The 56555-nt window shown below is 61.6% G+C and carries 54 protein-coding genes, 2 pseudogenes and 1 other annotated feature (2 of these 57 running past the window's edge); of the genes and pseudogenes, 20 read left to right on the top strand and 36 right to left on the bottom strand.

Annotated elements, in window-relative coordinates; translation table 11 throughout:
* Positions 1-1121 (bottom strand): IS3 family transposase gene (locus VVT58_RS21570; protein WP_156028974.1). Its coding sequence is split into 2 segments (ribosomal slippage): positions 1-780 and positions 783-1121, totalling 1242 coding nucleotides (it extends 123 nt beyond the left edge of the window); the frame shifts between segments, so codons are not numbered across the junction.
* An 11-nt stretch (positions 1122-1132) separates the two neighbouring features.
* Positions 1133-1780 (bottom strand): ABC transporter permease, encoded by a 648-nt coding sequence (locus VVT58_RS21565; protein ID WP_327754430.1) that lies wholly within the window; start codon positions 1778-1780, stop codon positions 1133-1135.
* Between the two features lie 172 nt (positions 1781-1952).
* Between VVT58_RS21565 and VVT58_RS21560 the strand changes: the two genes are divergently transcribed.
* From VVT58_RS21560 to VVT58_RS21545, 4 genes are all read left to right on the top strand, one after another.
* Positions 1953-2900, top strand: coding sequence for an MlaD family protein (locus VVT58_RS21560; RefSeq protein WP_046766226.1), 948 nt, complete (start codon positions 1953-1955; stop codon positions 2898-2900).
* 122 nt (positions 2901-3022) lie between these two features.
* Entirely contained in the window at positions 3023-3703 is a 681-nt protein-coding gene (locus VVT58_RS21555; protein ID WP_226869715.1) for a TetR/AcrR family transcriptional regulator, read from the top strand.
* A complete protein-coding gene (locus VVT58_RS21550) occupies positions 3703-5301 on the top strand; it encodes an AarF/ABC1/UbiB kinase family protein (RefSeq protein WP_046766227.1) in 1599 nt (532 codons plus the stop codon). The genes VVT58_RS21555 and VVT58_RS21550 overlap by 1 nt, the downstream gene beginning before the upstream one ends.
* A gap of 177 nt (positions 5302-5478) precedes the next feature.
* The gene (locus tag VVT58_RS21545; protein WP_226869720.1) at positions 5479-5697 is read left to right on the top strand and encodes a sigma factor; all 219 of its coding nucleotides are present in this window, start codon (positions 5479-5481) and stop codon (positions 5695-5697) included.
* Positions 5698-5763: 66 nt separating this feature from the next.
* Here VVT58_RS21545 and istB (VVT58_RS21540) read toward each other — a convergent pair whose 3' ends face one another.
* The gene (istB, locus tag VVT58_RS21540; protein ID WP_046766228.1) at positions 5764-6492 is read right to left on the bottom strand and encodes an IS21-like element helper ATPase IstB; all 729 of its coding nucleotides are present in this window, start codon (positions 6490-6492) and stop codon (positions 5764-5766) included.
* Positions 6493-6856: 364 nt separating this feature from the next.
* Between istB (VVT58_RS21540) and VVT58_RS21535 the strand changes: the two genes are divergently transcribed.
* The 6 genes and pseudogenes from VVT58_RS21535 (at position 6857) to VVT58_RS21510 (ending at position 12822) form a co-directional block, all read left to right on the top strand.
* The gene (locus VVT58_RS21535; RefSeq protein WP_082718745.1) at positions 6857-7312 is read left to right on the top strand and encodes a DUF4158 domain-containing protein; all 456 of its coding nucleotides are present in this window, start codon (positions 6857-6859) and stop codon (positions 7310-7312) included.
* Between the two features lie 15 nt (positions 7313-7327).
* Positions 7328-8340 (top strand): annotated as a pseudogene (locus tag VVT58_RS21530) (IS3 family transposase); the annotation flags it as partial.
* Positions 7609-7725: a sequence feature (AL1L pseudoknot), on the top strand. (Overlaps the previous pseudogene by 117 nt.)
* Before the next feature lie 200 nt (positions 8341-8540).
* Positions 8541-9608, top strand: coding sequence for an IS110 family transposase (locus tag VVT58_RS21525; protein WP_327754431.1), 1068 nt, complete (start codon positions 8541-8543; stop codon positions 9606-9608).
* A gap of 16 nt (positions 9609-9624) precedes the next feature.
* Positions 9625-9840: pseudogene (locus VVT58_RS21520) on the top strand (integrase core domain-containing protein); the annotation flags it as partial.
* An 89-nt stretch (positions 9841-9929) separates the two neighbouring features.
* Positions 9930-12200: a Tn3 family transposase gene (locus tag VVT58_RS21515; RefSeq protein WP_062017345.1), complete on the top strand. Its 2271-nt coding sequence runs from the start codon at positions 9930-9932 to the stop codon at positions 12198-12200.
* Positions 12201-12621: 421 nt separating this feature from the next.
* The gene (locus VVT58_RS21510) at positions 12622-12822 is read left to right on the top strand and encodes a hypothetical protein (protein ID WP_139111429.1); all 201 of its coding nucleotides are present in this window, start codon (positions 12622-12624) and stop codon (positions 12820-12822) included.
* A 7-nt stretch (positions 12823-12829) separates the two neighbouring features.
* Here the strand turns inward: VVT58_RS21510 and VVT58_RS21505 are convergent, their stop codons facing one another.
* From VVT58_RS21505 to VVT58_RS21410, 20 genes are all read right to left on the bottom strand, one after another.
* Positions 12830-15637, bottom strand: a complete 2808-nt coding sequence (locus VVT58_RS21505; RefSeq protein ID WP_046766235.1) for a conjugal transfer protein TraG N-terminal domain-containing protein — start codon at positions 15635-15637, stop codon at positions 12830-12832.
* Positions 15638-15653: 16 nt separating this feature from the next.
* On the bottom strand, positions 15654-17051 hold the full coding sequence (locus VVT58_RS21500; protein ID WP_405053760.1) for a conjugal transfer protein TraH: 1398 nt from the start codon (positions 17049-17051) through the stop codon (positions 15654-15656).
* Positions 17052-17119: 68 nt separating this feature from the next.
* Positions 17120-17908, bottom strand: coding sequence for a conjugal transfer protein TraF (locus VVT58_RS21495; RefSeq protein ID WP_405053759.1), 789 nt, complete (start codon positions 17906-17908; stop codon positions 17120-17122).
* A gap of 63 nt (positions 17909-17971) precedes the next feature.
* The gene (locus VVT58_RS21490; RefSeq protein WP_226869716.1) at positions 17972-18355 is read right to left on the bottom strand and encodes a hypothetical protein; all 384 of its coding nucleotides are present in this window, start codon (positions 18353-18355) and stop codon (positions 17972-17974) included.
* The gene (locus tag VVT58_RS21485) at positions 18345-20237 is read right to left on the bottom strand and encodes a conjugal transfer protein TraN (protein WP_046766237.1); all 1893 of its coding nucleotides are present in this window, start codon (positions 20235-20237) and stop codon (positions 18345-18347) included. Before VVT58_RS21485 ends, VVT58_RS21490 begins: the two co-directional genes overlap by 11 nt.
* Positions 20234-20977: a type-F conjugative transfer system pilin assembly protein TrbC gene (gene trbC, locus VVT58_RS21480; RefSeq protein ID WP_046766238.1), complete on the bottom strand. Its 744-nt coding sequence runs from the start codon at positions 20975-20977 to the stop codon at positions 20234-20236. The genes VVT58_RS21485 and trbC overlap by 4 nt, the downstream gene beginning before the upstream one ends.
* A 12-nt stretch (positions 20978-20989) precedes the next feature.
* Positions 20990-22009: a conjugal transfer pilus assembly protein TraU gene (traU, locus tag VVT58_RS21475; RefSeq protein WP_405053758.1), complete on the bottom strand. Its 1020-nt coding sequence runs from the start codon at positions 22007-22009 to the stop codon at positions 20990-20992.
* The gene (locus VVT58_RS21470) at positions 22009-22281 is read right to left on the bottom strand and encodes a hypothetical protein (RefSeq protein ID WP_319024297.1); all 273 of its coding nucleotides are present in this window, start codon (positions 22279-22281) and stop codon (positions 22009-22011) included. Before VVT58_RS21470 ends, traU begins: the two co-directional genes overlap by 1 nt.
* Entirely contained in the window at positions 22278-22934 is a 657-nt protein-coding gene (gene traW / locus VVT58_RS21465) for a type-F conjugative transfer system protein TraW (protein WP_046766240.1), read from the bottom strand. Before traW ends, VVT58_RS21470 begins: the two co-directional genes overlap by 4 nt.
* Complete coding sequence (locus VVT58_RS21460; RefSeq protein ID WP_046766241.1) at positions 22931-23470, bottom strand: S26 family signal peptidase; 540 nt, start codon at positions 23468-23470, stop codon at positions 22931-22933. The genes traW and VVT58_RS21460 overlap by 4 nt, the downstream gene beginning before the upstream one ends.
* Complete coding sequence (locus VVT58_RS21455; RefSeq protein WP_046766242.1) at positions 23451-24107, bottom strand: type-F conjugative transfer system protein TrbI; 657 nt, start codon at positions 24105-24107, stop codon at positions 23451-23453. Before VVT58_RS21455 ends, VVT58_RS21460 begins: the two co-directional genes overlap by 20 nt.
* Positions 24100-24465: a hypothetical protein gene (locus VVT58_RS21450; protein WP_046766243.1), complete on the bottom strand. Its 366-nt coding sequence runs from the start codon at positions 24463-24465 to the stop codon at positions 24100-24102. The genes VVT58_RS21455 and VVT58_RS21450 overlap by 8 nt, the downstream gene beginning before the upstream one ends.
* 7 nt (positions 24466-24472) lie before the next feature.
* Positions 24473-27058: a type IV secretion system protein TraC gene (gene traC / locus VVT58_RS21445; protein ID WP_046766244.1), complete on the bottom strand. Its 2586-nt coding sequence runs from the start codon at positions 27056-27058 to the stop codon at positions 24473-24475.
* Positions 27058-27882 carry a hypothetical protein gene (locus VVT58_RS21440; RefSeq protein ID WP_061938797.1) on the bottom strand — a complete coding sequence of 275 codons (825 nt, stop codon included), beginning with the start codon at positions 27880-27882 and terminating at the stop codon, positions 27058-27060. Before VVT58_RS21440 ends, traC begins: the two co-directional genes overlap by 1 nt.
* Entirely contained in the window at positions 27879-28769 is an 891-nt protein-coding gene (locus tag VVT58_RS21435; RefSeq protein WP_046766246.1) for a DsbC family protein, read from the bottom strand. The genes VVT58_RS21440 and VVT58_RS21435 overlap by 4 nt, the downstream gene beginning before the upstream one ends.
* Positions 28756-30093 carry a TraB/VirB10 family protein gene (locus tag VVT58_RS21430; RefSeq protein ID WP_046766247.1) on the bottom strand — a complete coding sequence of 446 codons (1338 nt, stop codon included), beginning with the start codon at positions 30091-30093 and terminating at the stop codon, positions 28756-28758. The genes VVT58_RS21435 and VVT58_RS21430 overlap by 14 nt, the downstream gene beginning before the upstream one ends.
* Positions 30093-30896: a type-F conjugative transfer system secretin TraK gene (locus VVT58_RS21425; RefSeq protein ID WP_046766248.1), complete on the bottom strand. Its 804-nt coding sequence runs from the start codon at positions 30894-30896 to the stop codon at positions 30093-30095. The genes VVT58_RS21430 and VVT58_RS21425 overlap by 1 nt, the downstream gene beginning before the upstream one ends.
* Entirely contained in the window at positions 30893-31474 is a 582-nt protein-coding gene (locus tag VVT58_RS21420; RefSeq protein ID WP_046766249.1) for a type IV conjugative transfer system protein TraE, read from the bottom strand. Before VVT58_RS21420 ends, VVT58_RS21425 begins: the two co-directional genes overlap by 4 nt.
* A gap of 1 nt (position 31475) precedes the next feature.
* Positions 31476-31766 (bottom strand): type IV conjugative transfer system protein TraL, encoded by a 291-nt coding sequence (gene traL, locus VVT58_RS21415; protein WP_046766250.1) that lies wholly within the window; start codon positions 31764-31766, stop codon positions 31476-31478.
* A gap of 57 nt (positions 31767-31823) precedes the next feature.
* Positions 31824-32144 carry a hypothetical protein gene (locus VVT58_RS21410; RefSeq protein ID WP_046766251.1) on the bottom strand — a complete coding sequence of 107 codons (321 nt, stop codon included), beginning with the start codon at positions 32142-32144 and terminating at the stop codon, positions 31824-31826.
* A 114-nt stretch (positions 32145-32258) separates the two neighbouring features.
* Between VVT58_RS21410 and VVT58_RS21405 the strand changes: the two genes are divergently transcribed.
* Together VVT58_RS21405 and VVT58_RS21400 are read left to right on the top strand one after the other, a co-directional pair.
* Positions 32259-32507 carry a hypothetical protein gene (locus tag VVT58_RS21405; RefSeq protein ID WP_139111428.1) on the top strand — a complete coding sequence of 83 codons (249 nt, stop codon included), beginning with the start codon at positions 32259-32261 and terminating at the stop codon, positions 32505-32507.
* Between the two features lie 207 nt (positions 32508-32714).
* Positions 32715-33245, top strand: a complete 531-nt coding sequence (locus VVT58_RS21400) for a hypothetical protein (RefSeq protein ID WP_052757584.1) — start codon at positions 32715-32717, stop codon at positions 33243-33245.
* On the opposite strand, the gene VVT58_RS21395 is transcribed toward VVT58_RS21400, so the two are convergent.
* Positions 33226-34242 carry a lytic transglycosylase domain-containing protein gene (locus VVT58_RS21395; RefSeq protein ID WP_052757585.1) on the bottom strand — a complete coding sequence of 339 codons (1017 nt, stop codon included), beginning with the start codon at positions 34240-34242 and terminating at the stop codon, positions 33226-33228. The two genes, VVT58_RS21400 and VVT58_RS21395, sit on opposite strands and share 20 nt — an antisense overlap.
* A gap of 40 nt (positions 34243-34282) precedes the next feature.
* On the opposite strand from VVT58_RS21395, the gene VVT58_RS21390 reads away from it, so the two are divergent.
* Together VVT58_RS21390 and VVT58_RS21385 are read left to right on the top strand one after the other, a co-directional pair.
* The gene (locus VVT58_RS21390; RefSeq protein WP_061938803.1) at positions 34283-35578 is read left to right on the top strand and encodes a hypothetical protein; all 1296 of its coding nucleotides are present in this window, start codon (positions 34283-34285) and stop codon (positions 35576-35578) included.
* Between the two features lie 165 nt (positions 35579-35743).
* Positions 35744-36643 (top strand): MucR family transcriptional regulator, encoded by a 900-nt coding sequence (locus VVT58_RS21385; RefSeq protein ID WP_046766253.1) that lies wholly within the window; start codon positions 35744-35746, stop codon positions 36641-36643.
* A gap of 133 nt (positions 36644-36776) precedes the next feature.
* On the opposite strand, the gene VVT58_RS21380 is transcribed toward VVT58_RS21385, so the two are convergent.
* The 4 genes from VVT58_RS21380 to VVT58_RS21365 form a co-directional block, all read right to left on the bottom strand.
* Positions 36777-37082 (bottom strand): type II toxin-antitoxin system RelE/ParE family toxin, encoded by a 306-nt coding sequence (locus VVT58_RS21380; RefSeq protein WP_076605793.1) that lies wholly within the window; start codon positions 37080-37082, stop codon positions 36777-36779.
* Entirely contained in the window at positions 37036-37329 is a 294-nt protein-coding gene (locus tag VVT58_RS21375) for a type II toxin-antitoxin system ParD family antitoxin (RefSeq protein ID WP_076605794.1), read from the bottom strand. Before VVT58_RS21375 ends, VVT58_RS21380 begins: the two co-directional genes overlap by 47 nt.
* Before the next feature lie 342 nt (positions 37330-37671).
* Positions 37672-38187: a helix-turn-helix transcriptional regulator gene (locus VVT58_RS21370; RefSeq protein ID WP_052757586.1), complete on the bottom strand. Its 516-nt coding sequence runs from the start codon at positions 38185-38187 to the stop codon at positions 37672-37674.
* 102 nt (positions 38188-38289) lie between these two features.
* Positions 38290-38499 (bottom strand): hypothetical protein, encoded by a 210-nt coding sequence (locus tag VVT58_RS21365; protein WP_046766255.1) that lies wholly within the window; start codon positions 38497-38499, stop codon positions 38290-38292.
* Between VVT58_RS21365 and VVT58_RS21360 the strand changes: the two genes are divergently transcribed.
* The 3 genes from VVT58_RS21360 to VVT58_RS21350 all read left to right on the top strand — a co-directional run bounded on the left by VVT58_RS21360 (position 38492) and on the right by VVT58_RS21350 (position 42010).
* Positions 38492-39115, top strand: a complete 624-nt coding sequence (locus VVT58_RS21360; RefSeq protein WP_061938806.1) for a GntR family transcriptional regulator — start codon at positions 38492-38494, stop codon at positions 39113-39115. The two genes, VVT58_RS21365 and VVT58_RS21360, sit on opposite strands and share 8 nt — an antisense overlap.
* Before the next feature lie 506 nt (positions 39116-39621).
* Positions 39622-40254, top strand: coding sequence for a lasso peptide biosynthesis B2 protein (locus VVT58_RS21355; protein ID WP_046766257.1), 633 nt, complete (start codon positions 39622-39624; stop codon positions 40252-40254).
* A 46-nt stretch (positions 40255-40300) separates the two neighbouring features.
* Positions 40301-42010 (top strand): asparagine synthase C-terminal domain-containing protein, encoded by a 1710-nt coding sequence (locus VVT58_RS21350; protein ID WP_158230105.1) that lies wholly within the window; start codon positions 40301-40303, stop codon positions 42008-42010.
* Here VVT58_RS21350 and VVT58_RS21345 read toward each other — a convergent pair.
* The 4 genes from VVT58_RS21345 to VVT58_RS21330 all read right to left on the bottom strand — a co-directional run bounded on the left by VVT58_RS21345 (position 41892) and on the right by VVT58_RS21330 (position 49473).
* Entirely contained in the window at positions 41892-44420 is a 2529-nt protein-coding gene (locus tag VVT58_RS21345; protein WP_046766258.1) for a S9 family peptidase, read from the bottom strand. The genes VVT58_RS21350 and VVT58_RS21345 overlap by 119 nt on opposite strands.
* 56 nt (positions 44421-44476) lie before the next feature.
* Entirely contained in the window at positions 44477-47485 is a 3009-nt protein-coding gene (locus VVT58_RS21340) for a TonB-dependent receptor (protein ID WP_169576700.1), read from the bottom strand.
* Positions 47486-47695: 210 nt separating this feature from the next.
* Positions 47696-48679, bottom strand: coding sequence for a FecR domain-containing protein (locus VVT58_RS21335; RefSeq protein WP_052757588.1), 984 nt, complete (start codon positions 48677-48679; stop codon positions 47696-47698).
* 8 nt (positions 48680-48687) lie between these two features.
* Entirely contained in the window at positions 48688-49473 is a 786-nt protein-coding gene (locus VVT58_RS21330; RefSeq protein WP_169576701.1) for an RNA polymerase sigma factor, read from the bottom strand.
* A 164-nt stretch (positions 49474-49637) separates the two neighbouring features.
* Between VVT58_RS21330 and VVT58_RS21325 the strand changes: the two genes are divergently transcribed.
* Together VVT58_RS21325 and VVT58_RS21320 are read left to right on the top strand one after the other, a co-directional pair.
* Complete coding sequence (locus VVT58_RS21325) at positions 49638-49769, top strand: hypothetical protein (protein ID WP_352000167.1); 132 nt, start codon at positions 49638-49640, stop codon at positions 49767-49769.
* Positions 49770-49909: 140 nt separating this feature from the next.
* Complete coding sequence (locus tag VVT58_RS21320) at positions 49910-50806, top strand: HEPN domain-containing protein (RefSeq protein ID WP_046766262.1); 897 nt, start codon at positions 49910-49912, stop codon at positions 50804-50806.
* A gap of 62 nt (positions 50807-50868) precedes the next feature.
* On the opposite strand, the gene VVT58_RS21315 is transcribed toward VVT58_RS21320, so the two are convergent.
* The 4 genes from VVT58_RS21315 to VVT58_RS21300 all read right to left on the bottom strand — a co-directional run bounded on the left by VVT58_RS21315 (position 50869) and on the right by VVT58_RS21300 (position 56328).
* Positions 50869-52899, bottom strand: coding sequence for a M13 family metallopeptidase (locus VVT58_RS21315; RefSeq protein WP_046766263.1), 2031 nt, complete (start codon positions 52897-52899; stop codon positions 50869-50871).
* Positions 52900-53103: 204 nt separating this feature from the next.
* Positions 53104-53832 carry an IS21-like element helper ATPase IstB gene (gene istB, locus VVT58_RS21310; RefSeq protein WP_031304487.1) on the bottom strand — a complete coding sequence of 243 codons (729 nt, stop codon included), beginning with the start codon at positions 53830-53832 and terminating at the stop codon, positions 53104-53106.
* Complete coding sequence (gene istA, locus VVT58_RS21305; RefSeq protein ID WP_021238707.1) at positions 53819-55333, bottom strand: IS21 family transposase; 1515 nt, start codon at positions 55331-55333, stop codon at positions 53819-53821. Before istA ends, istB (VVT58_RS21310) begins: the two co-directional genes overlap by 14 nt.
* Before the next feature lie 671 nt (positions 55334-56004).
* A complete protein-coding gene (locus VVT58_RS21300) occupies positions 56005-56328 on the bottom strand; it encodes a hypothetical protein (RefSeq protein ID WP_327754377.1) in 324 nt (107 codons plus the stop codon).
* On the opposite strand from VVT58_RS21300, the gene VVT58_RS21295 reads away from it, so the two are divergent.
* A protein-coding gene (locus VVT58_RS21295) for an ATP-dependent endonuclease (protein WP_061939961.1) crosses the window boundary here: on the top strand, positions 56328-56555 show its 5' end (the start). It continues 1479 nt past the right edge of the window; 228 of the gene's 1707 nt are visible here — the first part of the coding sequence; it begins with the start codon at positions 56328-56330; its stop codon lies off the right edge, out of view. The genes VVT58_RS21300 and VVT58_RS21295 overlap by 1 nt on opposite strands.

Here is a 56555-nt window from a genome sequence, read left to right as displayed (position 1 = left end):
CACGGCCTTGGCGTTGGGCTTTTCGGCGACGCGGACGTAGTCTCGCTTCATGGTCCGCACGAACGCCTCTGCCATGCCGTTGGATTGCGGGCTTTCGATGGGTGTTGTCCGGGGTCTGAGGTTGATCTCGCGTGCGAAGCGGCGAGTCTCCTTGGCGGTGTAGCAGCTGCCGTTATCTGTCAGCCATTCGATGGTGGAAGGCAAGCGGTTCACGCGGCCGAAGCGGTGCTCGACGGTGGCGGTCATCAGATCGCGCACGTCCTCGGCGGATATGCCTGCGGTGGTGGCCACGAAGCCCATTGCCTCGCGATCGCAGCAATCCAGGGAGAAGGCGACGCGCACCTTCTCGCCGTTGTCGCAGCCGATCTCGAAGCCGTCGGAGCACCAGCGGGTGTTGCGGGTATCAACCGCGACGCGCCCGTCGTGACGACGATCGTCTGCCTTGCCGCTATGGCGCTGGAGCAGCAGGCCATGCACCTTCATCACCCGGTAGACCCGCTTGGCATTCGGCGCAGAAGGTCCGCCATTGCGTGCCTGCCGCCGCAGGAGCGCATGGATCCGGCGGTAGCCATAGGTCGGCAGTTCCGCGATCAGAGCCTGGATACGCGCGACGAGCTCTTCCTCGGGCAGCGGAGGTCGGCCGCGGCGGCGCGCAGGGGCCTTGCGTCTGGCCGACGAGAGATGCTGCCGCGAGACGCCGAGCGCGTTCGCCACCGCGCTCACAGGTCGCCCTCCGGCAACGAGATTGTGCGCAATGCCGTTTTTTTGGGACCTGCCACGCGCGAGATCGCCTCGCGCAGGATCTCGTTCTCCATGGTCTTCTTGCCGAGCATGCGCTGCAGCTCGCGCACCTGGTTCTCCAGCGCGCGATACTCGCTGGCCGGAACCACCTCGCCGCCTGCGCGGGTGGCGGTCAGGGCGCCGCTCGCCGCCTGCCGGCGCCAGCCAAACAGTTGGTTGGGCGCTACCCCGTGCATGCGCGCCACACGCGACACGCTGTTGCCGGGCAGGAAGGTCTCTTCGACCATGCGGAGCTTCTCTTCCGGGGTCCAGCGCCTACGGCGCTGAACCCCTCCGAGAACCTCCGCATGCACATAGCTACTGGGATTACTGTCGGTCATATGCCTCACTCTTACATAAGTGTGAGGAACTGTCCGGTCATTTTGGGGGCTGCTTCACGCAACACCGATACCCCAACGAGCTGAACGGTGAAAACCGATGCCCCCAAGTTCCGCAGCAGGTTCGTGCCGACCAAAGCCACCACTGCCCCGATGAAGAATGTCATCGTCATGATGATTGGGAGCGCCTCGAGACTTCCCTGCTGCATCACGCTTACTAGCGCTCGCACGCGTAACCTGCGAGGGTTGATAACCGCTCTTCCAACGCCCACCTCAGAGCGGCCCAGGAACAGGATGTTACCATATAGTTCGCTTAGTCCTGCAACCACTTTGCGGCCTAAGCGTGTGAAAAAACCGTAAGACTTTTTGGGTTTTTCGGTCGCATGTTCCTGGATTGCGGGGGCAACGATGTCTAGGACACGCCGAAGCCGATCTGGTACATCGTTTCCTAGATCGCTGGCACCAAGCGCCTGAATAAGCGCGAACGCGCCTGCACTGTCGACCCGCCCTAATTGGCTCCAGTCGATCTGCTCGTCTGAAGCCAGCAAATGGCCATCGGTCGTTGCTCCCGCCGATTGGACCGTTGAGGCCAACCAATCGCCCGAAATTTTCGTTACGTTGTTTTCGGAATGAATGACGGGTTCAGAGAACGGCAAAATCACACCCAAAACCGTTTATGGTACGATACGGTATACTTAACGTGAGGGGATGTGCAATAGGGCAGGCTTACCGTGCTGTTCGCACACCGAGAATCGGCGTCCTTCAGGCACTGGCTGATGTGCGGGGACGGTACGGCCTAAAACTTACCTGCCGCCTTAATGGGATATCATCTCGATGGAGACACGGTCGAACAGCTTTCTGGTTCTCGCGGTGACGGGCTTGCTGCTGGGCACCTTGGTCTTTACGCTGTGGCTGTTGGAGCCTCGCAACGGGAACCGCAGGCCCTATATGATCCGCTTCTCGGGAAGCGTCGCCGGCATTGAAAAGGGATCACCGGTGACATTTTCGGGCGTGCCGGCTGGGCATGTTACATCTGTCGGATTCGACAGCCAAGACCCGTCCGTGGTTCTGGTAGCTGTCAATTTGGAACCAGAAATCCCTATCGTTACCGGCGTCAAGGCTACGATTGTCCGATCAGCATTAGGCGGAACGGCGAACATCAGTCTCGATGGCGCAACACATGATGCGCTCCCGATCGTTGCCGCAAAAGACGGGGAGTTCCCGATCATTCCTGCCAAGGAGGACGGGCTTCTTGGTGGTGGGGGAGACCCGATAGCACTTGTGGAGAAGGTAAGCCGCACCGTGGACTCCGTTTCACGCAACCTTGGTGCCGCTCAGCAGCAGCGCGCGAACGAGCGTCTTGCGGTGCTCGCGCACAACTCCGCGGGGTGGGTAGACAAGGTTGGAACGGCGTCGGAGGGACTCATCGGTGCGCGAGGGCGTATGGTTGCCTTGGGAGAGGGTTTGCAACGGTCAGGCAATCGCGCCGAAAGTCTGAGGGTCACCTTGAAAGATCGCGGTCCATCCGCTCTTGCTAAGGCGAACCGCAAATTAGGGATCGCTCGTGACTCAGCTGAAGGATTCGCTGCCCGCGCCGAGGCTCTGAGGCCCGAGATCGAGCGGGCGACCGCCCTGCAGGACCGCCTGGTCGAGACAATAGGTTCAGTAAGGAGCAAGGTAAGCGCCGTCAGGGAGACGGCCGTTCGTATCGATCAGGAGGGGCTGGGTCTAGGCTCTCCGTCCCTCCCCACATACAAGCCTGACGCAGAGCCTGGGAAATAATCTGCTTGCAACGTTTTCAAGCCGTCGGCGGAGTCCGAGCCGCGGCCACGGAGCCTACGGTCCTTGCGGCATTGCTCGTCAAAGTGCTCGGATCGCGCTATTCTCGGTCCAGGAGAAAGAGATTGAGCGATGATGAGAAGAAAAAGGCGCGGCGCCCCCGAAAGATGGGCAGACCGACCACCGAGGACGCGCTCCGCCTGACCTCGCACATCCTCAAGAGCGCTCGCCAACTGTTCTTCGAACACGGGTTCGATGGCGCCAGTGCCGACATGATCGCGGACCAAGCGCGCATCTCCAAACGAACACTGTACGCGCGCTTCGGTAGCAAGGCGCGCGTGTTCGAGGCGGTGATCCTCGACGAGATCGATACGCAGCTGCGCGCGCTCGAACCCTCCGGCAGCGACGAACCCGACATTGGAGCGCGCCTTCACGTGATTGCCGATCGCCTGCTCGAGTGGCTCCTGACGCCCCGGATCGCCTCCATGGAACGCGTCGTCATTGCGCAAGCGGTGCGTTTCCCCGCGCTCGCGGCGAACATCCACGACTTCGGTTACCAGCGGGCCGTCCAGTGGGTGGCATCGATCCTCGCCCACGCCAATGCCAAGGGAGAGCTTTCGCTGGCCGACCCCGTGTTCGCTGCCGAGCAGTTCGTCACACTCGTCGTGGTTGCCCCCATGCGCCGTGCAGCGCTGGGGTTGTCTCCGCCAGCTTATGACGAGGCGGCGCGCGATCGTATCTCGCGCGGTATCGACCTGTTCCTTGATGGCTGCCGCCCGCGAGACGGGGATGGTTGCAGCAAGTGATGCCCGCCACGGACGACGAGCCTCAGATCGGTGAGCGTGCGCGCCTCGCAGAGCTTATCCAGATCATGGGGCGCCACGGCCTGAACGGGCTCGCCTCTCGCCTGGGCCTGCTGCCCGGTCGTTCCGAGCAGCCGGTGGACGTCGGTACGCCCGAGCGGGTCGTCGCGCTGCTGCGGGACCTTGGACCCGTTGCGGTCAAGCTGGGGCAGGTGCTGGCGACCCGTGAAGACCTGCTCGGGCCGGAATGGGTGCGCGCGCTGTCGACGCTGCAGGACCGGGTGACCCCGTTGCCGTTCGAGGCGCTGGAGCCGACGATCCTGGCTGCGCTTGGCTCCCCGATCGCGGACGTGTTCGCGAGCTTCGACCGCGAGCCGATCGCCGCGGCCTCGATCGCGCAGGTTCATGCAGCCACCCTGAGCGACGGAACCGAGGTCGTGGTAAAGGTACGCCGACCGGGGATCGCGGAACGTGTCGATGCCGACCTGAGGCTGCTCCGCCGCATTGCGCGGCTCGCCGCGAGACACTCACCGGAGATCCGCCGCCTCAGGCCCGACGAGCTGCTCCGGTTCTTCGCGGAGAGCCTGTCGCAGGAAATGGACCTCAGTGCCGAAGCGGCAGCCTGCGAGAGCATCGGCGCGTTCCTGCAGCCGCTCGGCGTTCGCACGCCCGCCTTCTACTGGGATCAGGTCGGCCGCCGGATCAATGTGCAGCAGCGGCTCGACGGCATGCCCGTCCGCGCTATCCTTGATGGAGCGGGAGACTGCGGTGCGGATATCGCCGGCAGATATGCAGATGCAGTCCTGCGGATGATAATCTTCAACGGCCGGTTCCATGCGGACCCCCATCCCGGCAATGTCTTTGTCCTCGCCGATGCGTCGCTGGCGTTCATCGACTTCGGGGCGGTCGGCGTGCTCAGCCCCGCCCGACGAAACGAGGTTGTTACGCTCGTCCTTGCGATCGCCGGTGAGGACACGCGATCGGTGACGGACGTGCTGCTGCAATGGTCGGGCGAAACAGACGTCGATCGCCAGGCGCTGACCCGCGAACTCGACGCGCTGATCGGCCAGTTTCGCGGGGCGGTACTCCAGCAGATCGAGCTCGCCGACGTCTTCGGTCGCGTCTTCGCGCTGCTGCGCACCTACCGCCTGGCGCTACCACCCGATCTGGCCCTGCTGCTGCGAACCCTGCTGATCGCCGAAGGGTTCGTACGACGGCTCGATCCCGGCTTCGACATCGCGGCGCGCGCCGCACCGATCGCGCGCGAACTGCTGCGGGAGCGGATCGGCCCGGCCGGCCTCAAGCGGGGCGGACGCCGGCTGGCGACGAGCCTGGGCCGTCTCGCCGCCGCCTCGCCCGAGCTGGTGGCTTTCGCCGAGCGGGTAGCGCGGTCGGGCGCGCTGCCGATCGAATTACAGGGAGGCGCGGTTTCCCCAAATCCGACGTCGCCCTGGCGCGCCGATCCCAACATCCTGTCAGCCGGGCTGCTCGTCGCCGGCGCGATCCTTCAGCGCGACCATGATGTTGTCGGCGCCATGATGATGGCATCTGCGGTGCTGCCAGCAGCCTGGGCTTGGTTCGCAAGCAGGCAGAGGCGCTGAGGGAGTGGAACAATCCAGGACAGGTGGCGTTTTTCCGAAAAGTAAACCGGTCGGTATATATATTGCCGCCTAATTTCATCGAACAGGGGCCTATCTTTCTTGTCCGAACTATTGGAAAACCGATCGCATGTATCGACTGAGGAGTGGCCGGAATTTGGCGCCGCATTGAGCGACCTGATGCCTAGGCTGGCGAGCTATGCGCGATCGCTGGTCAGGAATTCCGATACTGCACAGGACCTTGTTCAGGAAGCCGTGCTGAAGGCCTGGCGCCACCGCGCGTCGTTTGAGCCCGGTACGAATTTGAAGGCTTGGACTGTCAATCGGCGTGCAAACGGGACCCCCTTTCGAGTATGGCACGACGGTCGAGGAATGCTCCTTGCACTGCGAGCGGCGTAGGGAGGGCGGAGCCCGACCGGAGGCGCGCGCAGCGCAAGGCATCTTAATCCCGGCGTGCCGCAGGGATCAGTTTCGGTTCTTGAAGCGCCAGCTGTCATTGCCGGTCTCGATGATGTCGCAATGATGGGTGACACGATCGAGAAGAGCGGTGGTCATCTTGGGATCGCCGAACACGGTTGGCCATTCCCCGAACGCCAGATTGGTCGTGATGATGACGCTGGTCTGCTCGTAAAGTTTGCTGACCAGATGGAACAGCAACTGCCCGCCTGAGCGGGCGAACGGCAGATAGCCAAGCTCGTCTAGGACGACGAGATCGAGCCGGGCGAGCTGGGCGGCAAGCGCGCCGCTCTTGCCGATCCGGGCTTCTTCTTCGAGGCGGGTCACCAGATCCACGGTGTTGAAGTAACGCCCCCGCGCCCCGGCGCGGACCACATTGGCGGTGATGGCGATGGCCAGATGGGTCTTGCCGGTGCCTGTGCCGCCGACCAGGACGACATTGCGCTGTGCAGGCAGGAACGCGCCGCTGTGTAGCGAACGGACCAGCGCCTCGTTGATCGGCGTCACTTCGAAGTGGAAGGCATCGAGGTCTTTCACCACCGGCAGCTTGGCGGCTGTCATTCGGTATCGGATCGAGGCTGCGCGGCGGTGGGTTGCCTCCGCGCGCAGCAGATCGGTCAGTATCTCCATCGTCGTGCGCTGCCGCTGAAGGCCGGTGGTAACGGCCTCATCGAACGCGCCAGCCATCCCCTTGAGTCCAAGCCCGCGCATCGCGTCGATCATGTCATGCCGCTGCATGGAAGTTCCTCAGTTGGTCGTAACGGGGTTCCCGTACCACTTTTGCCAAAAGTAGCGGTAAGAATAGTTGTGATAAATCAGCATGTTGCCGACACGCCGCATTGCCGCTCCGCGTAATATCAATGGGTTGTGTGGCATTCAGGTTTTCAAAGACTCTCCGCAAGAATTCCCATAGCCTTGTCTGTCGGCAAAGGAGAGCTGCCGATGGAAAGCTGGCGAGAGCAATATCTGGGCGTTGACGCGTTGCCCACTTCACTGACCCATGCGGAGATCGAGTACTTTTTCCAGCCGGCCGAGCATATGCTCCCATATGTCTCTTCGCGTCGGCGGCCTTTGACCCGCTTAGGGCGCTCCTGCACATCGGATTCCTGCGTATGACCGGCCGTCCGTTAGCCGGGTTCGAAAGAATTCCGCCCGGAATCCTCGAGTTCGTTGCCAATCATGCCGGCATTCCAGCGCCACAGATCGCAACGTTGCGTGCAATCTATCGACGCCGGAGACGCTGTTCGCGCATCAACGGCTGGCTGCCGAAGCGATCGGCTGGCGGTCTGCGGAAGACGGTGTGCTGCGAATGCTGACGGCCTTCTTGCGATGCCAAGCCGAGACACAGATCTCGAGGCCCGATTTGATACGTCAAGCGCGTCGGTGGTTGTACGATCGTTCGTATGTCTTGCCAGGGGAACGGTTGCTTGAGCGACTTGCCGCCGCGGCGCAGGATCATGTATTGGAAGGTCTGAGATCGGAGATCGAAGCTGCAGTTGGGGCCGAACTGACAGGCAGTTTGAACCGCACCGAGATTGCCGGAGGCCTTAACTCCTGAGAGTGAGGGTCTACGATGAGCAAGACGACGAACAAGTTCGCCCCTGAGGTTCGGCAGCGAGCGATCCGGATGGTGCTGGATCACGAGGGCGATTATCCCTCACGCTGGGCTGCGATCACATCGGTTGCCGAGAAGATCGGGTGTTCCGGTCACACGCTGCTGGAATGGGTGAAGAAAGCGGAGGTGGACAGCGGCAAGCGCGGAGGCGTGCCGACGGAGACCGCCGAGAAACTCAAAGCATTGGAGCGTGAAGTCCGCGAACTGCGGCAGGCCAACGAGATACTGCGCAAGGCGTCGGCATATTTTGCCCAGGCGGAGCTCGACCGCCCGTTCAAACGATGATCGCCTTTATCGACGAACATCGCGATGCCTATGGGGTCGAGCCGATCTGCCGGGTTCTGCCGATCGCCCCATCCACCTATCACGAACGCCTTGCCAAGCGGCGAGACCCGGCTTTGCAATCTGCTCGTGTCCGGAGAGATGAGGAGCTGAAGCCCGAAGTTCTGCGGGTCTTTGCCGAGAACTTCGGTGTTTACGGTGCGCGCAAGATATGGCGGCAGATGAAGCGCGAAGGCTTCGATGTCGCGCGCTGCACTGTGCAGCGGTTGATGCGAAATCTTGGTCTGCAAGGGGTGATCCGCGGCAAGCCGGTTCGCACCACGATTGCAGACAAGGCGGCCCCACGCCCGCTCGATCAGGTCAACCGCCAGTTCCATGCTCCGGCGCCGAACATGCTATGGGTTTCCGACTTCACCTATGTCGCGACCTGGGCGGGGTTCGTCTACGTTGCCTTCGTGATCGACGTCTACGCCCGTTACATTGTGGGTTGGCGCGTCAGTAGAACAGCGCATGCCAGCTTCGTGCTGGATGCGTTGGAGCAGGCCATCCACGACCGACAGCCCGTTCATCGCGGCGGCCTGGTCCATCATAGCGACCGCGGATCGCAATACGTGTCCATCAAGTACACCGAACGCCTCGCTGAAGCCGGCATCGAGCCATCCGTCGGCAGCGTCGGCGACAGCTACGACTGTGAGAAGGTGCATGTAGTCTGGGAGGTCTGACCCGTGCTTACGACTGACCACGTGTCATCGCGTTGATCTGTCGGCCCCCCAGGCTGCACCCGGGGCGTCGCGAGACGTGACTTGATAGGAGCCTGAGGGAGTGCCGTCCCGTCACAGTCCTGTCCGCTCGCGAAGCGCTTCGGGTTCCACCTGCCTGGAGGACCCGTATGCATGTTATCACATCTGACGCCGTGGTCATCGGCGTCGACACTCATAAAGATGTTCACGTCGCCGTCGCTATCAATGGACTGGGCGCTCGGCTTGCCACCGCCTCCTTCCCAGTAACGAGCAAAGGCTATCGCCAGATGGCGGCCTGGGCAGCTGAGCACGGGACCGTGCATGCGTTCGGCATCGAAGGGACTGGCTCCTATGGTGCCGGTCTCACACGAGCGCTGACGGCGATGGGCTTGCGTGTCATCGAGGTCGGCCGGGTCAACCGGCAGCTCCGACGTCGGCATGGGAAGACCGATACCGTGGATGCCGAGTCCGCCGCACGGGCCGTTCTTGCGGGTGACGCTGACGGTGAACCCAAGGTCGGTGATGGCACCGTCGAAATGATCCGCCATCTCAAGATCGCCCGCGACACCGCGCTCAAGGCTCGAACACAAGCCATGATCACGCTCAAAACGCTGCTGGTGAATGCACCGCAGCCTTTGCGCGAGCGGTTCATCGGTATCACCGGCAAGATGACGCTTATCCGCGCGATCGCAGCGCTGCGCCCAGGCGCTCCGGCCTCCACCACCGCATCGGCAAAGATGGCGTTGCGCGCATTGGCGAACCGATGGCTGATGCTGGACACCGAAATCAAGGAGCACGAAGCAGTCCTCGAGCAGTTGGTGCGTGCCCAGGCACCGGCACTGATGGATGCGCCAGGTGTGTCGACCGGAACCATTGCCGACATGCTCGTGGTACTAGGTGATAATCCCCAGCGGATCCGGTCGGAGGCCGCGTTTGCCAAACTTTGCGGTGTGTGCCCAGTGCCGGCATCGAGTGGCAAGACCAACCGTCATCGACTTAACCGCGGCGGCAACCGACGGGCGAATGCGGCTCTCTACCGCGTCGCGCTCGTTCGCATGCGTCACCATCTGCCGACCCGCGAATACATCCAGCGCCGAACCGCCGAAGGCAAGTCTCCTCGCGAAATCCGGCGGTGCCTGAAGCGGTACATTGCCCGCGAAATCTACCAGCACCTCTGTACCGAACATCCGGCAACAACATCCGCGAAAAGCTCTTGACCGACATAGGAGCATCAACGCTTTGGCCGAAACGATCAACGGCCTCTACAAAGCCGAAGTGATCCACCGTCGAGGACCTTGGCGCTCGTTCGAAGCCGTCGAATACGCCACGCTGGAATGGGTCGATTGGTTCAACAACAGGCGCCTGCTGGAGCCGATCGGAAACGTTCCGCCCGTCGAAGCGGAGCAACGCTACTACGCCATGCTGGACGACGTCCCACTGGCTGCCTAATTTAAGAAAACTTGCCTCCGGCAATCTCGGTGCGGTTCAGTTGGTCAAGTCGTCTTTCCGCCGCGAGATCCATCCCCAAAAGCGTATCCTTGCTCGACTGGCTCCGCGCACCTGCCAAAGGCTTCGGGCGGAACGATATCCAAATGATGCAATCCCGTATCACTGAACTTCAATCGCTTGGTGCTGATCGGCTTGCCTTGCCGAACCTGACAGTCGGCCGGATTCGCCTCCACGCTGTCCGTATTGCGCGCCAAAAAGCGGCCACCCTTTCCCGCCTCACCGAGCCCCGGCGCACGGTCGAGATTGGCTGCTGGTTGAGGCTGCAATTACTGGAAGCGACTGACGCCGTTTTGATGCAGACCGGTCGTCGAATTGGGCAGCTGTGGAGTCAGGCGCGGAATACGGTGGAAGAGCGCGCGCTGAACGAGCTGAAACTCTATCGGTCCAGTTTAGGCATCATGATCGGCGCGCTCGACGACCGCCAAATGATCGATGCCGAATTTCGACAGGTCGCGCTGCGCGCGATGCAGCCCTTGCGATCCTTGCCTGCGACAAAAGGCAAGGTTGCCGCCATTCGCGTTCAAATGAGCGAAGCGCCATCGCGACTTCGCGCCCTCATGCAACAGGTCTGCACGTTGCCGATCGATGTCGCGGCTGCTCATCCGCTTCAGCAAGCACTGGAAACCCTCGCTAGTAAATATTCCAAACGCCAAACAGATCTGATGGAGTGGGAATGCGAGCCGTTCCTTCGGTCGCCTTCCGGCGCCGCAATATTGGGCGGTAACCCTGGCCAGAGGTTTGCAGCCTTCGAAGTGGCTACGGCTATGTTGTTGAAACGCGCCCTTCGCAATGGATCTGCCAGCTCACGCCACAGCGTGCATCACCGTAGTATTGCCGATCAGCTCATGCCAGCTATCACCTGGGCGAATTCTCGGGCACAAGCCTTGCGGAACAATGGCTGGCCAACGACGATCGAGGCTTACCTTCGCCGGTTTCAGGAACCGCTTGCATTGCGGATGGAAATGCTCGGCGAAGCCATCGCCGATGGCGAAATCGGCATTGCCAACGATCGGTTCCAGGTTCCGCGGCTGTCGGCTGCGCCAAAGGATCCCGCTGTCGACGAAACTAGGTCTGCGTTGTTCGGTCAGATCGGCGACGTCCAACTTCCCGCGGTGATGGTCTCCGTCGACTGCTCGACGGGATTTTCGAGCGTGCTTTTGGGCCGTGCCCCTACCCGTCCTGCCGAGCTGGAAGTGCTCTACGCTGCATTGCTGGCGCTTGGTACGGAAAAGACCGCCGCCGACATGGCTCGCATGTTGGACGGCGTGAGCGATGATCGCATCGAGATGATGATGCGAACGCTGGAAGAGAACGCACAGTTTCGGGCTGCAAGTGACCGTGTGGCTGCATCGATGCTCGCCAATCCCATCACGCGCCTGTGGGGCTCCGGCATTGCTGGCTCGGCCGACATGATGAGCATGGATGCGACGCGCCATCTCTGGCTGGCCCGGATTGAACCTCGGCGGCGCACTCCGGCAGTTGGCACGTACACGCATGTCGTCGATCAATGGGCAATCATCTACGATCAGCCCGTGCTGCTGAACCTCAGACAGGCGGGCGTCGCGATCGAAGGCGCGCTGAACCAGAAAGTCTGCGAACTGCAAAGGCTCGCCGTCGACACCCATGGGTTCACCCATTTTGCCATGGCCGCCGCCAAGCTCCTTGGTTTTGATCTGGCTCCACGACTGGCCGATCTGGCGACGAGGAAATTGTACCTGCCCGATGGCGTAGCCGTTCCGCAAACCCTCGAACCCATGGTGGTGCGCGTCAAAGTCTCGCGGCTTGCCAAGGAAGGCTGGGACAGCCTGCTCCATGTGATCATGTCGCTGAAGACCGGCCACAGTTCGGCCGCGACAATCATCGATCGGCACGGAAGTGCGGCAAGAGGCACGGCAACCTATGAGGCCGGGACATTGGTCGGGAAGGTCCTGCGTAGCCTTTTCCTGCTCGATTACCTGGTCAAGCCTGACTTTCGACGCGAGGTGCATCGCAATCTGTCTCAGGGAGAATCCGTGCACCAGCTGCAACGGGCAATCCTGGCGGGCAGGATCGAGGCGAAACACGGACGCAAGCACAGCGAGATTGTGGCAGTCTCAGGCGCGCTGACGCTGCTGACAAACATCGTCATGGCTTGGAAAACTGCAGCGATGCAGGAGGTCGTTGATGCGCGACCGGGCCGCTACCCGCCGGAATATCTCGCGCACGTAGCACCTGTCGCGGTCCGCCACAGCAACATGCACGGAAAGCTGCACTTCCCGATCAGGGAGCGTGGGCACCCGCGCAAGGCTGCGACCCCATAACCTGCACAAAATCCCAAGCTACTGAATTAATGAGGAAACTTCACGATGGTAATTTCTAAATCGTTGAATTTATCCCGTTTTCCTACCGCTACTTTTGGCGAAACCCGTACGGGAACCCCCGATACGGCGGTTTCGCCGCCTCTGACACGGCGCTATCAAACCGGAAACGACCCAGAATCGGGTTGGAGGGAATATTGACGGTCCGGCCACAGGCACATTCGATACGCATGTCGATCCGCGACTCAGCCCAATTCTGAAGGGTTGCAAATTGATCGACTGCATCCATTCAGCGCTTCCACCGTTTGGGACCAGCGGCTCAAGCGATACAGTGTTTCGGCAGTTAGAGCGGAACTCAAGTTGAATTAAACACCTGATATTGATGAAGAACGTCGGTTCGAATATAAGCCTCTTGGAGGCTGCTGTGCTTAAGATCGACCTGAACACATATGGAATGACGCAGGATAGCCCTGCTTGTCCAATCGTGCACATGACGCAGGATGAGTTTGATCCGCTTCAGCCCAATCAGATTGGAGACGGAGACGAGACTACCGCCCAACGTATTGGCTACGCCATCGCCTATCTCATCGCATTCTCGTGCGTCGCCTATTTCATCTACATTTGATCCCAATCTATCTCCGTAAGCGGGGATCCTGGAAGAAGCCTATTTCATGATCAGCGTTCACATCTGCCTGAACATCCGCTGATCCCCGTACCGCAGACGCACGCTGGATTTCTGCATTGTCGCGAACATTATCGATCGAATCTTTACCCTGATTGATGATTCGGCCTGCTGCTCCTGCATCGCCGGTATCTGGTCCATTCGGAATCCCCTCCACGGAATGCGGATGATATGTCGCGCGGACGGTGTCGAAATTTCCGATCTCTCGATGAGGAACGTCCACAAGGTTTGGGCTATGTATCAATTCCTGCACATCCTCTCGGATCGCCGATTGCTTTTGCTGCATCCATGAACCGATCAACGCATTCCTCGCATCACGCTGCTGATCGGTCAGCGTGGTCACCCACAATTCTGGAGCACCCATTCCAGGATTGCGGGACTGCTCCATGCGATACCAATCCGCTAATTCTTGCGAAAGATTGGCGCTTAGTTGCATTCCATGGGTTTCGGCATAGCTCGCGTCACGACTAAGCTGCTCCGATAGTTCGTGGAGTTTTCGTGCGGTCTCTTGGTACGATTTGGCGCGCGAAAGTGAATCCTCCGTACTTCTGGATGAACTCGCAGACATTGAAGCCCGATCGAATGTTCCATCACGGTCATAGGTTCCAAGCGTCTCGTTGGCATTTGAACCATTTGCATGCTCGTCACGCATATTGACCGAAGAGGAATTATTTGATTCCGTATTTCGTTGATCGGAGTTGCTGTGACGCATCGTATCAATTTGCTGCCCGGTTTTGCTAACTGTCCCACCAACACCTGGTAATACGCTACCAATACCGCGGCCGCTTTTTCCCTTTGCACCAGCCCCTGCACCACCGATGCCGGCACGTATCTCGCCAGCGACGGCGTCAATTGTTCCAGCCGTCCTATCATGACCTTGCGAAATGCTTTGACTTTGACCAACCGACGACCTCTCCTCTGTTCCTGCACTGGACGACGCCGTGTTACGATCGAACCGTTCGATCGACGTCCCAGATGAGCGTCCGCGGCTGCTGTCCCACCCGGAACTTTGCTCACTCGACGTGCCAAAGGCGCTGCGATTGGTGTGGGTACTGGTGAGGATGTCCGAAGCCGCGGCTTCATAAGCTTTGGCCTGCCGCTCCGCGACGCTCGCCTGCTCCCTGAGTTCGGACACAAAGCCGGTCGATGCGCGGGGTTCGACATCAAGGCGCGAAATCGCCTGATGCATGTCGATCACCTCGCTGCCATTGCCGAACGCCGACATCACGGACCCATTGTCATTGCGGAAGCTATAGGCCGGCCCACCGTCCTGGTACGTCGCCGCAGTGTTCCACTGGTCGCTCTGCCGCATATTGGACGTCTGGTTTGCCCAGCTCACATTGCCATAGGCGTAATTGCCGGTGGTCTGCTCGAGCGCGGCTGCCTCCGCCGCATTCTGCGCCGGCGCCAGCATCGACATGGATTGGCCGGCGATCGACATGGCGCCCCGCGCGAGCCCGGCGGCGAGAAACGGCACGCTCATCAGCATGAACCCGGCGATCGTCGCGGTTTCAGCGTTGACCGCGCCAATGCCGGCATAGGATCCGAGCGTCATGCCACCCTCGGCCACGCCGGTCGCGGCTTCCTCTGCTCGCGTCATGCAGATCATGTGAAGCACCACATAAAGCGGTCCCCAGGCAGCGAGATAGAAAAAGCCCGTCGCATAGCCCTTGAGCGCCGACACCCCGGTTTGCGGCATGAGGAACAGCGGGAAAATCACCGGGAACATGGCGAAGAAGACGACCGTCAGCACGATGTTGAGGATCGGAACCCAGGCCATCGCCTGCTGGGCGATGCTGTTATAGGTGTTGCGCGCCTGCATGTCGGCGCGGGTCTGCGCGAAGCTGTCGATCGCGCCGGCCGCCGCCCCACCCACCATATTGTTACGCGCCTGCATGAAGGCGTTGATCGCCGTATTCTGGCGCATCGCCTGGGCAAAGCCATCGCCGGACCCTGTAAAAGCGCCATTGACGACAGGGATGTCATGTTTGAGCTTGTCGGCGGCCAGCGTGTTGCTGAGCTTGGGATAGGCTTCCTTCCCCCAGATCGGCGCATGCGCATCGATCATCGGTGCCCATTGCGCGTCGAGCATCTGATAGGCCTGGCGGCAGGTCACGATATAAGGCGTGACCGTGGTGCCGCTGCGTTCGAGCCATTCCTGTGAGCGCGATTCCGCCTCGGTGGCGATCGCCGCCCAGAGATCGGTCGCCTTGGCCAAATCGGTCAGCGATTTTTGATAGAGCATGATGTCGCCGAACACGCACTGCTTCATATATTGCTCAAGGTTCGTCGAAAATTCAGCATCGCGGATGATGAAATTGCGGGTCGCGTCAAAGAGCCGCGCGCCGTAGATGAGGCCGTTGGTGGAATAATTGAGCTCGCTTGGCATGACGAACACGGTCTCGGCCGTGCGGGTCAGATAATCGCCGATCTGGGTGGTGAAGCTTGCCAGTACGCCGAGGCCTAACGGCACATTTTCGACGGTGGCAGGGGCAAGGCTGGGATTGATGCGGTCGGTCACCTTGATGCTGACCGTCGGGACCATCAAGCACATATAGATAAGCGTCGCCTGCAGGAACCAGTTGAGCCAGGCCTTGTAGTTCAGGGTGAAGGCGACGACGAACAGCGAGTAGATAAGGCCCATCACCATGGCGACGCGGATCATAGAGCGATAGCCCCCGCCGCCTGACCAGGCCGCGACGGCGTTGAAGGTGTTGACGAGATATTCGCCGCCGCCGACCGTGAAGACCTCCAGCATCGCCCGTCCCTCCCGCCTAGTTGAGGCCCTGGGCGGACAGCCCGCGTGAGAAGCTCAATGCCGCGGCCATGCCTGGCGACATGCTGTTTTGGAGCGTAGATTCCAGTGCCATGGTCCGGTTGATCACCTGCATGGTCACCTGGAGCTTGGTGTTGAGCTTCATCTCGCGCTGGGAGAAGCGCTGCCGGGCTGCGGTGATCTGCTGCTTCCACTGATCGGCGGTCGCCTGGTCGGCCGTCTGATAATGGACCTTCGACTGCTCGACCCGGTCCATCATATTGTCGAGCATGGCGTTCAGAAGGTCGACCGCGACGATCTCCGACAGCGCCTCGGTTTCGCCATAGGTGAGCTGCGTATGCGCATAGGCGTAAACGGTCAGGATCTTGTAGAGCGGGACGGTGGCGAGGTTGAGCAACTGGCGTTCAGCGGCGGTGAGCGCCGTGTTGGAGCGGACCTTCCCATACATGTCATCGATCATCTGCTGGATGCGGGGGCGAAGGGCGCTCGCCCGGGGGATGGTCAACGTCTGCTCACCCACATCATAGCAATCCCCATCATTGCATTTGAGAATCTTGACCGCCGAGCCGCCTTCGGTGCCATCGAGCAGCGCCGTCACCACCGCATCCTCGGCAGGCCCGAACATCACCACCTTGCCGCCGACGCTGGCATCGGTCGAGGGCGTCGTGACGATCGTGCCGACCAACGTCATCACATATTCGGAAAATTCCTGGTCGAACGCCCCGAATTTGGCGGATTTGCTGAGCGCCTCCCAGGTATAATTATGCTTCTCGCCGACCAGCTGGTCCTTCATCGCCGCGTCGGAATTACCCGCGATTGTGCTGTCGCGGCTCCCGCCATTATTGCAGCCCTGGCGCGAGGCGGCCCAATCGGAAAAGACACCCTGGCTGTTGCCGACCGCCTCGCAGATAGTGGCGCGGGTCGTGTCCATCTGCGGCCATATGCCGCCGACCAGCGCCTGCGCGGTCTCGCAGCTGGAGATGTTCATCTGGTTCAACAGTTGCGCCTTTTGGCTGAACTCGTCCATGACCTTGCCGATTTCAGGCGAGACGGAATCGATCGCGAGCTTGAAGGCAAAGCCCAGCGCATTGTTGGCGGTGGCCTTGAGCATCGCCACGATCTCGGACGCGTTGATGAAGGAGAAGGAACCTGAGAAAAGATCGATGCCGCCGCAGCCCGCACGCGCGCTCGGAAGCTGGAGGTTGAAGGGCGAGACGCTTTTCTGCGGAAAGCGCGTCCAGACATTGCCCAGCGAATAATAGCCCGCCGACTGGCCCTGGAAGGCGGTGGGCCCGGTGATGTTGGCAGCGCCCCCCGCATCATTGAAGAAGCTGTTCATCTCGGACGCCACATTGGCGTCGGCAACGCCGATGACGCTCAGATGCACCGCCGTCATCAGGGTGACGGCAGCAGCCCCGCGCTGAAGTAGAGAACGGAGCCTGCTGTCTTTGCTTGGCTGTGCCATCAATAATCACTCCCCACCTTGGTGTTGGTCAGCATGAATATCCGATCCATGATCTCGTCGGCGCTCAGCATCCCGAACCCGACGGGGACCGTCCGCTTGGTCGCGGTGTCGAACAGGACCAGCGCCGGCGTCTCGTTGCCCGGCACACCCATGCGCACGCGCTGGCCCGCATCCACCACATAATCGGGAAAATCGCGGTTCGGCCCGCCGTCCATCGACACCGCCATCACCGCCATGCCATGGCTGTCGGCCACGGATTTGAGGATCGGCCCGAATATCTCGCAGGCGCCGCAGCTTTGCGCGTAGAAATAGAAAAGCCCGTAGCGCTGCCCCAATGTTTCCAGCACTGCGTCTCGATCGGCCTTGCGATTATCGAGCCAGGCGCGCTTGCCGACCGTACTGACCGGCCGCTGAAGCGTGTAATCGAGATCGGGGTTCTGCCAGAGCGCCCGCTGCCAGGTGTCTGAGAAGGTCGAGGCGCGATCGAGTTGCTCCCGCTGGAAACGGACATAGGCGATGACATTCTGCTCTGTCGGTTCGAGGATCGCTCGTGCCTTGAGCTCATCCAGTTCCTTCGTGATCGCCGCCATCCGATCGGCGGCGCTTTGCTGGGGCGTTTGCGCTGGCTTTTCCGGTTCAGCCTTGGGCCTGACGCAATAGAACCACTGGCCGAGGCGGCGTTCCCGGCAATAGAAATCGTCTCCCGCATCGGACTGCTCCACGCCATCGGTCGCCGCACCGGGTTCGTCCGCGTGGACGGGAGCGGAAATTATGGCCGATGCCAGCATCCACGCCACAAGCACGCTTTTCATCGCCATTTTATCGACCCTCCTTGCCTTAAACACGCGACCTCAATGGCCGCCGGGCGCGCTGTCCAGTTCCCCCTTGGTGAGCTGCAGCACCGACATCATCAGCGCGACATCGAGCAGCCGCGTGCCCTGGTCGAGCATGCGGATGATGCCGTTCATGAGCGGTCGGGCCATGTCGCGGCCCTGGATGGTTGCGCGAAACCGGTCGCCGCGCTTGATGAGCCAGCCGCGCCCGGTCATGTGGCCGACGCTATCGGCAAGGGACTCACCCGGAATCCCGCAGTCGAACCATCGCCCTACTCCATCGTGAATCTCCTGCGCGCGCATCGGCGAAGGGCTGCGATAGACGCAGATGAAGATGGCAAGCTCGAAGGCGGTCATGTCCCATCCAAAGGGAGCGCGGGGCGCCATCATCTCATTGGCCATGGAGATCATAATATCCCTGTATCTTCGCTTGAATGTCCGTCATGGTCTGGACTTCATCAGGCAGCTTGGCCGCGTCCATGAACTCGGAATAGACTTCGGTAAAATCCATCACCGAGAGATCGAGGCTCGCAAACTCCTCGATGGTAAAGCCCTTGCACTGCTCCTTCTTGGGCTTGTCCCAGGGCTTGTTCAGCTGGATACGGCCCTGTTCCTGCAGGATGCGCGAGAGCTTGCTCTCAAAACAGCAATAGGCGGTACGCTTGGTCTTGCAGATGCCCAGGATGCTGGACGAGCAATAGGTGCCGACCTTGTGGCAAAAGCCCATCCGGTCCTTGATATCGAGCTTCATCTCGCCCTGCGAGCAGGCGAAGAGCGTCAAGAAAGGCGTCGCCAACGCCGCGATCGCGGCGGGGCCGCCGGCAAGCGCCGCCGCGCCCGCGCCGATGGTCAACAGCCCGGAGGTCTTCCCCGCGCAGCAGTTGATGAGCCCAAATACCGGCTTGTGGCAGCTGTCCCGTTCCCCTGAAAAGACGGTGAAATTATTTTCGTCAAACTCCTTGCCGGCTTGGTCGATCGAGTGGAGCGCCACCAGCGCGTCCTTGAACTCGGTCGAGGCCTCACGGACGATCGGTTCACAGTCGCCGTTGATGCAGTAGACGTCGCCGCCGCAAATATATTGCTTCTCCGCACCCCGTTCGCTCTGCGGCACCGGGCAGCGATAGACATTTTCAAAGACCTTGCAGGCGCCAGGGTCGTAGGCCGGATCCTCCTCGTCATCGATGCATTCCTTGCGCAGGAAGCTGCATTGGGCATTGGCCTCCAGATCAGCGCAGTCATTGCCCTCGCCGATAATGGTGCATTGGTAGCTGTTCGCTTTGGCCCAGCAATCCTGTGTGACGCTCACCCCATCGACCATCCGGGTCCTGGGTTCGCTGTCCGTGCAGACCGACGATGTGAGCGTGCATTGTCCATTGCGGACCGGCGCAACGCAGGAAGCCAGGTCATCCGCCGTTCCGACATGCACCTTGGTCGTGCCGCTCCCTAAGTCCACCACCGGCGCCGGGGTGAAGCAGCCGAAGGCATCGCAATATTTCTTGCCGTTTGTCGACGCTGCGGGCGCCGTGCAGCTATAGGTGCGCACGGTGTTGGATTGATAAAGCGAGCGATCCTTATTGAGGCGGCCCACATAGCGGCGCTCTACGGTGAAGCTCGTGCTTTCGAGGCTACACGTCGGGGCGGTTTCAAAGCCGGTGCAACTGCTGCTGCTCGTGTTGGGATCCCATCGGATCTGCTTATGCCACACCTCATTATACCAGTAGCCGCAGCTGTACCGGTATGCCGTCTTCTCCTCAAACTGCGGAACCTGGGGCACGGTGCAGCTGGGCTGGCTCTGGTCAACGCTGGCGCCGGCATTGCAGGTTGCCTCATAGCTGCTGGACTGCCCGTCGCCCGGCGGCAGCGCGGTGCAACTGCCACTCGTGCCGCCGATCTCCTGGCCCTGCAAATAGCTGCCCGGATCATTCTCAATCGTGGTCGCCCTGCTGGCTGTCGACTTGATCTCGTCATTGTCGAAGGTCGCCCGTGTTCGATCCGCGTCCGTGGTGATCCGGTAGCTCTCGCTCGTGGATTTGAGCGCCGCACTGTCATTTTCGAGTTTCTCAGGGTCATCGAAATAGTCCCCCTGCTGCAGGCTCGACCCAGCATAGCCCGGCACGGCCTCAGCCTGCGATTGCTCGCTGGGCACCAGCGCGCCGTTCGACCGCATGGCGTTGCCGAGACCCTTCCCCTCTTCCCGCGCCTGTTCCTGCGTCATTTGCGCGTATAATGGCGCTGCCGCGGCCGCAGCGCTGATCAGCAGCAGCAGCGCGGCCCTGTATCTCACGGCTTTGCCCGGTCCATATGAGCGAGCGCGATTCCTGCAACCTGTGCGCCTGGCCCATGGCCTTCCGCAAAGCTGCTGAGCGCATAGCGGACCGTCACATTGCCCGTCATCCGGTCATGCGGCGGCACCCGTGTCTGGCAATCAAAGCCCGCACAGACGTCAAAATCGGAGGAGACCGCGACATAGGTCGGGACCGCCGCCACATCGAAGGCGCGGAAGAGACGTGGATCGATGCCGATATTCGCCATATCCTGTTCGTCCACGATTTTCCCAAGCTGGCCGGCGAAGACCTTCATGCTGTTGCCGGGAAAACCGCGAAATACGACGATGCCGCCGGCCGCCGCTGTATCCCGCACCATCTGCTTTAAAGACGCTGGCGGCATGGAGAGGCTGGCAAAGGCGATGAACTGCGGTGCCTCGCCGGGCTTGGCGGTGAGATTCTGCGCCGCCCCCTCGACGATCGCGTCAAAGTCGATGGGGCCGGCAGGTCCGGTCGGGAGATCACTCGCGGCGACCCGCTTCATATTTTCCGTGCCGTACTCATGCACGCTGAGCGCCTCTTCCCGGAATGCGTCGCCCCGATCCTTGACCTCATCGACAAAGGCATTCGCTTCCGCCTGCATGTCCGCCGCGCGCTTCTTGACCGCCTGGACGTCGATCCCCTCGACAGTCTGGGCGAGCAGTGCCGAGAGGCCGGCGGTGGCGAAAAGGGCGGCAAGCCCGATCCTGGCGAGATGCATGGCGTCCCTCCCCTAAAACACGCAGCAGTTGCGCTTGCGCCAGACCAGATAGCCCATATCCTCGCCGACGGCGGGGAAGGCCCGGCCCGCGTCGGGCGGAAAGGTCGAGGCGCCGATCGCCGAACATGCGAAACGTCCCGAGACCGTCGGGATTGGGTTCACCATCTGGAAGCGATATTGCTGCTTGCGCATGATCGGCATCAGATATTTCTTGCACAGGCCCTTGGACCCCATCGTCCCCCAGGCCAGCGCCTGGCGGTGCATCTTGTAGGCGAAGCGCGACAGGGCGAGCCGGGAGGATTGCACATGGCCGATCGATGAGGGAATATTTCCGTTCATGGGATACATGGACCCCTGGCAGCCCGCACACCAGAAGAGCGGATCGAGCGGCACGCCGACGGTGCCCGCGATGCAGTCCGCGGCGCAAGCGGCCTGCGCGACGGGGTTGGCAAAGACGATCGCTTCGGGGTTGATGAGGCCCGAGAGCGCATCATCCTGCCAGAGCGGGTCGACCTCAGTCATATAGGCGATGTCGAAGCTCGCCTGCTCGAAGCAGACGAAGTCGGTCAATACCTCCATCCAATAGAGCAGCGGATAGACATACCAGTGGACATGCCATTTGGCGGTGCTTTGCGAGCGCCCCCCGACCATCGAGGGCCCGGTCATATAGCCCTGGCCGATATCGAAGCCGGGCGCGACGCGGATGCCGCCGAGATTGGGGAAGCACCAGGGCTTCATGGTGACATCGGCGAGGCGTGCCGGTTCCCAGAAGCCGACCGAAATGCCGATGCGCGGGAGCGGGTCGGCGCAGGCGCAGATGGGCGAGGCGGGATTGCCGGTATCGGGCCGGTTGCCCGGCCAGATCTTCGTGCCGCCGACCGAAAGAGGAAACAGGCAGGACCAGCAGACATCCGTGATGGGATTGGCGAATTTGCCGTGACAGGTCGGCCCCGCTGCCTCGGCGCGCTGCGGGGTGAGAGCGAACGCCGCCAGCAGGCCGAGGATCATCAGCAAGGCGCGAAGGCTGCGCATCATTCGCCCTCCCCGGCTTGGGTGAGCCACTCCGTGTCCGCCCGATTCTTGACGCGGAGATAGATGAGGCTGTGGGTGGCGGTGAGGAGCATGAGCCCGGCGATGAGGAGCGAGGCCCTGCTGCCGAGGAGTTGCTTCAATGGGTCGAGCAGCAGGATGGTGGTGGCGAGGGCGAGGTAAAGACCCTGCCAGACATGCCGCATCGCCCGCAGGAACCGGGTTTCGGGCGCCGCCATCGGCGTGCGCAGGAGATCGAGCCAGAGCGGCATCATCCGGCCCTCTTCGCGTCGAGCAGCAGCTCTTCGATCTGCATGACCCGGCCCGCAGGCCGCACCACGGCGGGCGTGTGCTGGATGCCGAACCTGGCGGTAAGCCGCCCCTCCTGATCGAAATAGAAACGGCGTTTGCGGTTGGTCATCTCATCGATCGGTGAGCCGCTGACCAGGATGATCTTCGCCTTGGCGTCGCTGTACCGGGTCGTCGCCCAGGTCATCTGGGCCGCGTCGTCGCCATTGACGAACACCAGCGCCTGGGTGAGCCGCACAAAATCGAGCGGATTGATCTTCTGCCCCGCCGCCGCAATAAGTGTCCCCTTCTGGTCCCTGATATCCTGCTCGAGCGTGACCGTCGGATCGAACTGCCAGCTGCGCGCCGCCTGCGCAGGCGTGATTCCGGCCACGGGATCGGGCCGGCGGACCTTGGCTTCCACCCTCTTGGCAAAAGCCGCGTTCATCCGCGCCAGTTCGCCGCTCGCCTCGGCGCGTTTCAGCCGCGCTTCGATAGTGGCCAGGAGATCGGGTTCGATGACCGGGAAGGTTTGGCCGACCGCGCCATAGTCCCGCGCTTCCGAACGCATTGGGCCGATGATCAGCAGGGCACCCGCCAGCGCAGCGCCGGCGATGGGGACGGTGAGCAGCACCCTCACAGCACGGGCACCCCTGCCCCGAAGATTTGCCGCGCGCAGACAAGACCAATCTCGCCATAGCGGCTGTCGAACCCGTCCTTGTGCGGCGTGCCGACATAATAGCAGCTATTCGGGATCACGCCGGTCGGTCCCGGCGTTAGCCGCTCGCCGAGGCGCGTACGCGCCTTCCTATGCGCGACCGGCCGACCGTTGATGCGAACGTCGGTGCCGTCATGGCTGATGACATCGCCCGGCATGCCGTAGACAATCTTGCCGAATAGCGGCGTTGGGTTCCCGAAGTGCCGTCGCACCAGCGCATTGGCGGGCGGATCGAAGAAGATATAGTCACCGCGCGCCGGAACCTTGGTGCGGTGGATCAGGAACGCCCAGTTGGGCAGCGAGTCGGTGAGGTTGATCAGCACCGCATGGCGCTCGCGCCAACCGTGAAGGGCCTGCCAGGCGCCATAGCCGATGACGGCGATGCCGAGCAGCGCCCAGAGCCGCTTGCGCGGACGCCAGCCCGATACGCGCGGGCTATCACTGACCACCAGCGCCATCGTGCCCTCCAAAGCTTGAGACCGAAGCGCCCATCCCGCCGGGATACTCACCTGCCAGAGGCACGGGCGCGAATGGTGACGAGGCTCCGGCGGGCGACGGCATGGCGGGCATCGGCGACGGAGCAGACGCCTGCGATTGTGGAGTTGGCATTGGCCCTTCAAGACCACCGGTCTCGCGCTGAAGGCTCAGCAATTGCTGGGCGCTCGCTTGCTTTGGCATGGCGATGCCCGAGGCATAGACGGCCTTTTTGATGCTCTCGGTGATGTCCGGCACATTTTTGGACAGGACCGCCTCGCCCACCATGACGATCTCGCCCTGGCGCGAGCGTCGTTGCAACTCCTGGTCGAGCGTGCCCATGAAACGGCGCATTTCGGCCTCGACCTGGGCGGGCGAGGATGCCGAATGCGCCTGCGCCTGGACATATTCGCCGACAATGGTCGAGAGGCGCGCCGACACGATCCGCTCGGCCGGTGGCGCGAGCAAGGTCTTGGTGACCCACATGCCCCAGACCAGGGCCGCGGCCAACGCCGCGCCACCCAGAAGCTGGCCGCGGGTGAAGCCTGCAAACAGGCTGGTACGGCGTGGACGGAGGACGGGGTCCGGCGCGGGCAGATCGAGTTCCTGCTGCTCAGCCATGGCGGGCGCTCCTCTGCGGCGCGGGCAGGATATGATGGCGGCGCAGGATCATGAGGAGAAGGGCCGCGCCGCAATAGATGGCGACGGCCAAGTGCCGGAAAGCGGCAAGCCGCGCAGGATCGGCCGCCAAATAGCGCGTGGTGAAATTATGGAGCTGGATCACCATGCCATCGATTGAAAAGCCGCCGATCGCGAAGAAGAACAGGGCAAGGAGACCCCAGCTCAGGAGCAGGGTCGTGGCCAAAAAGCCCGCCAGTTTCAGCGTCAGCGCTGCCAGGCCCGCCCAAAACTGGCGCGACCGCCGCCGCTCCGCTCTCCGCACGATCTCCTCACTAGCACTGATTGTCAGTTCTCGCATGACTCCATCACTCCGCTGTCAGGGGAAGATCGCCCGGGTCCGCCGACCATTTTTCCGGCATGTCCGGGAATGCGACGCGCTCGATCGCCTGCTCCATGGTGAGACCCTGCGCCACCAGGTGTTCGATCGCAGCGAAGGTCCTGGGGCTCGATGAAAAGAGCGTCGCGCTATAGGGATCGAGCACGAGGCGGCCGACCGCCAATGTCTCGGGTCCCTTGATCATGATATCGGAATACTCAAAACCGTTGCGTTTCAGCGACCGCAGCAATGCATCGGTATAGTCATCCATCTCGAAGCGGTCATGCTTCTTGAAGTCGGCAATGGTTTCCGGCTTCTGCTGGAGAATGACGAACCAGTCGCTATTTTCGAGTGCCGCGATCGATCCTGGCGACTTATAATAGTCGTTCAAGGACTGGGTCGCCGTTACCAGCGACGCGCCATATTTGCGGCAGGTGCGCGCATAAGTCTCGATGAAGTCCGCCATCGCGCCGCCGCGCAGCATCTGCCAGGCCTCGTCCAGGAGCAAGGCCTTGGGGATCGATCGGTCAATCTTGCGCATCATCTGCTGGGAGAGGAACATGATCGCGGTGAGCACCACGCTGCGCAATTCCTCGCGCGCGGAAAGATCGGAAAGCTCGAAGACGGTGAGGTCCGCCGACAGTTCGAACGACACCTCGCCTTCGAAAAATTTGCCGAACGTACCGCGCGACGAGAAGGGCCGCATGGCGATGCCCAGCGCATTGGCAAGTTCGTTGCCGGTCCGGTCGAGCGCCGCGATCACATCATCGATGCACCCGGATCGCCCCTTTTCTTCCCAGACCTCATTCACCGCCCCGTCGATGAGGCCCCGCTCGGTATCGTTCAGCCGGTCGATATGGCGGGCCATCTGGTTCACAATGGCTTTCAGCATCGCCATGCAGTCGAGCTGATAATCCTCGTCGCGCGCGGCGAGATCGGCGTCGATCATGCTGAAGGGATTGAGGCAGAAGCCCGAGGACATGGTGAACTCGACAAAGGCGCCACCCTGGAGCTTGGCGCTGTGCTCGAACGAGCGACCGTCGTCGATCACCACCACCCGCGCGCCCGCGCCGCAGAGCGAGGCGCAGAGTTCCTGGAGGGCGACCGATTTGCCCGACCCCGATTTGCCGAACACCGCGACATTATGATTGCCCGCCGCATTCTCGAAGGGTGACCAAAAGAAGGGCTGGCCCCGCCGGCCGATCAACAGCAGATGCGGCGTCCGGCCGCCCAGATACTCGCCCTGGATCGGCGCCAGATTGGCGGCCGTAGTGGTCAGCATCGTGCGCATCCGCTTCATGCGCTCGAGATCCTTGGAAAGGCCGTTCGCCATCGTCATGGGCATGGCGCAGAGCAGGCCCATGACCTGGAGATAGCGATCGTCGAGCAGATCCCAGCCCGCCGCGCGATAGACGGATTTGAGGACCCGCTCATGGGTATCCCCCTTCCCCTTGGGCGAGAAGGCCGTAACCGAATAGAAGAGGCGCACGAGCTTGCGTCCCTGCTTCATCTCGTCATTCACATAGCGCCATTCCTGGCTCTGCTCCTTCAATTGCGGCAGGAAGCGCGCCGACTTGCTGTCGGCCAGGCTGGTCGTGCGCATGAATTTGAAGCCCGCCTTGCTGGACGCTGCCTCGACATCGGGAAAATCGATGCAGAGATTGGTGGCGACCGGACAGGGCATGCGCAGCTTGTCGGTGAACATGTCGCCGATCAGCCGCGCGACATCCCAAGGCGCCCAGCGCTGGGGCAAGTTGCGCACCGAAAAGGAGCGGACATCGAAGGTGTCGGGGTAAATCTCGCCGATCTCGGGGGTACCGTCGATCTCGCGGCCGGTGGGACGGAAGCGCTCGGTGCGCAGCAATATGCGATCCGCCTCAACCCGCATCTCGACATCGCGCCGGATCGCCTGGTCGGCGATGGGATCGAACGCATTATAGCTCACCGCGTCGTCGCCCGGCGCGGTGGTGGGCGAGGTGATGTCGTCGATCCACGCGATGAGCGCGGGCGGGTCCATTTTGCGGGCGGTGACGTTGATCGAGGCCAGCGCGGAAATGAGCCCGTCCATGACGCCGACAATCTCCTCGTTGGAGACGCGCGAACTTTCCGGCGTCGAATAGGAGATGGCGACACGGTGGTTTCGCAGGCCAAAGGGCGCGTCGGCCGAGAGCGAGGTCCAGACGCCCTGGGTCATATGCTCGACCCGGTGCTTGGCCATGCGCTCGTAAATCCCGTGCGCCCGGTAACGCGGCACATACCATTTGGAGAGCAGCTCGCCGACGCGCGGGCTCATCCATTGGTGAAATTGCAGGCAGCCGGGCGTCGGGATCGCTTCGGAGAGGAATTGCGCAAGGATCTCGCCGCTGCGCTCATCCGCGCCCACCATCGGCGCCACCTCCAGCACGAAGCCGCGCGAGGCGCTGTTGTAGAAGATGCCGCTCTTCGCGTCGTAGCTGCGGTAGGGCAACCAATGCGCCAGCATCGGGACGCCGAGATCCGGGCGGCCGCTGTCCGGGCGCTTGGTGTCGCCCAGCATCCCCGCCATCAGGCGCTCGAAAATATTGGGATCAGCCATCATTCATCCTCCGGGATGGCGGCAGGAAAGGCGGTTGCCCGCACGATGGGTTGGACGACCGGCTTAGGCGACGCGGGCACGGAAACTGCGGCGGCGCCTTTCGCCGGAACCAGCTTGCTCGGAAGCGCCGCTGGGGTAGATGAGGCCGCTTGCGGCGCGGAAGGTGTCGGAACCGACGGCGAACCGGCCCGCGCGGCGGTCCCAAGCCGACGCGCCACATCAGCCTTGATGGCCGCTACGGGATCCGCCTTCCGCGCCCGCGCCGCTTCGACGGCTGCCGGCGTCGGCAGATCGGGATCAACGGCGAGCGGTGGTTCGGTGGTAGTGACGGCCTCGGCCAGGCTCTGCATCTGCGGCGCGGCCGAAAACGCGTTGCGCGGCAGGACCGCTTCCTGAGGTTCGGGCGCGCTCTGCCATTCTCCCTGGGCGACCACGGCGCGGATGGCGCTCGCTTCATGGAGCCGACCGCCTTCATCGATGAAAGCCGGGAACACAATGCGCATCAACCGCTCGCGGCTGCGCGTGGCGTCGGCGCTGACCGCCATGCGCACCGGCTCAGCCGCCGCGACCTTGGTGGCCGCCGGACTCTTGCGCTGCTCCTCATAGGGCCCTGCTGGGGTCGGCGTGGCCGAGGGATCATCGGTGATCATGGCGAGCGCTCGATCATCGATGACCGCGCTCGGCGCACAAATGCCATCGGGCGCGGCGCAGGCGAAACTGCCCTTCACATTACCGCCAAGGCTCGCGCAGCCGGTTGAAAGAAGGCAAGCCAGGACGCTGCTGATCATCGCGGCCAGCGGCCTTGTCGTGACGGCCCCGCTCACGACCGTGCGTCCTTAAGCCAGGCTTCGAGAAATTCGCGCGGGCGATACCCTTCCAGCACCGCACCGTCGCTGCGGACGATGACCGGCGTGCCATTGAGGCCGTGTTTGTGAGCAAAAGCCTCATTGGCATCAAGCCCCGACGTGTCGCAGGTCGCGCCGCCCGCCAGCGGCTCTCCGGCATAGGCGGCGTGTACGGCCCGCTCCTTGTCCTTCGCGCAATAGACGCGGTCGGCAATGTCGCGGCTGCCCAGGACCGATATCGGCCGCTCGATCACCTTGACGTTCATCGAACGCAGGACATTGGACAGCGCGCGGCAATAGCTGCAGCGAAAATCGGTGAAGATGGTGAGGCTCTGGCCCTGCGGATTGCCCCAGATGATGGCGCCGTCCTTGCCGAGGCTTTCGAGTGAGAGCTTGGGCGATCGGCGTTCCGGTGTCGGCTTTTCCATCCGGCCACCCTTGGCGGCAGCGGCGAAGGCGGCCTTTTGCGCATCCTCGCCCGTCAGGTTCGCCGCCGCATTGGCCGAGGCTGCCGCGCCCACCAGCATGTCGGGGTTCATCTCCAGCAGCTTGGCTGCCGTCAGGTCCTGGCGGGTCTGCATGTCATAGACACGGCCGATGATGAGGTAGCGTGCGGCGGGATCGACATAGAAGAGATTGGCGCCGGCGGTGATTTCGCACAAGCCACTGACCTTCTGGCAATCGACTGCGCCAACCTGGGTCTTGGGGAGCCGGGCCTTCAGCGCCTCTCTGACCCCGCCCTCCGCGCCGCCAACATCGGCCGCGAGGCTGAGGCTCGCGAGGCCGACGCAACCGAAGGCTAACCCGATCGATGCAGGTCGATATGAGAGGAAGCGCCCAAGGCGCCGCAGCCTAGTTGCGAACATAAACACCCTCCAGGAAGACGATCTCGACATCGATGCCGGTCGGCATCTCGATCACCGGCTGATATTGCTCGGCCCGTTCGATCAGATATTTGGACACAATGTCGCCGGTTTGGGCGACGCCTTCGCCAAGCCCGCCTTCGAGGATGTCCCCGGTCGAGAGCTTGTCACGCTTGCCATTGGTCGAGATGTTGGTGCCCTGGAACACACTGTTCGCATTGGCCGAAAAGCCGCGGCCAAAGCCGCCCACCAGGCCCGCCATGAAGGCCTGGGTGACCAGCGATCCCTCGCGCGACACCACCCGGCCGCGCACGCCCGTCTTGCCGCCAAAGGCGATGAACCCCTTGACCTCGGACACCGCATAGCGGCCGCCCGGTTGCGGGCAGGTCATCTTCTGGAGCTTCACATAGACTTTCTCGCTCGAGAGATCGCCGCGCGCGGCACCATTGATGAGACAGCCTTCGATTTTGGTCGTGAGCAGCTTGCCATTGGCGAAGACCGAGCGAGCGGGACCGGTGATGCGCAGCACGACGGGCAACGGATCGGTCTGGCTGTTGACGCCCGCGCTTGCATCGACCCCGACAATCACCCGCGCGCGAGCGAAACTGTTGGGCGGGAGATAATTGGGGCTGTCGGTATAGACGGTATTGCCCTTGGCGACCTTGGACGCGATCCCACTATCGCTGCTGGTGAAACTCACCATCTTGACCTCATTGCCGCGGGGGAGCGCATCGGCGCGCACCGCACCTGCGTCGCCCGGTGCATCGGGCCGCTGATAGACTTGCGGGCCATTGGGGCCGTAGAGCGCGGAAGGGCCTGCCATCGCTGGCTGTGCCGTGCGCCGCTCGGAAATCTGGCGCTTCAATTGCTCATTTTCTGCCTGATAAGCGGTCAGCACCCGCTGCCCGTCGGCCTGCATCGACTGGTTCTGGGCTTTCAGCGCCTCGACCTGCGAGGCGAGCTGGTCCATCCGCCGCTGCTGGCCGCCCACGGCCTTCAGCTGATTTTCCTGGGCCTGGAACTGGTTTTCCGACATCGCCATCCACTCCTGCTGGGAGAGGTTGCGGTTCACCAGATCCTTGGTCGAGACATCGATTTCTTCGCCGCTTGTGGCTTTGGGATCCTCCTTTTTCTCGTCACCGCTGAAGATCCAGAAGGAGGAGGCGATGAGGCCGATGCCGGCTGCGCCGGCGAGAAGCAGTTGCTGCTTGCGGCGGACGGCCTCGTTGCCGGCGAGGTCAGCGCTGACAGGGGAGACGCCCTCGCCCGCCTCCTGATCGGCATCGAGCGTCCGGCGCTTGCGCGAAAAAAGATCAGCCAATGCCATCAGGGCCTCCCATTTTGCGATACGAGATAGGCGGTCGTGATCTTGCCGGGGCCGAGGCGCGGCTCGGCGATCGAGACGGCCAGCGTGCCCGACGGCGCAACCGTCGCTTCATTAAGCTCGATGGCCGCCGCCCCCTTATTCTCGATGCGCAGCACCTTGCCGGTCAAATCCGCGCCGCGATATTCCGCGATCATCTGCACCTTGAGCGTGCCCACATAGACAGGGCGGAGCGAACGCTGCCGCATCTCGTAGCCCGGCGCCGAGCCATTGGCGGCCATCGCCTGCATCAAGGCAACCGCCGCGTCCTGCGGTCCGATCTTGCCCTGCGGGCTATTCTCCTCCGCTCTCTCACGAGCGATGGCGGGATTGGTGACGAAGATCTGCGCGGCCTGATCGCCTGTGATCCGGCAGAGGAACTTGTAGACATAGCCGCGCTTGCTCGTTCCGAAGAAGGACAGCGCACCTTTCTGGAAACCGTCGGGCACCGAGAGATAGATGTCGCCGCGAACAGGCTCGTTCACCACCGAGAAATCCTCGGTCGGGTTGCCGGTCGAGATTTTCGACACGCTGGCAAACTCATCTTCAACCAGGCTGATGCGGGTCAGGTCCTTGGCTGATGCCTGGCAATCGACCTGCGCACTGTCGGCCGCCACGATATTCTGGTCGGCAAAGGCCGGTGCGCTGATGAGGAGCATCGCCAGCCCGAGCAGGAGCAGGCCGATCATCCGGCTTGCAAAACATTGGAGACGGGAGAGAAAGGCAAGGCCGCCCGCTGCGCTGCCGATGACATAAGCCGACATCATGACGCCCTCCCCTTCTCACGGTGGCCCTTCTCATCCTCCACCATGCCAAAGCCGATGAGCCTCAGGGTGAGGCCCGCATATTCCCAGCGGTAGCGGAAGGTGCGCAGCTGTTTGGAGACGACCTTGCTGCCGACGATGGTGTGGAGTTCGCCGGTCACCTCCGAGCTGAGCGCCTTCGTATCGATGGTCATCGACTGGATGGTGAAGAACTGCGATATCGACGACCCGCGCTGCTCCTCGACAATGCGCATAAGATCGGCCTTGAGTTTGCCCTGTGCCCGCGGCGAAGCGATGGCGAGCACGCTCTCCATCCAATATTCGAGATTTTGCGGATTGCGATCGAGGGTCAGCACCACGACATCACGCGTGATCATCTCCAGATAGTCCCGGCTGACGCCCGAACTGGAAATGGTGAGCGGCGAGCGCAGGACCGGCTGGAGCACGATCTCCCGACCGCGAAAAAGGGTCATGGTCAGCAGCAGCAGGCTGAATGCCCCGAGCGCCGCGACGGCCGCGAACAGCAGATTGCGTTGCCGCAGGATTCGCTGGTGGTGCGAATGTTGGTAGCTAAGGTCCATATCAGCCTGCCATCAGCCGGAGATAGGAAGGTGGTGTGGCTCTCAGGCCCGTAAAACCGGCCGGAAGATGCCAATAGGCCAGGTGCAAAAGCCATGATCCCGCCCGGCCAGCCTTTGCCTTTTTAAGTCCCCACCAACCCGCGCCCGCAAGCGCTACGCCAATGAAGATATGCTGGGTCAGGATACCCCACGTGAACGGTATGATCAGCGCGAGGAACTCATCCAGCGTCCAGAGCCCTATCAATTCAGGATCATCCAGATGAGCCGGGATCACATATTTGTCCTGTGCCATACACCACCCTCTTGTCGGTCCGGCGTGGCTGAAAGCCACTATGGACCACTTGAAGCTTCAGATCGTCGCGGTGACGGTGGAGGTGACGATGGGAACGCCGGTGCCCGCGCCCACGCCGACGCCCACGGGGATGGCGATCTGTCCCAGCGAGAAACGGCCCGATGCGAGACCCACGACCCCGCCGACCAGCGAGAGGATGGTGATGATCCGACCGCCCGAGCCTTCGAGAAACCCGGTGAAGGTGTTTTCCGCCGTATCGAAGGTCGTGTCGGCGCCGGCAAAGGCGGGGCCAACCATCAGCAGCAGGGCAAAGCCGAGAAAAGCGAGCGCGAGCACCGCCATCTCCAAGCGCCCGGCCTGTTTCAGAACAGACTGCATGAGATGTTCCTTATGTTCCGAGCGCGGCTGATCCGTGCTCCAGAGAAAGGCTGGGTGCGTTCCGGCTCTTCACCAAGAAGGAAGCGGCGAAAAAGTCCTCAAATCAGAAAATAAATGGACAATCCCGTGAGCCTCGACAGAAAATTGCGCGAAACTGTCCGCGCTCGCGGGCAACTGTCCGATCTCGCGGATTTCTGCCCGCGATTGCGGACAGTTGAATATTGCATTGAAGCTGATTCGGACAGTCTTCACGGATTTGCCGATTTGAAGATATCATCCATCTCAGGGCGTCATGATATCGAAACCGACCAGAACTTCACTTGCTCCGGCGGCAAAACAGGATGCTCGGGCTCGCTCCTTTGACTCGGTTCCCGCAATCGCATGAAAATTGATTGAATATCGAATTCGCCGGGCCGCATCTTGCACTGCGGCAAGTCAGTTGGTCCCTTGAATTCAAGGGCCAGCAGCTTTCCGTTTGGGCCAAGAACGATGGGTCGGGCAGCCCATTTCTTAGCCCAACTATGCGCAAATCCGGGGGAAAAGTAACGAGCGACCAACAGGGAGAAAGACATGGTATGGCAATCTGACGGTGATGACCCCAATCAATCCAGTTCCAGGTCCAATGACAGGCGCGCGGATGTGCAGGCGGGCTTTCTTGCCGTTATCCTCGAAGATATGGCGCACAAGCGCCTGAGTGTCCGCGATCTTTCCGGCGCGACAGGCATCGGCAAAAGTCGCCTGGGCGCTGTTCTGCACCGCAATGTGGCCAAGCGGCCGCCGATCACCGTGCCCGAGCTTGCAATGCTGCTCGACGCGCTCGACATCCATATCCTGCAGGCCTGGCTCAGGGGCGAAGCACTCATCCATATCGGATTATATGGCGATAGCCGGCTGAACCGGCTCTTGCCCCTGCTCGCGGAATTCTATCTCGATCTCCCCCGCAAGCTGCTCGACGCTCTGGCGCAGATCGAAGGCGCTGACGGCACGGAGCTGCGCCGTGGATGGTCGGAGCCCTTCTCCAACGCGGTTGCCAAGCGCATGGCGCATGAGATCACCCGCGTCGTTGAACGGCGCAATGCGCTCACCGATCTGCGCTTCTGATCCGTTCCTGAAATGTCGAAACTCGCACGATGCGGTATGGGCCTTGGTCCCACCCATCGCCGGGCATCGGCAGCGTTTCCATGCGCCGGTTCGGTACCGCGACACCGCTCAGCAGCGACCAATTGTGCAATATGGCGTCGACATAGAGCCGGGTTTCTCGGATGCGCGGGATCGTCGCGTTGCGAACCCGGCCAGGCCCGGCATTATAGGCGGCAAGCGCCAGATGGACCTGACCGAAACGATCGAGCTGTCGGCGCAGATAGCGCGCACCACCGCGCAAATTCTGGTCAGCCGCGTAGCGATCGACCCCCAATTCCGCTGCTGTGTCGGGCATGAGCTGGGTCAATCCATAGGCATTTTTGGACGAGAAAATATGATGGCGATAACGACTCTCCTGGATGATCATCGCGTCGAACAGGCCGACCGGGATGCCGAATTCGCAGGCAACCTGGCTCATCAGGCCATAATAGCCCTGCCGCCGGTTCTCCGCGTCCGCCTTGAGAAACCCTGTCGGGCGGTAGGCAATGGGCAGGCAAGCCGGTACCCAGCGCGCCGCCGCCGAAGGATAGAGCGGCGAGCGGGTCATCCACGACGGGATTGTCAGGGCACCCGTGGGCGTTTCGGTGTTCGCCGGGCCGCCGCGACCAAGGTCGTTCCAGCTATCAATGGGCACCGGCCCCCGCTCCGCAAAACTGTTCGCCATCTCGATTTCGACCGATCGACGATGAGGGCCACCTGCAAGCGCGACGTGCCCTTCACCAAGGCGTTCGACGACTGCGCCGGTCATCGCATTCGGTCCGTTTTCCCCATCTACAGATGGACTTCCGCCCATCGTGATCATCTGCACGATCCGCACATTCCTGGGAGGCGCAGCATCTGCGGCATCGGTCCCCACGAGCATCATTCCAGCAAACAGCAACGCCTTGTGCATACCATCCTCCTGACTGTTGAAGCCCAAGTGGAGATCAGCGCCATGGCGGCTGTCAATTCGGAGCATCCGGACACCCCTCCCCTCGGTGCCGCTCGGCGAGGCCCTCATGTGGTTAATTGATCGCAATAGCGACGGCCTCCAGACACGGCGCATAGCCCTCCCTCCCCCTGTCCGCATGGCGCTCGTCCGCTGGTATGAAGGCGTGGGTGATCATCATGATGAGGAGGCGGGCATTCTCCTCGTCCAGCAGGCGCGCATTGGCGAGAAGTGGATTGCCTGTGATTGCCTGGAGGAGGGTCAGCCGCCGCCCATCCTGACGCCGGCCTATTTGAGCGAAGCGGAAACCTATTATCTGCGGCGGCTCACCAGTGCGAAGCGGCCCGAACATCGGACCGACTGCCCCTTCTTCCGCGACCAGGCGACGAACCGCATTACCGAGGTGCGAAGCCCTCTCAACCCGGCTGATCCGCCCGCAGGCTTTTTCGAGGTCTTGCGCCCCGCCCCTCAAAATCTCGCCCAAAAGCCGGAAGAGGATTTGACCGATGACCGTACGCGAAACGCGTCGATCCCCCGTCTCGCGCGCTTACTCTGGCGACTGATCGACGCTGCGGGCCTCAACCATTGCCAGCCTATCAGTCACCAACACCGTCCCATGTCGATCGGGGACGAGTTCAAAGCCTTGGGACAGGCCGCCGCCAAGATCGAGATCGCGCCTGGCATGGAACTGGCGAGCGCGTTCTGGACCCATGCCGGGCCGCTTCACAGCAAACAGGTCTATGCCTCGCTGCGCAGGCTCTCCGAGCGATGGCCGCACGGCCATGCGCCCCAGGCTTTCCTCACCCTGTTCGCCCCTGCCTTCCAAGGCAGCAGTATCGATGTGCCCGGCTGCGATCCGGTGCTGATTGCCAATCGCGTGCAGTCGCCATCGGTGCGGACCAATGTCATCAAAGGCCCCTATCTCGCCCTGGTCGTTATCGGGCAATATCCAGAGTCCCGCGGCTTCGCGCCACTGCGCGCCTATGCACAGCCCATCTACTCAGGACGCCGCTTTGTTCCAGTAGATAGCGAGTTCGAACGACTGGTCCTGCGACAGCTTTTGGAAGCCCAGCAGCATCTCAATCGCATGAATATTGATCTCTCGATCGAAAAGCCGGTCTTCGATCGACTAACCGACTTCGGACCATGCAGGCCCGATTTCATGATCGAGGCTCGTTCGCGGGAGTCCGGCGAAGTACGGCAATTGATCATCGAGGCGATGGGTTTTCACGACGATGTCTACCTCGCGGCGAAGGCCGTCACCTTGCCACGCATGCAACAGATCGCGCCTGTCTTGCCAGTCACACCGAAGGACGCGGAGCGCCGACGAATAGGGCCAATGTTGATCGACATGATCCTGTCATGACTTTAATCTGATTCACCATATTTTTTACAGGACAGACGCAACTGGAACCATGGCAGACGCCAAGTCGTTCACTCATCTCGTCTTGATCGATGCAATTGGAGATTTACATTTTTCTGGATTGCGCGCATGAGGCGCAGAACATCCCTCGAAGACGGGTCCGCGAGCATGGCCGACAACAATTCTTCCGATATCACTACCCTCACTGTTCAGTTGGTGAGCGCATTCGTCTCCAACAATACGGTACCGAGTGCCGACCTTGCCGGCCTGATCCAGTCGACGCGCGCCGCGCTCGTCAATGAACTCAATCCGGCCCCGGCAGAATCCGAAGCGCCGACTTACACGCCGGCTGTCTCGGTACGTAAGAGCCTGTCTTCGCCCGATCACATTCTGAGCCTGATTGACGGCAAGCCGTATAAGACTTTGAAGCGCCACCTCGCCTCGCATGGCCTCACCCCGGAGGAATATCGCGCCCGCTATAATCTGGCCAAAAGCTATCCGCTGGTCGCCAGCAGCTACTCGGACGCGCGCCGCGCCGTTGCCTCGAAGATCGGCCTTGGCCGCAAGTCCGTTACTCCGGCTGCCCCCGCCGCCGAAGTGAAGCCGGCCGCTGCCGCCCCGAGCGCACCCGCTCCGGCAAAGTCGAAAGCCCCGGTCAAGGCAGCGCCCAAGCCCGCTCCCGCCAAGAAGGCCGTGAATGGTGATGCCAAGGCGAAGCCTGCTGCTCTTTCGGCCGCGGCAACGGCCGCGCCGAAGAGTTCCACCCCGGTGAAATCAGCGCCTGCCGCAGAGGCCAAGGCCCCACCGGCAAAGGCTGATGCGCGCAAGCGCCTGTCGATCGCCGCACCCAAGGATGAAAAGCCCGCTGCAAAGACTGAAGCTGCCGCCAAGCCGGAAGTGAAGACTGTTGCCGCTCCCAAGGCGAAAGCCGCGCCCAAGGCCAAGCCGGCTGCTGCGCCTAAGGCGGCCAAACCTGCGGATGCCCCGAAAAAGGCCGCCAAGACAGCCGCCCCGGCGTTGAATGGGGATGCGAAGGCCAAGGCGGAGGTGCCCCCGGCCAACGGCTGATCGCCGGACGCCAAATAGACCTGCAATTTTGAAGGCAGCCCCGCATTGTCGGGGCTGTTCTTTCATCAGCAGTCAATCGATGTCGGACAGCCGCAAAAATCTCCGGCGTTTACGCCCAGCATAATTCTCATCTTTAGTGGCCTTCGAAGTAACGCTCGATGTCCAGGCGACCATTGAGAACATTCACGATTTCCACACGCTCCTCGCCGTAACGAAAGAAAATGACATACCCCTGATGCGGAAGAGACCGGATGTCGGACCGCAATTCAGGGCGATGGGTTCCAAGCGTACCGGGCAGATCGGCAAGATTGTCGCATCGGGCCACGAGTTTTTCGACAAAGGCTTGAGCGACCGCCAGATCCCCGCTTTCAGCCGCGATACGACGCAGGACGTCAGCCAGATCGTTTCTGGCTGACGTCAGATAGACGAGGCGACGCACTCAGTTTTTTGCTGCGGTTCAATTCTTCCGACACACGCGTCAGATGACTCCGCACATCGTCAGCGTCATGTTCGCCACGCGCGGCGATCGAAGCGTTCAGCGTGTCTCGCAGCGATATTAGCTTGACCTCCCGTTCCTCGACCAGGCGAAGGCCTTCGCGCACAACCTCACTTGCCGAACCGTAACGGCCGGATTTAACCACGGTTTCCACAAAGCCTTCCCAGCGTTCGCCAACAGAAACGTTCACCCGACCCTCCATTCATGTCCCTCAGCGGCATAGCATGATAACATAAGATGCGCAATTTTTGACATAGCGGCCTGCCGCACCACTACAAGTGATTGGAGGGCAGACAGATTCGAAAGGCGCGGTTCGAACTGGCATTCGGGTCGACGGCCGTCGACTCTGAGGACGGTGGTCGGGATCACGTTGGCTCTATCTATGCGGATCCCGAACCGTCGCGATCCACTGCGCCAAAGTGCAGGCAGCTATCGCTGTTAGCCCAATGCGGAGACCTAAACTTTCACAAAAAAGCCCTTTTGGTTTGAAATGTTATTCCGACGAAAAGATGCACCGAACATGATGGCTCGCTCAGGTTTCGGCAAGCCGCCCCTTTCTCAACCCAGCCGGCAAAGCGGCGGACTTACGCGATTTGCCTTTCTGCAGCTCCAACCATTTCTCGGCATAAGTGTCGCGCTGGCGGACGTGCGCGACCCATTCATTGACGAGCCTAGACATGCCGCCAATCATGGCGCCGGGTTCCAGGAATATCATATCCTCGCCGAGTTTTTCATGGAGTTCGCGCATGAAAGAAATGACGATACTCATCCCTTTATTGTCAGCGCAGAGCAGAGCAAACTCCGGCGACCCGATCTGGAGAACCGACCACAGTGCATCGGCATCGCTATTCGTTGCCTCGGCAAATCGGCAGACCCGCTCATAGCTTATCCGCCCCTTGCCAGATTCCAGATGCTCGTAGGACCGCACAGGGAGACCCATGACCTTCGCGACCTCGGATGGCTTCAGACGGCGCTCCGTGCGGATCATGCGCATGGCCTTCGCGATCAGCTCCACGTCGAGCGTCTCTTCGGTCGATTTTTCCCTCATCTCCACATCTTTCCCATGCATTCCGGCTGGCCCGGCGCTGACAGGGAGCAACGCCAGTTGCACAAGAAAACCAGAAAATCAGGCACAAATAAACCGTTGATTTTAAATGGATCGGCTAAATGCCGAATCCGCGCCATTTTTTGGCGTGATATGCGCAAATAGCTGCGGGAAATCGGCAGACAACTGCGGGCTTTGACCCCAATATCCGAAACGTGCTCCATTTAACCCCATATGGATCAAATTGTCCTCGCCAGCGGCTTGCATGACCGCAACTTCCATGATTCCGAATTGGAAGGGACGCAGAATGTTCATGGGCACCTCAGAAGACAGGGCGTATCTACAAGCCTATAAAGCCATCCGTCAGGCACTACGCGAGCGCTATTGGCCCGAAGGCCAACATGTCTCGGTCGCCAGGTGCGCAGAAAGCTGCAAATTCAGCCCAACGCCGGTTCGTGAAGCCATGGCCCGCCTCGCGGGCGAAGGCCTGCTCGATGAGCGGCGCGGCCTTGGCTATTTCGTACCCCGGCTTGGCCCGGTGGAGTTGAGCGAGCTCTACACTGTCGCGCAGAGCACGGCGGTTTCGCTGCTGAGTGAACCGGTCGTTCTGTCCGCTAACGTCGCGGGCAATGGCGCTGAGGAAACACTGTTCGACAGCGGGACCATATTGGTGACGCTCGCTGGCCAGACCGCGAATTCACTGCTCTGCCTGATCGCCGCCAATCTCGATGCAAGGCTGGCGCCCGTGCAACCCGCCGAAGCGACAATGTTCAACCCGACAGCTGAGTCCGCTGAGTTTCTCGCCCTTATTGCCGCGGGCGATCGGCGACTCCTCCAGCGCTTTACCAACGCCTATTACAGCCGCCGTCGCAAAGCCGCCCTTGAAATCGCGCGGCGACACGATTCCCTCGCACGATCGGCTACACAATGAAAATAGTCTCAATATCATTTGAATAGCTTCGGGCCGGGGCGCCTCATGAACATGCCGATGTTCGGCAAATCCAATGAAGGAGGTTCGTGATGACCAAAGTGAAGACCATTCGCTTGCGGCGCCTCGGCAGCGTCTCCCGCGACACCAAGGCGATCGTTCAGACCGGCGAACAGGAAGAATTTCTGCCCGTCCTGTCCTACGCCTGACCCCACCGGGAGCGGCCTTCTTTTGTGGAGGCCGCTCCTCCCTTTCATGAAATAGCTCGGCGCACTGTGACCTTCGCGGCTCACCGCCGGGACGATGACCTTCATACCCCCAAGGAGGTTTGTAATGACCAAGCCACTGACCCTGCGCCTTCGGCGCCTAGGCAGCGTTTCGCGCGATACCCGTGCGATCACGCAGATGGGCGAGAGCGAAGACTTCATGCCTGTCCTCTGCTGGCCCTGACCTTCAACGGGAGCGGCTCCAAATCTGACGCCGCTCCCCATTTTCCTGGGCTGCTTTCCATGCCACTCACCACTGCACCCCATGTTCGTGCCGCCGATGTCGGCAAAGACCTCATCCTCCTCGACCTTTCCGACGACAGCTATCTGTGTCTGCAGGGCGCTGATGGCGAGGATGTCATTCTCGCCCTTCGCGGTGATGACCATGATCCCGGCAATCCCGTCATCCGTGAAGTGATCGATGCAGGGCTGCTCCGCGCAGTGGACAACCATGTCCCGACCATACTCGATCCGACATGGCCGGTCGATGGCATGCCGCCGCGCGGCAACGCCCTTGCCAGCCTGACCCTCATTCCCGCTGTGATCCTGGGCCTCGTCCACTATGGGCTTCGCCGCAAGGCGCTGCTGCGCCGCCCGATCCGTACCGCTGCGAAAGTGAGGCTGGATGATGCAGGGGTCATACGTCTCGTTCAGCGTTTCAGGCAGTTGCGGATTCTGCTGCCGCGCAGTGGTCGCTGTTTTGTTCAGTCCTGGCTCCTGCTCCGCCTGCTGCGCAAGCGCGGCGTAGCGGCAGAATGGATTTTTGGCGTTCGCACCTATCCCTTCGAAGCCCATTGCTGGGTCGAATGGCAGGGGCGTGTTCTCAATGACTGGGCCGATCATGTCCGCTGGTACGACCCCATTGCCCGCTTCTGATCCCCTGCGGTTTTGCGCACTCCTGGCGCCACCGGGTGCCTCAACCATGGAGCGCGCTCGAACCATTGGCGGAGCGCTGCGCTCGCGCCTCCCCGACCTCATGGTGCAGGCAGACGACCCCGGCTTTTTGCTGCTGGCGGGCGCTCCGAATCCGGGATGGGCCTTGCACGCTGCGCGCGAGGGCAGAACCCAGGTACTCGGCTCCCTGTTGCCGGGAACGCTGCCGAAGGATTCGCTGCCCGCCGCGCTGGAGACCTCCACCGATCCCGTCGAAGCTATGTCCGCGATCACCCGGCTGTGCTGGGGCCGCTACGTCGCGTTCATTCACGACCCGGAACGCCAACAGACAAGCTTGATGCGCGATCCGTCGGGGGCGCTGCGCGCCTATATCTGGAAGGTCGATGGTCTGACGCTGATCACGAGCGGCCTGCCCGACGCATTGCTCGACAGCGTAGGCGTGCGACCCGTGGTCGACTGGTCCGCGCTCGCAACACTGACGGCCTTGCCCGAACGGGTGGGAAGCCTGAGCGCGCTGACGGATGTCACCATCCCCCTGCCGGGAACTATCTATCATGTCGGCAAGGACGGCATCACCACGCAGGGCATCTGGTCTCCGACGGCGATCGCCCGCCAGGATCCGGCGCCCCTTGCCGATCTCCCGCGCGTCCTGGCGAATTGCATTGCCGGTTGGGGCAATGGCTCCAGCCCGGTTTCGATCGAACTGTCGGGTGGCCTTGATTCTTCCCTCATTCTGGGAGGCCTCGCCCGACGCAAAGACCGACCGGCGATCCACGCGCTCAATCTCGTGCCGGGCGCGACCGGAGGCGGAGAGAGCCGCTTTGCCAGCGCGGTCGCCGATCACTGGGACGTGCCCCTGGTAGAGGTCGGTATCCACCCCAGCGAGATCGACTATATGGCGCATATGGAGCGATCGCGACCAGAGCAGCCGCTCGTCTATGGTCTCGACCATATTGCCGACCAGACATCGGTGCGCTCCGCCGACCTTGTCGGCGCAACGACAATATTGAGCGGCCAGGGCGGCGACGCGGTGCTGTTCCAGCCACGCGGTCCCCACATCGCGGCTGACCGGCTGCGCGCCAAAGGGCCTGGGCCGACCTATTGGCGCCTGCTCGCTGAGAGCGCCGCATCGACCAACCGATCCATCTGGTCGTCGCTCTGGCGATCGCTGCGCCCACTCCCCATGCGCGCGGCCGCCAATTTCCAGCCGGCTTTGGCCGGAGCGCTGCTGCGTGCCCAGTTGGAAGCAGGTCTGCCGCTCCATCCCTGGATGGAGGAGGCGAAGCGACTGCCGCCAGGCAAGCGGCTGCAGATCGCCATGCTCTCCAACTGCCAGATATTCCACGCACCGACGCTGACGTCCGCTGGCCTTCGGCTCGCCCATCCCATGCTGTCGCAACCGGTGGTCGAGCATTGCCTTCGCGTGCCGACATGGGAGCTGGTTCCCGACGAGCGCGACCGGGGCGGCGCGCGCGACGTCTTGGCAGACTGGCTGCCGCCAGCGGTGCGCGAGCGTCGTACAAAGGGTGAGGCCACCGGCTTCTACAGCCGGGCCATCGCTCTTCAGCTCGACCGCCTGGGGCCGCTTCTGCGCGAGGGTCATCTGGTGCGGCAAAATATTATCGACCGCGCAGCGCTGGAGCCAATGCTGAACGGTGAAGCGCTGCTCTGGCGCGGTGATCATTCGCTGCTCGCAACGCTGGTGGCGATGGAATTGTGGGCGCAGCGCTGGGCTTGAGGCTTCCTCCGACCGCCAGCCGATCGCCAAGCCAAGCGGCAATGTGCTGCCACATGTCGCGGATATTGCCGGGGCTGCGAAGGTTATGCGCTTCGCCCCAATAGCGCAGCAAGGTCACGTCGCGGCCGCGACGGTGCAACTGCGTGAACATCCGCTCGGAATTGATGGCGAGTACCGGATCGATATCACCGTGGATAAGCAGCACCGGATCGCTGATCGCATCGGCCTGATAATAGGGACTGCTCAACCGATAGCGTTCTGGCGCTGCCTGCGGCCCTGTCTGCATGCTCCCCTGCCCGCCCTCCGCCCAACCAAAGCCGACCGTCAGCGGAAACCCCTCCTCAAGTGCAACCCGGTCGGCCGGCGACAGCGCGCCATGCTGAATCGCAAGGTCAGAAGGTGCCGCGCTCGCGATATAGGCGCGGAAGCGATGACTTTGGGTGGCGATCTTGAGGCTGGTGTAACCACCGAAGCTATGGCCGTAGACTGCCACCCGCTCACTATCGATTAAGCCGGTCGCAATGGCCCGATCTACCGCCTGCTCAACCTGCGTGCCAAGGGTCGCACCTCGGTCCATGCCATCCCGCGCATCGACAAGGCTGGGCATCAGCACGGCGTAGCCAAGGCTCGTGAGCAGCAATGGATTGACTGACGCGGCGACCATGTCGGGCGCAACGGCCGGTCGACGATCCATGGTGAAGGTCATCCCAGGATAGGGCACGACAATGAGCGGTAATGGCTTGCTCCTATTTCCTGCTGGACGGATCAGCCAATCCGTAAGGCCCGTAGCGGGGTTGGTCAGCGGCCGCATGTCAGGCAGATCGACATCTGCCAGATGGGCGTTGGTCCGATCGATCTCGCGAATGCCGGCCGGCCCCGAGGCCATGAGCCGGCCGACACCGCAGGCATCGCGCGTGATCAAAAGCGCGATACCTGCACGCCTGCTGCCGAAAAGCAGGCGCGTGATCGGATCGGTTGTGTGATCAGTCGTTCGATTGGCCCAGCCTAGCCAACGAAGCTGCGCCTGCGCACCCTGCGGGATGACAATGGGGGCATCGTCGCTAATGGCAGTAATCGAACGATGGTTGGCGCGAATGCCGATATCGAAGCTTTCGCTCGTCGATCGCGGCATGCTGATCGGCCCACCTTTTATGATCCTCCTGGAATTTCCAGTGCGGTCCATCGTCCATAGTCCATCAGGGCAGGCGAGGAGCAGTCGGGCGCTCCCCGCCTGCAGCAATGGTGGCTGACAGGGCAGCCGCTCCAGAGCTTTGTTGATGGAGGCTGCGGCACGCGGAGCACTCCAGCGGCTCGATCTCCCGCCCCGCTGGCCAAAGACGAGTGGAACTTCGCCCCACCAGCCCGCGCGCACCAAACGCACGCCGCTGTCGTCGGGCGGCAGGAAGGGGGTCACGTCGTCGAAAGCTGCACGAATGCGGCCAGTCCGCGCGTCAAACAGACGTAGCTCGCCTGCCGCCCAATCTTGGCCGGGCGCTCGCGCAAAGAACATCAGCCGGTCGCTCCTCGGTGCCCATTCGAGGAAACCCGGCTGGATGTCGCAGCCGATGCAGGCCTCCCGTTCCAATCCGCCCTTAGTGCGCAGGACCGACAGTCGATATTGCCGGTTCTGGTCACTCGACCGAACCGGGACGTTCAAAGGGATGACCGGCTCCGGTCCCTCGCGGAGCAGCGCGATCGAGGCGCCGTCAGGAGAAATGGCGACATCCGCAATCGGTCCATCGCCAAGCTGGGTGGTCTGTCCGGTTTCGACATCGATCATGAGAAGTCGACGCTGCGGAAGCGGCGCAGCCTCGCCTGTGCCGCCAACGACTGAGACACCGGGCTCCTGCCCCCGTGCCGTGCGCGCCCAGAGAGGGATGACCTCGGCCTGATAGCGGCTACCCGTCGCGAACGGCCACGGCAGCGCCGGACTGTCCGCTGCAACCAACAACAGGCGCTGATCGTCCAGCCAGTCTGGTGCCGGATGCAACAGTGAGGTCACGGGATGCTGCAGGAGCCAGCGCACCTCCCGCGTCGCCATATCGACGATCCCGAGCGAGAGCATCTCGTCCTTCAGCCTGAAAACCGCTAGGCGCTTGGCCGAAGGCGACAGGCTTGCGATCCAATAGCCCGCGCCATCATCCTGCGAAAAAAGCGGTTCAAGACGCCCGCCATGCTGAAGGTCGAGACGCATCACGACCCCCAGCCCCCGCCGGGTAAAGCCGTCATAGCGGTAGCTCGCGGCGCTGTCATAGCGGCGATAGCGATCGATCACCACCCATCGGCCGTCGGGATCGATGAGCGCCTGGCCGTAGCTTTCGACGCGCAGCATATCGTCCACGCCATAGGGGCGTGCGTCGGCGATGCCGGCCATCGCCAGGCATAGCGCCGCCAGCCATGGGAAACGCATGTCACGGATTCCTGATTGGTGGGGTCTGAGCGAAGCGGCGGCCTAGCCGCGCGGCGCTACCATCGTTTTTTCACCTGCATCGATACGAAGCGGCCCAGCACATCGGCATTGGCCGGGTCGTAGGCAAAGCCCAAATTGCGGTCGACAAAGGGCGGATCGCTATCGAAGAGATTCTGCACGGTGACAGCCAGGCTCAGCCCCTTGCGCCAACCCTCCGCTGTTCGCGGTTCATAGCGCAATTGCAGGTCGACGCCGTTCCACGACGAGATCGGACGCGCGGGCGCACTGATGTTGTCAGTGTAGGGACCAACATGGTTGAGCGAAAGCGTTGCCCCGACGTCGCCTCGCGCCCAATCGAGAGTGCCGCGCAGGCGGAAGTCTACGGGATTGCCCAACGTCCCTACTCGCTCGATCATGGGTGAAGCAGGCGTGAGCTGATCCTTATAATCAATGAGGATCATGCTGTTGACCGAGATGTTCAGCCGGTTCGAACCCAGGGTGAGGCTCTGACGCATCTGGATATCGACCCCGCGCACATCCACCCGGGCGGAGTTGACATAGCGCCCGTCGAGGATCGCGCGGAAGGATTCCGGGGCGAAGGTCGTCGGCACGCTCGACCCTGGCACCGCGAGCAGTTCCCGCACGCGAGCCAGATCGGCGGCGTTATGCGCGGGATCGATCAGAGTTACATAGGGCGCATAGATGGGGTTGGTGAGCGCCTGGAGAATATTCTCGGTGACCGGCTGTCCGATCCGGTTGGAGAAGCGCGTCTGGAAATAGCTGGCCTCCAAGCCAAAGCCCGGCACAGCCTTGGGCTGGACCCTGAAGCCGACAGTCAGCGATTTGGCCTTTTCTGGTTCGAGACTGCGATTGCCGCCGCGTTGGGTGAGGACCGGCAGGTTGCCACCACCCGTGGTCGGGAGCTGGGTGTAGGAGACGCGGAACGGGTCGAAAATCTCTGGGAGCGCAGGCGCGCGGAACGACGTTCCCCAGCTTCCCCGTAGCTGCAATCCTTGCGCCGGCTCCCACACCAACCCAATCTTGGGATTGGTGGTCGAACCGAAATCGGAATAGCGCTCATGGCGGACCGCGACCGACAGGTCGAGGCGCTCAACACCGGGGCGCGCATTGCCCGGGCCGACCATCGGCACGGCCAGTTCGCCAAATACGGCAACGATCGTCCGGTTCGCCTTCGGCGTCACCGGCGCGGGCGGCGTGACGCCCGAGGCGAAGGTCTGGACCGAGCGGGAGAAATGCTCCTCGCGCGCCTGCGTCCCGAAGGCGAGCTTCAGCGGCCCGCCGGGTAGGTCGAAAAGCGTGCCGTCGGCGATCATGCTGCCATTCAGCAATTCGCTGCTGTAGCGCTGGCGGATGAAGCCGCTGCCGATAAAATCGATGATGGCGGCGCTGTTGCTGCTGCCATCACCGAAAGGATTGAAATAGCCGTCGCGCGCCGCGCTATAGGCGGTTAGCGGATTATCGGCGGTGAGGCCCAGCGCTTCATTGAGCGCGCTGCTGTTGAGCAGATGATCGCTCAGCTGCCGATCAACCTGACGGGCGTGCGACATATAGGCGTCGACCTGCCAGTCGCCGCCCAGTTCCGCCCGGACGCCCGCTGTCACCGAATGGCTGCGCACCCGGCCACTGGTGAGGATCGGGCCGATATCCCTGCCAAAATCATAGGCGATCGCCACTGACGAACCGCCGGTGGGCGAAACGAACCAGGGATTGGCGCGGGTCACGCTCATGATGGTGAGCGACGGCTGCGATTTCGCATCGAACTTGCGATCGGAATAGCGGCCTTCGGCATAAAAGGTGAGGCCGGCGGTCAGTTCCTGTTCCCCGCTCACGAACAGGCTGTGCCTGTCCTGCTTCGAGAGCAGGTCGACATGGGCGCGCGGACTGGAAAGACTGGCGCCGGGTAGGAAGTCGCTGGGCTCAAGATCCGTGCCATCCTGTCCGTCGGGAATGGCATAGGCAGGGACATAGGTGCGGCTCACGGGGTCTAGCACCACAACGGTGCCGGGAGCCGAGAAATATTGGCGGTAGTCATGGCCGCCGAGCTGCCGCAGGTCGGCTGAGCGCGTATATTTGCGCGCCGATCCAGGGAGGCGACCGCGATGCTGGTATTCATAGGCCGCAAGGATATGACCGGTCGCCCAGCGGGCACCCACCACCTGTCCGGCGATGATGTCCTCACTGCCGCCTCGCGTCACCGTGCCGAGGCGCAGCCGACTCTCAGCCCCTTCGAAATCCTTGCGCAACAGGATGTTGACCACGCCGCCGATCGCGTCCGAGCCGTAAAGAGCCGACGCGCCATCAGCCAAAACCTCGACCCGCTCGACCGCAACTGCAGGAATGCTGGAGAGATCGGTGAAATCGCCCTTCCCGCCCGCGCCCGCGGTCCGGCGGCCATTGACCAGGGTCAAAGTTGCGTCTGAGCCTAAACCGCGCAGATTGATGCTCGCCCCAAGACCGGGGTTGATGCTGACGCGGTCCGAGCCGGTAAGGCTGGTATCCTCATTGGCCATGCCGCCGAAATTCTGCGGCAGCAGCGCCAGCGCCTCTGCAACCGTACCCGCGCCGGAGCGGGCGATGTCGGTGGCCGTCATGCTGATCACCGGCGATGAGGGCGGCGCTGCCGAGCGGATATTTGTGCCGGTAACGACAATCCCAGCTGCTGCCATGTCCGGCGCGCGAACCGGCTTCGGCCGAGGCGCGATTGCCTGGGGTAGACGCTGGGGGACCGGTCGATGCTGGGACTGACCCTGTCCTTGCGGCGATGGCGCCCCGCGCGGCGAGAGCACATAGACATTGCGGCCCTGATGGCTGACGGTGATCGGATAGCCGCCGATCAGCTTGTGCAGCGCCTTGTCGGCATCCATCGATCCCACGACCGAGCTGGTGCGACGGCCCTCTACCAACTGGCTACGATACAGAATCTGGCGGCCCGTCAGCACCATGTACCGCTGCAACGCCTGATCGAGCGAACCCGCCGCGATGTCGAAACGCGGATGCACCTCCTGCGCATAGGCCGCCGGTGCCATCGCGGGAACGCTCGCCAACGCCCAGGCCGCACACAGGAGTAGGCCGCGACGCTGTGCAGACCTTGCCCGTTTCGGCGAATCCATACGATGGACGTTCCTGGCTGTCATGGTTTCCCTTCCCCTGCTGGTCCGGCGGACCGAGGAGCGGGTCTCCCGCCTTCCCCTGTCGCCTAATTCTGTAACGTAGAGGAACGGGGGTAACCCTGGACGATATGTGAAATTTTTAAATCAGGATCGCACAGGGTCAGGGACAAGACGGATAGTGCCATTGGTTTGCGGCTCCGCGCGTAACGGGTAGAGCGCGATCACGGCCCGGATGAAGGCATCGCGGTCGCCAACGGCAAATCCGCCGTTGACGCGCTCATCCGCGAGATCCGGCGCCTCCAGGATGATAGGCGCCTTGGAATAACGATTGACTTCATCGACTGCGGCGGCGAGCGATCGGCCCTCGAACTGGAGCCGGCCGGTGGTCCAGGAGGTGATCGCCTCGACATTGCCCCGCTCTTTCTCGCCAAGTCCCGCTTCCCGCGCCATCATCATGTCGCCCGGCAACAACTGATCGGTGCATTTGTCGGACGGGCATTGCGCGGCATCCACCCGCACCTTGCCCTCGATCAGAAGGATATTGGCATCCGATTGCTGGCGATCGATCTCGAAGCGGGTGCCGAGCGCTCTCACGGTCGCCACGCCCGCATCCACATCAAAGGGACGGCTCTTGTCATGCGCAACATCGAACATCGCCCGGCCGCTGATCAGGGCGACGCGTCGATGCCCTGACGAGAAATTTATGTCGACGGCGCTTGCGCTATCGAGATGGAGCCTCGTGCCGTCCTCCAGGCGAACCAGGCGTTGCTCCCCAATTCCCGTTTCATAATGGATCGCCACTGGCCGGAGGAGGAATGTGCCAAGGGTCATAGCTCCGGCAATAACCGTGCCTGCCACCCACAACATTGGTCGACGGATGCCTGACCGAGGCGCGGTTCGCTCGATTGCGTCATCGACCAGAGCAGCAATTTGCGGGTCTTTCCCGAGCTTCTGTGCGCTCTCCCAATGCCCATTTAGTCGCTCATAGGCGGCGGCATGGCGCGGATCTTTCTTCCAGGCAAAGAATTGCTGGAGTTCGGCCGTGTCCGCAACGCGGGAATTGAAGCGCGCAACCCAATAGGCTGCGTCTTCCTCGATTTTTTTATCTTCTTCGCTGCCCATCGTCATCCCTACCCTCAGTCCGACAGCCGTTGTGCACACAATATAAGTGCCTTGCTCACCCGTCCCTCAACGGTCTTGACCGAAACTCCCAGCCTTTTCGCGATATCTGCATTCGTCATGCGGGTGAACCGCGACAAAAGAAAGACCGTCCGAAGATCCGGTGGCAAAGATTGGACGGCCTGTTTGAGGCCGAGGAAATATTCCTGCTCTCCACAGTCTTCTATGTCCCAGGAAGGATCGGGATCATTAGCCGCCAGCGGTGCGGGACGGGTCTTGTTGCGGCGCATTTGATCGAAGGCAAGGTTGAGCCCGATCCGGAGCAGCAGCGCGCGGGGCCGACGCTCCGCCTCCTCTTCGCTGTAGCGCGCTACCCGCATATAGGTGTCCTGCACCAAATCCTCCGCTTCAAGACCAGAGCCCGCGAACCGGCGTTGCAGCCTTCCGAGCAGCCAGCCCGCATGATTGCGGTACAGCCTGTCGACCATCCCGTCCTGCCGGCTACCCATTGGCAGCCACGGCGTTTTCCCTTGCTCGCCGGTCATTACCCGCGCCTTTCCTTCAATTACGAAGGGCGTGCCGCCCCATAAGGACGGCAAAGGAAAAGCTCCATGCCGGTGCATCGCGCAAAGGGCGCGCGCATGGATCGGCCATGCCAGCACCAAGTCTGACTCGCCGATCTTCGGTACAGGGGTTTCCACGCCCCGCCATCGGCCTCCCGACGGCACCAAAGAGAATTCCGTATCGAGAATCGGCTGGCAAGGGCTTGAAAAAAGGGGTCGGGTGTTGGAAATCCTGTACAAGGACCCGTTATTTGGACGTCGCGCCGCTGCCGACCGGCCAGGCCAAAAGCCCGCCGATCCCCCGGCCCATGGGACACGCGTCCTGTTTCACGGCACCCGACATCTCCTCCATAGCGCAGCCGCCGCGACTGTCTAACTGCGCCGCGCAAAGCGCAGAAAAAATAATGGCTGAGCTGTTCCTGCGCAGCAATCTGCGGGTTCTTCGCCAATTAGCTGCGGAGATTCGGCATTTAGCTGCGGAAACTCCGCGGCTAAATGCCGAGTTGCGGCGAAAAGCTCTCCCGATCCGCGAATGATTCGATACGCGCGAACTGTCCGACACACTGAGGCTTCGAATGCGGCGATCCGCTTTTATGCGATGATTACCAAGCGGCCTGATTGATACAAGGCACATATTTTTCTTGGCTTTTCTACGCCAAAGGGGGAATCTGGGGGAATGAAGACGTCTCTCGATCATCTGCCCGAACGTAAACAGCGGGAGCTCGGCGAAATCCGTCGCATATTGTTCGAAGAGTTTGAGGACACGATCGCCGGGCGTAATGCCCCTCATCGCAAGGCCGGTCGGATCCTCAAGGTTATCCTCTATGGATCACATGCGCGCGGCGACTGGGTAGAAGACCCGGTCGGTGGTTATTTCTCCGATTATGACGTGCTGGTCGTTGTGAACCATGAGGAACTCGCGGATCCGATCGAATATTGGAGCAAGGCCGAGGACCATCTACTCCGGGCCCACACCATCTCAAAGAAGCTCAGTGTTCCGGCGCACATCATTACCCACAGCCTGACCGACGTGAATAAACAACTGAAGAAGGGTCGCCCCTTCTTTCGAGACATCCTCCGTGATGGTATTGCTCTCTATGAAGCACCTGACAATCCGTTCGATCAGCCAGTTACTTTGCCGCCGGACGAAGCACGAGCAGAGGCACAAAAGCATTTTGACAAATGGTTTCCGAGCGCAACAGCATTTTTCAGCATGGCTCGACACGCACTTTCGGAAGGAAATGAAAACGAAGCCGCGTTCGTTCTGCACCAGACCACTGAACGACTTTATGACTGCTTTCTCCTCGTTAGTACGTTGTACGCACCAAAATCACACAAGATTAATTTGCTCAGGTCACAGTGCGAACAGTTGGATGCAAGGTTGATTCAAGCGTGGCCGCGGGATACAAAATTCACGCAGCGTTGTTTCGAACTGCTGCGCGGTGCTTATGTCAACGCACGTTACTCAGAGCATTATAAAATCACTGCCGAGGAACTGGAATGGATTTGTGAGCGGATTACTATACTCCAAGGATTGGTAAAGGACATTTGCCAAGAGCGACTGGGATCGTGACTAAGAGCGCCGCTGACACCCTCCCATGACAAGGCCGGGCTTCACCCCGGCCTTAGATTCAATCACCAGATTTTGACCCGATCCTTGGTCGGAAGATAGAGCTTCTCACCGGGTTCAGGCTTAAACGCGGCATACCATTCATCAAAGTTTCGAACCGTGGAAATGCGGTATTGAGCGGGCGAATGGGAATCCGTGACGAGCCGTTGGCGCAGGGCGGCCTCCCGATATTTGATCCGCCACACCTGCGCCCATCCGAGAAAGAAGCGCTGGTCGCCGGTCTTTCCGTTTATGACCGGAGCTTGCTTACCGCCCAGTGAAGTATGATAGGCATCGAGAGCAACAGCCAAGCCTGCCAGATCGCCGATATTCTCACCCAAAGTCATGGCCCCCTTCACATGCACACCGGGGAAAGGCTCATAACGATCAAATTGATCGACAAGGCGTCCGCTGAGCGCCTTGAAGGTGGCGACGTCGGCCTCACTCCACCATGGGTTGAGCTTCCCGGTCTCATCATATTTTGAACCCTGATCGTCAAAATGATGGCTGATCTCATGGCCGATCACAGCGCCGATCGCGCCATAGTTGACCGCCGGGTCGGCATTGGGATCGAAAAAGGGCGGTAGCAGGATGGCAGCGGGAAAGACGATCTCCACCTTGCCGAAATTGGCATATGCATTGATCTCCATGGGCGTCATGCCCCATTCCCAACGATATATCGGCTTGCCAAGCTTTCCCACCTGATAGTCGAAGGCAAACTGGTTGGCGCGAACTGCATTGCCGAACAGATCGCCCGCCTTGATCATGAGACCCGAATAATCGCGCCATCTGTCTGGATAACCGGTCTTGGCCGTAAACGCGGCCAGCTTGCGGCGAGCCCTGATTTTCGCGGTATCACTCATCCAGGTCAGCTTATCGATCCGGCGGCCCATGGCCGCGATCACATTCTGGACCAGTGCGTCCATCGCCTCCTTCGTTTCAGGCGGGAAATATCGCGCGACGTAGGCCTTCCCAACCTCCTCTCCCAAAGCGCCCTTGAGAAAATCGATGCCACGCTTCCAACGTTCCGGCCGCATTGGCGTACCAGCTAGGATTGTACCGTAGAAGGCGAAATCCTCGTCCCCGATATGGTCGGGCAGGAAATCGGCATAGGTATGGATGCTTCGCACGAGCAAAGCATCCTTCAGAACCTGAAGCGGAGTCTTCGCGATGAGCGCCGCCTCCCCCGCAATGGCGCTGGGCTGCGCGACAATCATCTCGGCGGGTTTGATGCCGTTCGCGGCAAAATAGGCAGGGAAGTCGAACCCGGGCGCGTCCACCGTCAATTTGGCGAGTGTGGTCTTGTTGTAGACCCTATCGACGTCGCGGCTTTCGACCCGTGACCAATGCAGCTTCGCTATTGCCGTCTCAAACGTCATCAGAGCGTCAGCTCGGCTGCCGGCGTCAGTTTCCCCAATCAGAGTCAGCATTTGTGTAAGATACGCACGATATGCCGTCCGGATCGCGGCCATTTTGTCGCTTTGCTCGAGATAATAATCGCGATCCGGCAGGCCCAAGCCGCCCTGACTCAGCTTGATGATATAGCTGTCTGGCTTTTTATCGTCCTGCCCAACGTAGAGGCGAAAAGGACCGGCAACACCAATGCGATTGGCCTTCGCAACGAGGTTTTCCAGGCCAGCTTTGTCGCGCAATTCGCTGATTTCCCGGAGCCATGGTGCGATTGTCGTTAGACCCGCTTTCTCAACGGCAGCACGACCCATATAGCTCGAATACGCTGCCCCAATCTTGTTCAAAGGGTCTTTTCGGGCCGCGTCCAGAATTGCCCTTGTGCGTTCGCGCGAGAGGTCTTCCAGAAGGTTGATCATGCCGAAGCTGGCCTTGTCCTCCGGGATCGCCGTGCGCGCATCCCAGTTTCCATTCGCATAGCGGGAGAAATCCTCACCCGGCGACGCTTCATGGTCCATGCCATCTTCATCAAGCCCGTAAGTACCATAGGCCGAAGCATTCGATCCGGAGGGCGCGCCCTGATCTGCGTGTGCTGCTGGAAATGAGAATACAGCCAGAAACATTGCTGCACCTAAGTTTGACGATCGCATCCCGAACCCTCTCGAAAGATCCAAGGTGTCAAACGGCGTTCAAAAGGGACCCCCGATCGGCGTCGAAGAGGGACCCCCTTTTCAGATAATATGATGCTGGTTTGTTGAAGATGGCCTTGCGCTGCGTGCGGCGGAGGGCGGGCGTAGCCCGACCGGAGGCGCGCGCAGCGCAAGATAGATTTTTGAAGGCGCCGAAGGTGGCTGTCAGCTGCGGTTTTTGAAGCGCCAGCTGTCGTTGCCCGTCTCGACGATATCGCAGTGGTGGGTGACGCGGTCGAGCAGCGCCGTGGTCATCTTGGGATCGCCGAACACGGTCGGCCATTCGCCGAAGGCGAGGTTCGTGGTGATGATGACGCTGGTCCGCTCATAAAGCTTGCTGATGAGGTGGAACAGCAACTGCCCTCCCGAGCGGGCGAACGGCAGATAACCGAGCTCGTCGAGAACGATCAGGTCGAGCCGCGACAGCTGCGCCGCCAGGGTCCCGCCTTTGCCGATCCGGGTCTCCTCTTCGAGGCGTGTCACCAGATCGACGGTGTTGAAGTAGCGGGCGCGAGCGCCCCTTCGCACGACATTGGCGGTGATCGCGATGGCGAGGTGGGTCTTGCCTGTCCCCGTGCCGCCGACCAGCACGATATTGCGGCGAGGCGGGAGGAAGGAGCCATCGTGAAGGGAGCGGATCATCTCCTCATTGATCGGTGTGCCCTCGAAGCTGAACCGCTCCAGGTCCTTCACCACGGGCAGCCTCGCAGCCGTCATCCGATAGCGGATGGAGGCTGCATCCCGGTGGGTCGCCTCAGCACGGAGCAGGTCGGTCAGTATCTCCATGGTGGTGCGCTTGCGCTGGAGGCCGGTGGTGACCGCCTCGTCGAACGCCGCCGCCATGCCCTTGAGTCCGAGGCCGCGCATCGTGTCGATCATATCATGCCGCTGCATCATAGCCTCGCAGCAGATCATAGCGGGCACAGTCGGCGAGCGGAGGATGCTGCAGCATCCGGTCTTCCGAAGTGACGATGCTGTGGGGTGTCGCCGGCTCGCGGCGCCGGGAGAGGATGTTGAGGATCAGCTCGTCGCTGGCCGTTCCGTTCGCCAACGCTTCGCGCACGGCAGCCTCTACCGGCTCCAGGCCATCGGTGAGCACCGCCGAGAGGACCCGCACGAACCTGCGATCGGCCTCGTCCCCGGTGCCGAGCCTTCGCCGTAATCGGTGCAGGGCGGGCGGCAGATCCCAGTCCTGGAACGGTGCGCCGTTACGCAGCGCGCCGGGCTTGTGCGCGAGGACCGGCAGATAATGCCAGGGATCGTATATCGTGCGGTTCCGACCGAAGTGGCGCTCATGCTCCCCGACGATCGCATCGCCGCAGCGTATGACGATGCGATCGGCATAGGAGCGCACCTGAACGGTCCGGCGTGCGGCCGTCGACATGACCGAGTAGCGGTTGCGATCGAAGCTGATGAGGCAGGTGCCGGTGACGGCATGCTCGCTCTCATGGAAGCCGTCGAACGGTGCCAGGATCGGCTGCAGGGCCGGTCGCTCCATATCCAGCGCCTCGGCGACGGTAATATCCCCGCGTTCGGGATGGGCATGATGCTCGGCCCAGCGCCGGCACTCGGCCTCCAGCCACCCGTTGAGCTCGGCCAGGCTGGCGAACCGGAGCCGCGGCTGGAAGAAGCGGCCTCGGATTGTCTGGACCTGCTGCTCGACCTGGCCCTTCTCCCATCCCGCCGCCGGCGAGCAGGCGGTCGGCTCGACCATGTAATGATCGGTCATGATCAGGAAGCGGCGGTTGAACACACGCTCCTTGCCGGTGAACACGGCCGTCACCGCCGTCTTCATATTATCGTAGATACCGCGTCGCGGCACACCGCCGAAGAACGCGAACGCCCGGGCATGGGCATCGAACAGCATCTCCTGGCCCTCGCGCGGATAGGCCCGGACATAGGGTGCGCGCGAGTCGCAGAGACGCATATGCGCCACCTTCACCCGCATCGGCTTGCCGGCGATCTCCACATCCTCGTGGCTCCAGTCGAACTGGTAGGCCTCACCCGGCTGGAAGGTCATCGGGATGAACGCCGGTGCGCCTTCGCCAGCATCCTTCCGCCGCGCAGCACGCCAGCGCGCCGCATAGCGGCGCACCGCATCATAGGATCCATCGAACCCCTCGCGCACCAGCAGGTCATGGATACGCGTCATCCGTAGCCGATCGCGGCGGCCGCGACCTTCGTTCTCCTCAAGCAGCGCATCGAGACGATCCTGATAAGGACCGATCCGCGGCAGCGGCTGGACTTTGCGCTGATAGTTGAACGCCGCCTCCGGCGACCGGATCGCTTTGCGGACGACCTTCCGCGACAAACGAAGGTCACGAGCGATCGCCTTGATCGCCTTACCCGCTGCATGCTCACGCCGAATCCGAACCACTGTCTCCACGATCAACATCCCGTTCTCGCCAACTGATCAAAACCAGTCGGCCGACTAAATCCCCGGGATGAAGGGGTCCTTTTTGCACGCCGATCACCCCACGAAGGGGGTGCCTATTGCACGCTGATCCTCAGATCCAAGGGGAGAGTCGGTGAGCCACAAGCGTGAACCGTGCAAAAGCCGCAATTTCCCAACCCGGTGAGCGCACCGTCGGAGCCGACATACCTTCGACCGAGATCCACGGGCTACTACGTCACTGTCCCCACCCCATCTAACGAAAATAGTGGGGCCTCACCCTAGAGGTATCGCCGGTCTGTAGGAAATTTCACGCAGCCCTTGCTCTGTCGTCGGCTTATTTCTGCACGGAGCGATGTGCAAAGGTCGACCCTTCCTTGCCGCTCAAGTGCCAAATTTCGCTCGCCGGTAGCGGACATCTCATTGCCGCGCTCAGGCCGGTCATCATGTCCGCTTTGTTGGACGATCCGGAACGTCTCCTTCGGAGCGCGGAGAAGCGACATCTGCCGTTCCAGCTGATCGACGCCGAACGTCAGCATCCGCGCCCGAGCGGGTATGAGCGCCCTAGATCCTGGCACCCGAAGCAGACTTTGGGCGGAAACCTTGTCAAGGTTGGGTGGAGGGTTCGATCCCTCGCCCGAAGATTTTACAAAAATTCAGTTTGTTATAGCATCCTAGTGGGTGATTTTTATCACGCGATTTTGCGAGAAGGGGCGCGTAATCAGCGCAGAGCTTAATTTCGGCTGTCCTGGCGTGCAATCGGGAGCCTCCGCTTCGGGGTGGTGATGAATCTGGAGGGAAGCCCTGACGGTCAGCGATCTTCGACGCATCCCGGCACCGTTTTCCTTGCCGAAGGTGTAGCCGCCGGCAGCCAGCGCAACGGGTTTCAGAATGCAAGCCACTGTTGCAACGTGTCTTTTCTGAATTGTATTTGGCTGGTCGCACTGGCCAGCATTTACTTCAAGGGTTAATGCCTTCTCAATTGCAGGAGGGAGCAATGGCGCGGATTCGCCACATCGGAATCAGAAATTTTCGCTGCATCCAGAAGCTGGATTGGTTTCCCAGCGCCGGGATCAATTGCCTGATCGGCCCGGGCGACGGAGGCAAATCCTCTGTCCTAGACGCGATCGACCTGTGTCTCGGAGCGCGTCGGAGTGCGCCGTTCACCGACGCCGATTTCCACGCCCTCAACGTGACAGCGCCAATTTCGATCAGCATCACGATC

Source organism: Sphingobium sp. SJ10-10 (genome assembly GCF_036038995.2).
In the GTDB taxonomy this organism is placed as follows: domain Bacteria; phylum Pseudomonadota; class Alphaproteobacteria; order Sphingomonadales; family Sphingomonadaceae; genus Sphingobium.
This window is presented reverse-complemented; position numbering and strand designations above follow the sequence as displayed.

What these genes read in the sequence shown, in the direction of transcription:
- VVT58_RS21560 (WP_046766226.1), top strand. Translation starts at nt 1,953, where the DNA reads ATGGAGACACGGTCGAACAGCTTTCTGGTTCTCGCGGTGACGGGCTTG.
- VVT58_RS21550 (WP_046766227.1), top strand. Translation starts at nt 3,703, where the DNA reads ATGCCCGCCACGGACGACGAGCCTCAGATCGGTGAGCGTGCGCGCCTC.
- VVT58_RS21545 (WP_226869720.1), top strand. Translation starts at nt 5,479, where the DNA reads ATGCCTAGGCTGGCGAGCTATGCGCGATCGCTGGTCAGGAATTCCGAT.
- istB (WP_046766228.1), bottom strand. Translation starts at nt 6,492, where the DNA reads ATGCAGCGGCATGACATGATCGACGCGATGCGCGGGCTTGGACTCAAG.
- VVT58_RS21525 (WP_327754431.1), top strand. Translation starts at nt 8,541, where the DNA reads ATGCATGTTATCACATCTGACGCCGTGGTCATCGGCGTCGACACTCAT.
- VVT58_RS21505 (WP_046766235.1), bottom strand. Translation starts at nt 15,637, where the DNA reads ATGCTGGAGGTCTTCACGGTCGGCGGCGGCGAATATCTCGTCAACACC.
- VVT58_RS21500 (WP_405053760.1), bottom strand. Translation starts at nt 17,051, where the DNA reads ATGACGGCGGTGCATCTGAGCGTCATCGGCGTTGCCGACGCCAATGTG.
- VVT58_RS21495 (WP_405053759.1), bottom strand. Translation starts at nt 17,908, where the DNA reads ATGCTGGCATCGGCCATAATTTCCGCTCCCGTCCACGCGGACGAACCC.
- VVT58_RS21490 (WP_226869716.1), bottom strand. Translation starts at nt 18,355, where the DNA reads ATGGCCAATGAGATGATGGCGCCCCGCGCTCCCTTTGGATGGGACATG.
- trbC (WP_046766238.1), bottom strand. Translation starts at nt 20,977, where the DNA reads ATGCATCTCGCCAGGATCGGGCTTGCCGCCCTTTTCGCCACCGCCGGC.
- traU (WP_405053758.1), bottom strand. Translation starts at nt 22,009, where the DNA reads ATGCGCAGCCTTCGCGCCTTGCTGATGATCCTCGGCCTGCTGGCGGCG.
- VVT58_RS21470 (WP_319024297.1), bottom strand. Translation starts at nt 22,281, where the DNA reads ATGATGCCGCTCTGGCTCGATCTCCTGCGCACGCCGATGGCGGCGCCC.
- VVT58_RS21460 (WP_046766241.1), bottom strand. Translation starts at nt 23,470, where the DNA reads ATGGCGCTGGTGGTCAGTGATAGCCCGCGCGTATCGGGCTGGCGTCCG.
- VVT58_RS21455 (WP_046766242.1), bottom strand. Translation starts at nt 24,107, where the DNA reads ATGGCTGAGCAGCAGGAACTCGATCTGCCCGCGCCGGACCCCGTCCTC.
- VVT58_RS21450 (WP_046766243.1), bottom strand. Translation starts at nt 24,465, where the DNA reads ATGCGAGAACTGACAATCAGTGCTAGTGAGGAGATCGTGCGGAGAGCG.
- traC (WP_046766244.1), bottom strand. Translation starts at nt 27,058, where the DNA reads ATGGCTGATCCCAATATTTTCGAGCGCCTGATGGCGGGGATGCTGGGC.
- VVT58_RS21435 (WP_046766246.1), bottom strand. Translation starts at nt 28,769, where the DNA reads ATGTTCGCAACTAGGCTGCGGCGCCTTGGGCGCTTCCTCTCATATCGA.
- VVT58_RS21430 (WP_046766247.1), bottom strand. Translation starts at nt 30,093, where the DNA reads ATGGCATTGGCTGATCTTTTTTCGCGCAAGCGCCGGACGCTCGATGCC.
- VVT58_RS21425 (WP_046766248.1), bottom strand. Translation starts at nt 30,896, where the DNA reads ATGATGTCGGCTTATGTCATCGGCAGCGCAGCGGGCGGCCTTGCCTTT.
- VVT58_RS21420 (WP_046766249.1), bottom strand. Translation starts at nt 31,474, where the DNA reads ATGGACCTTAGCTACCAACATTCGCACCACCAGCGAATCCTGCGGCAA.
- traL (WP_046766250.1), bottom strand. Translation starts at nt 31,766, where the DNA reads ATGGCACAGGACAAATATGTGATCCCGGCTCATCTGGATGATCCTGAA.
- VVT58_RS21410 (WP_046766251.1), bottom strand. Translation starts at nt 32,144, where the DNA reads ATGCAGTCTGTTCTGAAACAGGCCGGGCGCTTGGAGATGGCGGTGCTC.
- VVT58_RS21405 (WP_139111428.1), top strand. Translation starts at nt 32,259, where the DNA reads ATGGACAATCCCGTGAGCCTCGACAGAAAATTGCGCGAAACTGTCCGC.
- VVT58_RS21400 (WP_052757584.1), top strand. Translation starts at nt 32,715, where the DNA reads ATGGTATGGCAATCTGACGGTGATGACCCCAATCAATCCAGTTCCAGG.
- VVT58_RS21395 (WP_052757585.1), bottom strand. Translation starts at nt 34,242, where the DNA reads ATGCTCCGAATTGACAGCCGCCATGGCGCTGATCTCCACTTGGGCTTC.
- VVT58_RS21390 (WP_061938803.1), top strand. Translation starts at nt 34,283, where the DNA reads ATGTGGTTAATTGATCGCAATAGCGACGGCCTCCAGACACGGCGCATA.
- VVT58_RS21385 (WP_046766253.1), top strand. Translation starts at nt 35,744, where the DNA reads ATGGCCGACAACAATTCTTCCGATATCACTACCCTCACTGTTCAGTTG.
- VVT58_RS21370 (WP_052757586.1), bottom strand. Translation starts at nt 38,187, where the DNA reads ATGAGGGAAAAATCGACCGAAGAGACGCTCGACGTGGAGCTGATCGCG.
- VVT58_RS21360 (WP_061938806.1), top strand. Translation starts at nt 38,492, where the DNA reads ATGTTCATGGGCACCTCAGAAGACAGGGCGTATCTACAAGCCTATAAA.
- VVT58_RS21365 (WP_046766255.1), bottom strand. Translation starts at nt 38,499, where the DNA reads ATGAACATTCTGCGTCCCTTCCAATTCGGAATCATGGAAGTTGCGGTC.
- VVT58_RS21355 (WP_046766257.1), top strand. Translation starts at nt 39,622, where the DNA reads ATGCCACTCACCACTGCACCCCATGTTCGTGCCGCCGATGTCGGCAAA.
- VVT58_RS21350 (WP_158230105.1), top strand. Translation starts at nt 40,301, where the DNA reads ATGGAGCGCGCTCGAACCATTGGCGGAGCGCTGCGCTCGCGCCTCCCC.
- VVT58_RS21345 (WP_046766258.1), bottom strand. Translation starts at nt 44,420, where the DNA reads ATGCGTTTCCCATGGCTGGCGGCGCTATGCCTGGCGATGGCCGGCATC.
- VVT58_RS21335 (WP_052757588.1), bottom strand. Translation starts at nt 48,679, where the DNA reads ATGACGATGGGCAGCGAAGAAGATAAAAAAATCGAGGAAGACGCAGCC.
- VVT58_RS21325 (WP_352000167.1), top strand. Translation starts at nt 49,638, where the DNA reads ATGGCTGAGCTGTTCCTGCGCAGCAATCTGCGGGTTCTTCGCCAATTA.
- VVT58_RS21320 (WP_046766262.1), top strand. Translation starts at nt 49,910, where the DNA reads ATGAAGACGTCTCTCGATCATCTGCCCGAACGTAAACAGCGGGAGCTC.
- VVT58_RS21315 (WP_046766263.1), bottom strand. Translation starts at nt 52,899, where the DNA reads ATGCGATCGTCAAACTTAGGTGCAGCAATGTTTCTGGCTGTATTCTCA.
- istB (WP_031304487.1), bottom strand. Translation starts at nt 53,832, where the DNA reads ATGCAGCGGCATGATATGATCGACACGATGCGCGGCCTCGGACTCAAG.
- istA (WP_021238707.1), bottom strand. Translation starts at nt 55,333, where the DNA reads ATGTTGATCGTGGAGACAGTGGTTCGGATTCGGCGTGAGCATGCAGCG.